The sequence below is a fragment of the Pseudomonas paraeruginosa genome (genome assembly GCF_003025345.2).
GTDB lineage: Bacteria > Pseudomonadota > Gammaproteobacteria > Pseudomonadales > Pseudomonadaceae > Pseudomonas > Pseudomonas paraeruginosa.
The window spans coordinates 4,883,735-4,940,708 of sequence record NZ_CP020560.1 but is presented as its reverse complement, the minus strand read 5'-3'; the positions used below and the strand labels follow the sequence as shown (position 1 = coordinate 4,940,708).

The 56,974-nt window shown below is 65.9% G+C and carries 45 protein-coding genes, 4 tRNA genes and 4 pseudogenes (2 of these 53 cut by a window edge); 27 read left to right on the top strand and 26 right to left on the bottom strand.

The annotated features are described in order from the left end of the window. Positions 1-957, bottom strand: the 5' portion of a protein-coding gene (locus B7D75_RS23405) for an outer membrane protein assembly factor BamD (RefSeq protein ID WP_012077305.1). The gene continues 69 nt to the left of window position 1, outside the view; the window shows 957 of its 1,026 coding nt (coding positions 1-957); it begins with the start codon at positions 955-957; its stop codon lies off the left edge, out of view. A gap of 145 nt (positions 958-1,102) precedes the next feature. On the opposite strand from B7D75_RS23405, the gene rluD reads away from it, so the two are divergent. From rluD to B7D75_RS23375, 6 genes are all read left to right on the top strand, one after another. Continuing rightward, complete coding sequence (rluD, locus tag B7D75_RS23400; RefSeq protein WP_003150035.1) at positions 1,103-2,065, top strand: 23S rRNA pseudouridine(1911/1915/1917) synthase RluD; 963 nt, start codon at positions 1,103-1,105, stop codon at positions 2,063-2,065. Continuing rightward, positions 2,062-2,790, top strand: a complete 729-nt coding sequence (pgeF, locus tag B7D75_RS23395) for a peptidoglycan editing factor PgeF (protein WP_043101190.1) — start codon at positions 2,062-2,064, stop codon at positions 2,788-2,790. The genes rluD and pgeF overlap by 4 nt, the downstream gene beginning before the upstream one ends. Positions 2,791-2,945: 155 nt before the next feature. Further along, positions 2,946-5,510, top strand: a complete 2,565-nt coding sequence (gene clpB, locus B7D75_RS23390; protein ID WP_058129589.1) for an ATP-dependent chaperone ClpB — start codon at positions 2,946-2,948, stop codon at positions 5,508-5,510. A gap of 210 nt (positions 5,511-5,720) precedes the next feature. Beyond that, a tRNA-Asn gene (locus B7D75_RS23385) sits at positions 5,721-5,796 on the top strand. 9 nt (positions 5,797-5,805) lie between these two features. After that, positions 5,806-5,882: transfer RNA gene (locus B7D75_RS23380), tRNA-Pro, on the top strand. 10 nt (positions 5,883-5,892) lie between these two features. Then, positions 5,893-5,968, top strand: a tRNA-Lys gene (locus B7D75_RS23375). A gap of 142 nt (positions 5,969-6,110) precedes the next feature. Here the strand turns inward: B7D75_RS23375 and B7D75_RS23370 are convergent. After that, positions 6,111-9,541 (bottom strand): annotated as a pseudogene (locus B7D75_RS23370) (GLUG motif-containing protein). A gap of 58 nt (positions 9,542-9,599) precedes the next feature. After that, positions 9,600-11,234 (bottom strand): ShlB/FhaC/HecB family hemolysin secretion/activation protein, encoded by a 1,635-nt coding sequence (locus B7D75_RS23365; protein ID WP_185269358.1) that lies wholly within the window; start codon positions 11,232-11,234, stop codon positions 9,600-9,602. A gap of 571 nt (positions 11,235-11,805) precedes the next feature. Between B7D75_RS23365 and zapE the strand changes: the two genes are divergently transcribed. Continuing rightward, positions 11,806-12,864 (top strand): cell division protein ZapE, encoded by a 1,059-nt coding sequence (gene zapE / locus B7D75_RS23360; protein ID WP_033998225.1) that lies wholly within the window; start codon positions 11,806-11,808, stop codon positions 12,862-12,864. A gap of 34 nt (positions 12,865-12,898) precedes the next feature. Here the strand turns inward: zapE and B7D75_RS23355 are convergent, their stop codons facing one another. The 4 genes from B7D75_RS23355 to B7D75_RS23340 form a co-directional block, all read right to left on the bottom strand. Beyond that, on the bottom strand, positions 12,899-14,206 hold the full coding sequence (locus B7D75_RS23355) for an NAD(P)/FAD-dependent oxidoreductase (RefSeq protein ID WP_107114471.1): 1,308 nt from the start codon (positions 14,204-14,206) through the stop codon (positions 12,899-12,901). A gap of 63 nt (positions 14,207-14,269) precedes the next feature. Next, positions 14,270-14,440 (bottom strand): DUF3094 family protein, encoded by a 171-nt coding sequence (locus B7D75_RS23350; protein ID WP_003152781.1) that lies wholly within the window; start codon positions 14,438-14,440, stop codon positions 14,270-14,272. 34 nt (positions 14,441-14,474) lie between these two features. Continuing rightward, positions 14,475-14,915, bottom strand: coding sequence for an MOSC domain-containing protein (locus B7D75_RS23345; protein WP_107114470.1), 441 nt, complete (start codon positions 14,913-14,915; stop codon positions 14,475-14,477). Beyond that, entirely contained in the window at positions 14,912-15,541 is a 630-nt protein-coding gene (locus B7D75_RS23340; RefSeq protein ID WP_033998217.1) for a DUF1780 domain-containing protein, read from the bottom strand. Before B7D75_RS23340 ends, B7D75_RS23345 begins: the two co-directional genes overlap by 4 nt. A 131-nt stretch (positions 15,542-15,672) precedes the next feature. On the opposite strand from B7D75_RS23340, the gene B7D75_RS23335 reads away from it, so the two are divergent. The 4 genes from B7D75_RS23335 to B7D75_RS23320 all read left to right on the top strand — a co-directional run bounded on the left by B7D75_RS23335 (position 15,673) and on the right by B7D75_RS23320 (position 17,566). Then, entirely contained in the window at positions 15,673-16,098 is a 426-nt protein-coding gene (locus B7D75_RS23335) for a GNAT family N-acetyltransferase (RefSeq protein WP_003152776.1), read from the top strand. Further along, on the top strand, positions 16,095-16,565 hold the full coding sequence (locus B7D75_RS23330; RefSeq protein ID WP_107114469.1) for an FAD/FMN-containing dehydrogenase: 471 nt from the start codon (positions 16,095-16,097) through the stop codon (positions 16,563-16,565). Before B7D75_RS23335 ends, B7D75_RS23330 begins: the two co-directional genes overlap by 4 nt. Next, positions 16,562-17,251 (top strand): energy-coupling factor ABC transporter permease, encoded by a 690-nt coding sequence (locus B7D75_RS23325; protein WP_012077298.1) that lies wholly within the window; start codon positions 16,562-16,564, stop codon positions 17,249-17,251. The genes B7D75_RS23330 and B7D75_RS23325 overlap by 4 nt, the downstream gene beginning before the upstream one ends. A gap of 105 nt (positions 17,252-17,356) precedes the next feature. Then, on the top strand, positions 17,357-17,566 hold the full coding sequence (locus B7D75_RS23320) for a hypothetical protein (protein WP_033998211.1): 210 nt from the start codon (positions 17,357-17,359) through the stop codon (positions 17,564-17,566). 37 nt (positions 17,567-17,603) lie between these two features. Here the strand turns inward: B7D75_RS23320 and yacG are convergent, their stop codons facing one another. From yacG to pilB, 5 genes and pseudogenes are all read right to left on the bottom strand, one after another. Then, positions 17,604-17,804, bottom strand: a complete 201-nt coding sequence (yacG, locus tag B7D75_RS23315; protein WP_003094656.1) for a DNA gyrase inhibitor YacG — start codon at positions 17,802-17,804, stop codon at positions 17,604-17,606. Then, positions 17,801-18,412 (bottom strand): dephospho-CoA kinase, encoded by a 612-nt coding sequence (gene coaE, locus B7D75_RS23310; protein WP_107114468.1) that lies wholly within the window; start codon positions 18,410-18,412, stop codon positions 17,801-17,803. The genes yacG and coaE overlap by 4 nt, the downstream gene beginning before the upstream one ends. Next, positions 18,409-19,281 (bottom strand): type IV prepilin peptidase/methyltransferase PilD, encoded by an 873-nt coding sequence (pilD, locus tag B7D75_RS23305; protein ID WP_107114467.1) that lies wholly within the window; start codon positions 19,279-19,281, stop codon positions 18,409-18,411. Before pilD ends, coaE begins: the two co-directional genes overlap by 4 nt. Beyond that, positions 19,282-20,499 (bottom strand): type II secretion system F family protein, encoded by a 1,218-nt coding sequence (locus B7D75_RS23300; RefSeq protein WP_107114466.1) that lies wholly within the window; start codon positions 20,497-20,499, stop codon positions 19,282-19,284. Positions 20,500-20,577: 78 nt separating this feature from the next. After that, positions 20,578-22,202, bottom strand: a pseudogene (gene pilB, locus B7D75_RS23295) (type IV-A pilus assembly ATPase PilB); the annotation flags it as partial. Positions 22,203-22,432: 230 nt separating this feature from the next. Between pilB and B7D75_RS23290 the strand changes: the two are divergent. The 3 genes from B7D75_RS23290 to B7D75_RS23280 all read left to right on the top strand — a co-directional run bounded on the left by B7D75_RS23290 (position 22,433) and on the right by B7D75_RS23280 (position 24,496). After that, positions 22,433-22,897, top strand: coding sequence for a pilin (locus B7D75_RS23290; RefSeq protein WP_058175466.1), 465 nt, complete (start codon positions 22,433-22,435; stop codon positions 22,895-22,897). A 73-nt stretch (positions 22,898-22,970) separates the two neighbouring features. After that, the gene (locus B7D75_RS23285; RefSeq protein WP_234600078.1) at positions 22,971-24,368 is read left to right on the top strand and encodes an O-antigen ligase family protein; all 1,398 of its coding nucleotides are present in this window, start codon (positions 22,971-22,973) and stop codon (positions 24,366-24,368) included. A 52-nt stretch (positions 24,369-24,420) separates the two neighbouring features. Further along, positions 24,421-24,496, top strand: a tRNA-Thr gene (locus B7D75_RS23280). A 52-nt stretch (positions 24,497-24,548) separates the two neighbouring features. Here the strand turns inward: B7D75_RS23280 and nadC are convergent. Continuing rightward, on the bottom strand, positions 24,549-25,397 hold the full coding sequence (gene nadC / locus B7D75_RS23275) for a carboxylating nicotinate-nucleotide diphosphorylase (RefSeq protein ID WP_003152758.1): 849 nt from the start codon (positions 25,395-25,397) through the stop codon (positions 24,549-24,551). Positions 25,398-25,681: 284 nt separating this feature from the next. Here nadC and B7D75_RS23270 point away from each other — a divergent pair, with 284 nt between their 5' ends. From B7D75_RS23270 to B7D75_RS23240, 7 genes and pseudogenes are all read left to right on the top strand, one after another. After that, positions 25,682-27,931, top strand: coding sequence for a DUF1631 domain-containing protein (locus B7D75_RS23270; protein ID WP_107114465.1), 2,250 nt, complete (start codon positions 25,682-25,684; stop codon positions 27,929-27,931). 149 nt (positions 27,932-28,080) lie between these two features. Next, complete coding sequence (gene ampD, locus B7D75_RS23265) at positions 28,081-28,647, top strand: 1,6-anhydro-N-acetylmuramyl-L-alanine amidase AmpD (RefSeq protein WP_003152756.1); 567 nt, start codon at positions 28,081-28,083, stop codon at positions 28,645-28,647. Then, positions 28,644-29,480: a regulatory signaling modulator protein AmpE gene (gene ampE / locus B7D75_RS23260; protein ID WP_012077273.1), complete on the top strand. Its 837-nt coding sequence runs from the start codon at positions 28,644-28,646 to the stop codon at positions 29,478-29,480. The genes ampD and ampE overlap by 4 nt, the downstream gene beginning before the upstream one ends. A 221-nt stretch (positions 29,481-29,701) precedes the next feature. Continuing rightward, positions 29,702-30,832, top strand: a pseudogene (locus B7D75_RS30115) (HAMP domain-containing protein); the annotation flags it as partial. 144 nt (positions 30,833-30,976) lie between these two features. Then, entirely contained in the window at positions 30,977-31,690 is a 714-nt protein-coding gene (locus B7D75_RS30110) for a methyl-accepting chemotaxis protein (RefSeq protein WP_371106871.1), read from the top strand. 470 nt (positions 31,691-32,160) lie between these two features. Continuing rightward, positions 32,161-33,324, top strand: a complete 1,164-nt coding sequence (locus B7D75_RS23245) for a type III PLP-dependent enzyme (protein ID WP_012077270.1) — start codon at positions 32,161-32,163, stop codon at positions 33,322-33,324. A 115-nt stretch (positions 33,325-33,439) separates the two neighbouring features. Further along, positions 33,440-33,832: pseudogene (locus tag B7D75_RS23240) on the top strand (VOC family protein). A 92-nt stretch (positions 33,833-33,924) separates the two neighbouring features. On the opposite strand, the gene B7D75_RS23235 reads toward B7D75_RS23240, so the two are convergent. The 3 genes from B7D75_RS23235 to B7D75_RS23225 form a co-directional block, all read right to left on the bottom strand. Continuing rightward, positions 33,925-35,727 carry a phosphoethanolamine transferase CptA gene (locus tag B7D75_RS23235; protein WP_107114463.1) on the bottom strand — a complete coding sequence of 601 codons (1,803 nt, stop codon included), beginning with the start codon at positions 35,725-35,727 and terminating at the stop codon, positions 33,925-33,927. 120 nt (positions 35,728-35,847) lie between these two features. Further along, positions 35,848-36,663 carry a tetratricopeptide repeat protein gene (locus tag B7D75_RS23230; RefSeq protein WP_012077266.1) on the bottom strand — a complete coding sequence of 272 codons (816 nt, stop codon included), beginning with the start codon at positions 36,661-36,663 and terminating at the stop codon, positions 35,848-35,850. A gap of 2 nt (positions 36,664-36,665) precedes the next feature. Next, positions 36,666-37,346, bottom strand: a complete 681-nt coding sequence (locus tag B7D75_RS23225; RefSeq protein WP_034081372.1) for a Fe2+-dependent dioxygenase — start codon at positions 37,344-37,346, stop codon at positions 36,666-36,668. A 218-nt stretch (positions 37,347-37,564) separates the two neighbouring features. On the opposite strand from B7D75_RS23225, the gene piuD reads away from it, so the two are divergent. Then, entirely contained in the window at positions 37,565-39,865 is a 2,301-nt protein-coding gene (gene piuD / locus B7D75_RS23220; RefSeq protein WP_107114462.1) for a TonB-dependent siderophore receptor PiuD, read from the top strand. A 218-nt stretch (positions 39,866-40,083) separates the two neighbouring features. Beyond that, positions 40,084-42,636 carry a PepSY domain-containing protein gene (locus B7D75_RS23215; protein WP_107114461.1) on the top strand — a complete coding sequence of 851 codons (2,553 nt, stop codon included), beginning with the start codon at positions 40,084-40,086 and terminating at the stop codon, positions 42,634-42,636. A gap of 256 nt (positions 42,637-42,892) precedes the next feature. On the opposite strand, the gene lpxO is transcribed toward B7D75_RS23215, so the two are convergent. Next, entirely contained in the window at positions 42,893-43,792 is a 900-nt protein-coding gene (gene lpxO, locus B7D75_RS23210; protein WP_012077262.1) for a lipid A hydroxylase LpxO, read from the bottom strand. Positions 43,793-43,921: 129 nt separating this feature from the next. Between lpxO and B7D75_RS23205 the strand changes: the two genes are divergently transcribed. Genes B7D75_RS23205 through B7D75_RS23195 form a run of 3 tightly spaced genes read left to right on the top strand, consistent with a single transcriptional unit; the run spans position 43,922 to position 46,277 of the window. Then, positions 43,922-44,677 (top strand): 5-oxoprolinase subunit PxpA, encoded by a 756-nt coding sequence (locus B7D75_RS23205; protein WP_012077261.1) that lies wholly within the window; start codon positions 43,922-43,924, stop codon positions 44,675-44,677. After that, complete coding sequence (gene pxpB / locus B7D75_RS23200) at positions 44,674-45,351, top strand: 5-oxoprolinase subunit PxpB (protein ID WP_107114460.1); 678 nt, start codon at positions 44,674-44,676, stop codon at positions 45,349-45,351. The genes B7D75_RS23205 and pxpB overlap by 4 nt, the downstream gene beginning before the upstream one ends. Beyond that, positions 45,348-46,277: a 5-oxoprolinase subunit C family protein gene (locus B7D75_RS23195; RefSeq protein ID WP_079741175.1), complete on the top strand. Its 930-nt coding sequence runs from the start codon at positions 45,348-45,350 to the stop codon at positions 46,275-46,277. Before pxpB ends, B7D75_RS23195 begins: the two co-directional genes overlap by 4 nt. A gap of 4 nt (positions 46,278-46,281) precedes the next feature. Here the strand turns inward: B7D75_RS23195 and B7D75_RS23190 are convergent, their stop codons facing one another. Next, positions 46,282-46,755 carry an Lrp/AsnC family transcriptional regulator gene (locus B7D75_RS23190; protein WP_003094456.1) on the bottom strand — a complete coding sequence of 158 codons (474 nt, stop codon included), beginning with the start codon at positions 46,753-46,755 and terminating at the stop codon, positions 46,282-46,284. Between the two features lie 141 nt (positions 46,756-46,896). Here B7D75_RS23190 and B7D75_RS23185 point away from each other — a divergent pair, with 141 nt between their 5' ends. Further along, positions 46,897-47,529 carry a LysE family translocator gene (locus tag B7D75_RS23185; RefSeq protein WP_107114459.1) on the top strand — a complete coding sequence of 211 codons (633 nt, stop codon included), beginning with the start codon at positions 46,897-46,899 and terminating at the stop codon, positions 47,527-47,529. Between the two features lie 33 nt (positions 47,530-47,562). On the opposite strand, the gene B7D75_RS23180 is transcribed toward B7D75_RS23185, so the two are convergent. The 8 genes from B7D75_RS23180 to psdR all read right to left on the bottom strand — a co-directional run. Continuing rightward, complete coding sequence (locus B7D75_RS23180; protein WP_003153098.1) at positions 47,563-48,534, bottom strand: peptide ABC transporter ATP-binding protein; 972 nt, start codon at positions 48,532-48,534, stop codon at positions 47,563-47,565. Beyond that, on the bottom strand, positions 48,534-49,508 hold the full coding sequence (locus B7D75_RS23175; RefSeq protein ID WP_003094451.1) for an ABC transporter ATP-binding protein: 975 nt from the start codon (positions 49,506-49,508) through the stop codon (positions 48,534-48,536). Before B7D75_RS23175 ends, B7D75_RS23180 begins: the two co-directional genes overlap by 1 nt. Positions 49,509-49,560: 52 nt before the next feature. Beyond that, entirely contained in the window at positions 49,561-50,472 is a 912-nt protein-coding gene (locus B7D75_RS23170; protein ID WP_003105451.1) for an ABC transporter permease subunit, read from the bottom strand. Between the two features lie 11 nt (positions 50,473-50,483). After that, positions 50,484-51,494 (bottom strand): ABC transporter permease subunit, encoded by a 1,011-nt coding sequence (locus B7D75_RS23165; protein WP_033998191.1) that lies wholly within the window; start codon positions 51,492-51,494, stop codon positions 50,484-50,486. 67 nt (positions 51,495-51,561) lie between these two features. Further along, a complete protein-coding gene (locus B7D75_RS23160) occupies positions 51,562-53,157 on the bottom strand; it encodes an ABC transporter substrate-binding protein (RefSeq protein ID WP_034081359.1) in 1,596 nt (531 codons plus the stop codon). Between the two features lie 49 nt (positions 53,158-53,206). Further along, positions 53,207-54,661, bottom strand: coding sequence for an OprD family outer membrane porin (locus B7D75_RS23155; protein WP_010895675.1), 1,455 nt, complete (start codon positions 54,659-54,661; stop codon positions 53,207-53,209). A gap of 225 nt (positions 54,662-54,886) precedes the next feature. Then, the gene (locus B7D75_RS23145; protein ID WP_012077256.1) at positions 54,887-56,488 is read right to left on the bottom strand and encodes an ABC transporter substrate-binding protein; all 1,602 of its coding nucleotides are present in this window, start codon (positions 56,486-56,488) and stop codon (positions 54,887-54,889) included. A gap of 264 nt (positions 56,489-56,752) precedes the next feature. Further along, positions 56,753-56,974, bottom strand: the 3' portion of a protein-coding gene (gene psdR, locus B7D75_RS23140) for a transcriptional regulator PsdR (protein WP_012077255.1). Its footprint extends 342 nt past the window's final position; only the last 222 of its 564 coding nucleotides appear in the window; its start codon lies off the right edge, out of view; it ends in the stop codon at positions 56,753-56,755.

The window sequence follows — 56,974 nt, the reverse complement described above, 5'->3', positions numbered from 1 at the left end:
CGGTTTCTCTTCGTCGGCGCCGTGGTCCTGGTTCTCCGGCTTCAGTTCGGCGGGAATCTCGCGCTCGGCGTCTTCGTACTGCTTGATCACGTCCTTCGCGGCCTGGGTCTCCATGTGCGGCGGCGGCTCGCCGCCCTCGATCAGGCCCAGGGTGGCCTTGGCCAGCCAGGAACGGGTATCGGCCTCGCTTTCGCGGGCGACGAACTCGCCGTCCTTGAGGCTGGCGTTGTCCGGGTAGTTCAGCTTGAGGGTTTCCAGGCTAGTGCTGGCCAGGTCGTCCAGGCCCAGGCGGCGATAGGCTTCGACCATGATCGCCAGGCCATCGCCGACGGCCGGGGTTTCCTGGAAGTTCTCCACCACGTAGCGACCACGGTTGGCCGCGGCGACGTAGGCCTGGCGCTTGAGGTAGTAGTGGCCGACATGCACCTCGTAGGCCGCCAGCAGGTTGCGCAGGTAGACCATGCGCGCCTTGGCGTCAGGGGCGTAGCGGCTGTTGGGGAAGCGGCTGGTGAGCTGGGCGAACTCGTTGAAGGAGTCGCGGGCGGCGCCCGGGTCGCGCTTGGTCATGTCCAGCGGCAGGAAGCGCGCGACCAGTCCGCGGTCCTGGTCGAAGGAGGACAGGCCCTTGAGGTAATAGGCGTAGTCGACGTTGGGATGCTGCGGATGCAGGCGGATGAAGCGCTCGGCGGCGGCGCGCGCGGCCTCGGGCTCCATGTTCTTGTAGTTGGCGTAGATCAGCTCGAGTTGGGCCTGCTCGGCGTAGCGGCCGAAGGGATAGCGCGACTCGAGGGCTTTCAGCTTGGTGACGGCGCTGTTGTAGCTCTTGTTGTTGAGGTCGTCCTGCGCCTGCTGGTACAGCTGGCTCTCGCTCAGGTTCTCGTCGACAGTCTCCTTGTTCGAGGAGCAGGCTGCGGTGAGGGCGAGGATGGCGATCAGCAGCAGGTGTTTCACTTGCATGGCGGCTTGCGTCCCTGGGACGGTCGGCTTGGCCTCAACCGTCTGTTATGATTGGCGCCCCAGGCACCCCCTGGGACAAAGACCCCGTATTTAACCACAGCGCGTAGCCGATTCCAAAAGCCGCGCTGAGCATCGTTCCCTACTCATGTCCGATATGATTCAACGCGCGGCCGAGGTGCCGTTCGAGCTGGGTGGCCAGCGTCTCGACCAGATCGCCGCCCAGCTTTTTCCCGAACACTCGCGCTCCCGCCTGGCCGGCTGGATCAAGGACGGTCGGCTGACCGTCGACGGCGCCGCGGCGCGCCCGCGCGACATCGTCCACAGCGGGGCGCAGCTGGTCCTGGAAGCCGAGCAGGAGGCCCAGGGCGAGTGGGTCGCACAGGATATCGAGCTGGATATCGTCCATGAAGACGAGCATATCCTGGTGATCGACAAGCCCGCCGGTCTTGTGGTCCACCCGGCTGCCGGCCACCAGGACGGCACCCTGCTCAACGCCTTGCTGTACCACGTGCCGGGTATCGCCAACGTGCCGCGTGCGGGCATCGTCCACCGCCTGGACAAGGACACCACCGGCCTGATGGTGGTGGCCAAGACCCTGGAGGCCCATACCAAGCTGGTCGCGCAGTTGCAGGCGCGCTCGGTCAGCCGCATCTACGAGGCGATCGTGATCGGCGTGATCACTTCCGGCGGCACCATCGATGCGCCGATCGGCCGGCACGGCGTGCAGCGGCAGAAGATGGCGGTGGTCGATGCCGGCAAGGTGGCTGTGAGCCATTACCGGGTGCTGGAACGCTTCCGCGCGCACACCCACACCCGGGTCAAGCTGGAGACCGGGCGCACCCACCAGATCCGCGTGCACATGAGCCACATCGGCTATCCGCTGGTCGGCGATCCGGTCTATGGCGGCCGCTTCAAGATCCCGCCGGTGGCCAGCCAGACGCTGGTCCAGACCCTCCGCGAGTTCCCGCGCCAGGCGCTGCACGCGCGCTTCCTCGAACTGGATCACCCGGCGACGGGCGTACGCATGAAGTGGGAGTCGCCGCTGCCGGAAGACTTCCTCTGGTTGCTCAGCCTGCTGCGCCAGGACCGCGAGGCGTTCGTCGGATGAGCGGCTGGCTGAGCCCCGACTGGCCGGCGCCGGCCAATGTCCGCGCCTGCGTGACCACGCGCGGCGGCGGGATCAGCCAGGCGCCGTTCGACAGCCTGAACCTGGGTGCCCATGTCGACGACGATCCTCGGGCCGTGGCGGAGAATCGCCGGCGCCTCAGCGAACGCCTGGCCTGCCGGCCGAGCTGGCTCGAGCAGGTGCACGGGACCACGGTGGTGGAGGCCGACCCGGGCCGGCTGCCGACCGCGGATGCCAGCTGGAGCGCGACGCCTGGCACCGCCTGTACGATCATGACCGCCGATTGCCTGCCGACGCTGTTCTGCGACCGCGCCGGCACCCGCGTGGCCGCCGCCCATGCCGGCTGGCGCGGGCTGGCGGCGGGCGTGCTGGAGGCGACGGTGGACAGCCTGGGCGTGCCCGGCGACGAGCTACTGGTCTGGCTCGGCCCGGCGATCGGCCCGCGGGCCTTCGAGGTCGGCGGCGAGGTGCGCGACGCCTTCATCGGCGCGCACGCCGAGGCGCAGGCGGCATTCCTGCCGAGTGCCAACCCCGGGCGCTTCATGGCCGACATCTACCACCTGGCTCGCATCCGCCTGGCCGCCCATGGCGTCACCGCCGTGCATGGCGGCGGTTTCTGCACCTTCAGCGATAGCGAGCGCTTCTATTCCTATCGCCGCTCGTCGCGTACCGGCCGTTTCGCCAGCCTGGTCTGGCTCCAGGGCTAGGCCCGCGCAGGTTATCCGGCGCGAACTGACCGATGTCACGGCCCGGTCGCTTGAACCGCGGAAAATCGCCCTTATCTATTGAGCCATCTCGGCGGGCTTTTCTTCATCAGGGACACCCATCGTTCCGGCCCGCTCTATAGAAGGAAGGACGACCCATGCGAATAGACCGTTTGACCAGCAAGCTGCAACTCGCGCTCTCCGACGCCCAGTCCCTGGCCGTCGGCCACGACCACCCGGCCATCGAGCCGGTGCATCTGCTTTCCGCCCTGCTCGAACAGCAAGGCGGCTCGATCAAGCCCCTGCTGATGCAGGTCGGCTTCGATATCGCCGCCCTGCGCAGCGGCCTCAACAAGGAACTCGACGCGCTGCCGAAGATCCAGAGCCCGACCGGCGACGTGAACCTGTCCCAGGACCTCGCGCGCCTGCTCAATCAGGCTGACCGCCTGGCCCAGCAGAAGGGCGACCAGTTCATCTCCAGCGAGCTGGTATTGCTGGCCGCGATGGACGAGAACACCAGGCTCGGCAAGCTGTTGCTCGGCCAGGGCGTGTCGCGCAAGGCGCTGGAGAATGCCGTGGCCAACCTGCGCGGCGGCGAAGCGGTGAACGACCCGAACGTCGAGGAGTCGCGCCAGGCGCTGGACAAGTACACCGTCGACATGACCAGGCGCGCCGAGGAAGGCAAGCTCGACCCGGTGATCGGTCGCGACGACGAGATCCGCCGGACCATCCAGGTCCTGCAGCGGCGGACGAAGAACAACCCGGTGCTGATCGGCGAACCCGGCGTCGGCAAGACCGCCATCGTCGAAGGCCTGGCCCAGCGCATCATCAATGGCGAAGTGCCGGATGGCCTCAAGGACAAGCGCCTGCTGGCCCTGGACATGGGCGCGCTGATCGCCGGCGCAAAATTCCGCGGCGAGTTCGAGGAACGACTGAAGGCGGTCCTCAACGAACTGGGCAAGCAGGAAGGGCGGGTCATCCTGTTCATCGACGAACTGCACACCATGGTCGGCGCCGGCAAGGCGGAAGGCGCCATGGACGCCGGCAACATGCTCAAGCCGGCTCTGGCGCGCGGCGAACTGCACTGCGTCGGCGCCACCACTCTCGACGAGTATCGCCAGTACATCGAGAAGGACGCCGCCCTGGAACGCCGCTTCCAGAAGGTGCTGGTGGACGAGCCGAGCGAGGAAGACACCATCGCCATCCTCCGTGGCCTCAAGGAGCGCTACGAGGTGCACCATGGGGTGAGCATCACCGACGGCGCGATCATCGCCGCCGCCAAGCTGTCGCACCGCTACATCACCGACCGGCAGTTGCCGGACAAGGCCATCGACCTGATCGACGAGGCCGCCAGCCGCATCCGCATGGAGATCGACTCCAAGCCGGAGGAACTGGATCGTCTCGACCGTCGCCTGATCCAGCTCAAGATCGAGCGCGAGGCGCTGAAGAAGGAAGACGACGAAGCCACCAGGAAGCGCCTGGCCAAGCTGGAAGAGGACATCGTCAAGCTGGAACGCGAGTACGCCGACCTGGAAGAGATCTGGAAGTCGGAGAAGGCCGAGGTACAGGGTTCGGCGCAGATCCAGCAGAAGATCGAGCAGGCCAAGCAGGAAATGGAGGCGGCGCGGCGCAAGGGCGACCTGGAAAGCATGGCGCGCATCCAGTACCAGACCATCCCGGACCTGGAACGCAGCCTGCAGATGGTCGACCAGCACGGCAAGACCGAGAACCAGTTGCTGCGCAACAAGGTGACCGACGAGGAAATCGCCGAGGTGGTCTCCAAGTGGACCGGTATCCCGGTGTCGAAGATGCTCGAGGGCGAGCGCGAGAAGCTGCTGCGCATGGAGCAGGAACTGCATCGCCGGGTCATCGGCCAGGACGAGGCGGTGGTCGCCGTGTCCAATGCGGTGCGCCGTTCGCGCGCCGGCCTGGCCGATCCGAACCGGCCCAGCGGCTCGTTCCTCTTCCTCGGCCCGACCGGGGTGGGCAAGACCGAGCTGTGCAAGGCGCTGGCCGAGTTCCTCTTCGATACCGAGGAGGCGCTGGTGCGGATCGACATGTCCGAGTTCATGGAGAAACACTCCGTGGCTCGCCTGATCGGCGCGCCTCCGGGCTACGTCGGTTTCGAGGAGGGCGGCTACCTGACCGAGGCGATCCGCCGCAAGCCGTATTCGGTGGTGCTGCTGGACGAAGTGGAGAAGGCCCACCCGGACGTCTTCAACATTCTCCTGCAGGTACTCGAGGATGGCCGCCTGACCGACAGCCACGGGCGCACCGTGGATTTCCGCAACACCGTGGTGGTGATGACCTCCAACCTCGGCTCGGCGCAGATCCAGGAGCTGGCCGGTGACCGCGAGGCGCAGCGTGCCGCGGTGATGGATGCGGTCAACGCGCATTTCCGTCCGGAATTCATCAACCGGATCGATGAAGTGGTGGTGTTCGAACCGCTGGCCCGCGAGCAGATCGCCGGCATCGCCGAGATCCAGCTCGGCCGCCTGCGCAAGCGGCTGGCCGAGCGCGAGCTGAGCCTGGACTTGAGCCAGGAGGCACTGGACAAGCTGATCGCCGTCGGCTTCGACCCGGTCTACGGTGCGCGTCCGCTGAAGCGGGCAATCCAGCGCTGGATCGAGAACCCGCTGGCGCAACTGATCCTGGCCGGCAAGTTCGCGCCGGGGGCGAAGGTCTCGGCGAAGGTGGACGGCGACGAGATCGTGTTCGCCTGATCGCTTCGCAGGCACATGAAAAAGCCCCGCTTCGGCGGGGCTTTTTCATGAACGGCTGGTGGCTGGCAAGGTGGTGTGGCCTGGTCGGGAAAAAGAAGAAAAACTTTTTGGATCAGAGGGTTGACATGTCGTCGCGCATCCGTAAAATGGCGCGCCTCTGAGACGCGAATCCAGCAGCACCGGAAGCGTCCAGGGTTGGAAGACAGACGTTCCGCGATAGCTCAGTCGGTAGAGCAAATGACTGTTAATCATTGGGTCCCTGGTTCGAGTCCAGGTCGCGGAGCCAACTTCCAATCGGGGTATAGCGCAGTCCGGTAGCGCGCCTGCTTTGGGAGCAGGATGTCGGGAGTTCGAATCTCTCTACCCCGACCACCTCATACATGGGTCGTTAGCTCAGTCGGTAGAGCAGTTGGCTTTTAACCAATTGGTCGTAGGTTCGAATCCTACACGACCCACCATATCCAGGCCTCCTTGGGAGGTCCGAAGAAGCGGCAAGGCGCAAGCCTTGCCGCTTTTTTGTTTTCCGATCTTGTACGCTCGGCTCGTTCGAAGGTTGAAAAACCCTTCCGCGCGTTCAGCGCGGAAGGGTGGGTTGGCCGGTTAGCGGCCAAGCCCGATCCAGGGCGCCTTGGCGGCCTCCCCGTAGAGGGCGTTCTGCGACTGGGTGCCGAAGTTCATGCCGATGAGCCCGCCATAGGCCTGTCCTTCGAAGGCGGGGACGATCCTGCCGCTGGCCGACGAACCGTAGATCCATCCCTGGTTGAAGCCGACCAGGCCGCCCAGGGCTCTGCTGAGACCGTGCACCTTGCCGGATGCCGCGCTGTTGCGGATGGTGCCCGAGTTCAGGCCGACCAGGCCGCCCGCATAGCCGGCGTAGCCGCCTTCCACCTCGCCGCTGGCCGAGCTGTTTTCCAGGGTCGTTTTCCTGCCGAGCATGCCGACCAGGCCACCGGTATAGGTGTAGGCGTCGCCCTTGACCTTGCCGGAGGCCTTGGCATCGGCGATGAGGACGTCCTCGCTGTTGCCGATCAAGCCGCCGAGCAGGCCATAGGTGGTACCTCCCGAGACATTGCCGCTTGCGCTCACGTTGCGCAGCCTGGCGGCTTTGCTGCTGCCGATCAGGCCGCCGAGGTTCTGCGCGCCCTTGCCGGTTACATTGCCGCTGGCCTTGAGGTCATGCAGCTCGCCGCCTTCGTTCAGGCCGATCAGGCCGCCGATCGCTTGGGCGCCGTTGCCGCTGACGTCACCCTCGGCGTGGGCGTCGCTCAGGTTGGCGTTGTGGTTGCTGCCGATCAGGCCGCCGATCCGGCTGTTGAGGCCGCCATCGACATTGCCGCTGGCCGAAAGGCCGGTGTGGTTGCCTCCTTTGTTGTAGCCGAGCAGGCCGCCCAGGTATTGGCCTTGCTTGTCGCTCACATGGCCGGTGGCGCGAGCGCCGGTGATGGAACTGTCCTGGTTCCAGCCGATCAGTCCTCCGATCGCCTGGGAGGCGCTGGCAACCACGCTGCCGCTTGCCTGGACGCTGTTCAGCGAAGCGTCGCGGTTGTAGCCGAGCAATCCACCGACGTAGGAGCCGGCGCCAGCGGTCACCTTGCCATAGGCTGCGACTCTGGTCAGGCTGCCTCCCCGGTTGTAGCCAACCAGGCCTCCCAGGTAGCGGCCTCGCAGATCGGATACATCGCCCGTCGCGCTGCTGTCGACGATGGCGCTGTCCAGGCTCTTGCCGACCAGACCGCCGATCGCTTCGCTACCGTTGCCGCTGACCTTGCCGGTGGCCTTGGCGCGGCTGATATCGCCGTGCTGGTCGAGGCCGACCAGGCCGCCGTACAGACCGCCGTTGCCCTGTCCCGTCACATTCACGGAGGATTCGACGTTGACCAGGCTGCCACCCTCGTTGCGCCCCACCAGGCCACCGAGGTTCAGGTTGTCGCCAGCCAGGCGGAGCGAGCCCGCGCTCTGGCTGTCGGCGATGCGGCCGGTGTTCCTGCCGACCAGGCCGCCGGCTCCGTGGTAGCCGTAATTGTCGAGCAGCCGTCCGCTCATGGCGACATCGGCTCGGCTGTTGGTGATGGTGGCGACACGCCGTTCGCTGATGTTTTCGCCGACCAGGCCGCCCATGGCGTAGGTGTTGCCGTCACCGATGACCTGGCCGCTGGCCGAGGAGCCGTCGATGCTACCCAGGTTGAGAGCGACCAGACCGCCCAGGCTGTTGAGGTGCGAGGCTCCGGTGACCCGGATGTTGCTGGCCTTGACGTTGGAGATGATGCCGTTGTTCAGGCCCGCCAGGGTGCCGACCTGGGTATTGTAGTGGCTGGATTGCGCCCCGCTGGCCCAGACATGGTCCAGATTGAGGTTGCGGATGATGCCGTTGTTGACGCTGAACAGACCGACATAGGCGCTTGTGTCGTAGACGGAGAGGTCGCTGATGCTGTTGCCCAGGCCGTCGAAGGTGCCGTTGAAGGATTGACCGTTGCCCAGGGAGCGGAAGCGGGTGTTGCCCCCTTGATCTGGTTGCCGAGCACGTAGCGACCGTCCATGTCGGCTTCGATCTCGCGCAGCTGCGCGAGGTTCTGGATCACCCGGTAGTCCTCGCCGTTGGCACGGTAGCCGGCACCGGCGCCGGAAAGGGTCACGCGCACGCCGTCGGCGAGCTTGTGGCCTTTGCCGCTGTTCAGCTCCAGCCTGGCGTTGCGCCCGGTGAGGGACAGGTCGGCGTTCAGGCGTACCTGGTCGCGCGCGTTCAGCGCCAGTTCGGCCTTGTCGCCGCTGGCGCGCAGGTTGCCGTTCACCTCGACGTTGCCGCGCTCGGCGCTCAGGCCCAGCTTGTTGCCGCTGTTCCAGGACAGCGGTGCGTCGACCTTGATATCTCCCTGGGTGCTGGCCAGTTCGATGCTGGTGGTTTCCAGGTTGTCCGCCAGGGTGCTGGCCTTCAGCGTTGCGGCGTCGCGCAGCACGCTGCTGGCGACTTCCAGGTTGTTCGCGGCGATCTTCCAGGTACCGGTCTGGCCTTGCTTGGAACGGGTATCGACCTTGGCGTACTGGTGCACTTCGACCTTGGCGCCGCGGTTTTCCACCACTCCGCCATTGCCCTGGCCGCTGGCGCTGGCGTCCTGGCGGCCGGCGACCTGGAGGGTGGCGTTGCCGGCGTCGAGGACGATGCGGCCGTCTCGATTCTGCAGGGTCTTCGCCTCGATCACGCCCTGGTTGCTGACCACGGTCTTGAGCAGGCTGTCGGCGCTGCGCGCGGTCATCAGCACCTGGCCGCCGTCGGCCTTGAGCAGGCCGCCGTTGTGCGCCAGGGCGTCGACCGCGCCGGCGTTCACCTGCAGGTTGAGCAGGCCGTTGCCGTCGAAGTTGAGGCTGACGTCCTCGCCGGCGCCGAGGGCGACGCTGCCCAGGCGGGCCTGGATCACACCGCTGTTGTCGACCCGCGCGCCGAGCAGGGCGACGCTGCCGCCTTCGCTGGCGTTGAGGCTGCCGGCGTTGCTCACCTGGGAGGTGGACTTGCCGCTGAAGCGGTAGTTGCCGTCGAGGAAGTCCTTGTCGGAGATGTCCAGGGTGCTGGCGACCAGGCCGCCGACGTTGACCTGGGCGGTCTTGCCGAACACCACCCCGTTGGGGTTGACCAGGAACACCTTGCCGTTGGCGTCGAGCTTGCCGAGGATCTGGCTGCCGTTGGTGCCGACCACACGGTTGAGGGCGACGGCGGTGCTGTTGGGCTGGTTGAAGCGGACGCTTTCATCGCCGGCGATATCGAAGCCGTTCCATTGGGCGATCAGCTTCTGGCTCTGCTGGTCGATGGTCAGGTGCTTGCCGTCGGTGGAGGTGTGAAGGCCGGCCTCGCCATGGATGACCTTGCCGTCGCTGGGCAGGGCGAAGGCCTCGGGCAGGCCGAGCAGGCCCAGCAGCGAGGCGCCGGCGACCGCCAGCAGGGTGCCGCGACCGCTCTTGCCGCGCCGGCGGGTGCCTTCGCTGGTGACGTTCCAGCATCCCGTGGCCTGGTTCCAGACCAGGGCGTAGGTCTTGTTCATGGGTAGGTCCTCTCTTGGTGGGAAAAATTCTGCTGATCCCCAGCAGAACGGGTGACGCTCAGAAATAGCGGGTCGCCTGCAGCCACAGGCGCGGGGTGCGTTTGGGGACGATGTCGCGCTCCTGGCCGAGCGGCCAGGCGGCGGTCAGGCTGACCTGGTGGTCCGCCCCGTACCAGGTGGCGCCGGTGCCGGCGCCACCCATGCGGTTGTGGTTGCTTTCCGGGGTCCAGGGGCTCTTCTGGAACTTCACCGCGCCCTGGTCGACGAAGGTGCTCAGTTGCCAGCCGGGCGCCAGGCTGTAGCGCAGCTCCGCGCTGGCCTGCCAGCCTTCGTCGCCGACGCCTCGGCCGGTGCCCGCGGGGAAGGCGCGTACGCCGTAGGGGCCGCCGATGTCGAATTTCTCCGCGCTGTCGAGGTTGCCGCTGGCCCACTGGGCGTTGATCTGGGTGAACAATTGCAGGCGGTCGGTCACGCGTTGCAGGCGTACGGCGTTGACGCTGAGCTTGTCGAAACGGCCCACGGCACCGGCTGTTCGCCTGTCGGCGCGGCGCTCCATGCTGTTCATGTCCAGCCGGCCATGGCCGTAGGCCACGGAGAAGCCGTTCTGGCCGCCGCCGAGCAACCGGTCCTGGCTGTTGCCGCTGAGGCCCGCCGTCCAGAGGCGGATTTTCTTGTGCTTGCTGTAATCGAAGAGATCGATGTCGTCGCGCAGCCGCTTGTTCTCGAATTGCAGCTGCGTAGAGAGGTTGAAGGTCCGGCCGCGTACCAGCGGCTGGGCGAGGAACAGGCTGTCGATGGTGGCGCGCCCGTGAGCCTCCAGCTCAGTGAAGTCGCGGGCCAGCCGATAGGAGGTTTCCGAACGTGCCAGGCCGACCCGCGAGCCCCACGGCCCCACCGGCAACTGGTAGGCGGCCCGGTAGTAGCGCTGGTGGCGGTCGCTGCCGAGCAGGCGCAGGTTCAACTGGTCGCCCAGGCGCAGCGGACTGTTGATGTCGAGGACGCCGCCCAGGCGATACTCGCCCATGTAGAAGTCGCCGTAGTTATCCGCCTCCAGGCGGCCGCTGAGCAGTGGCGCCGGCTGGGCGTCGATGCGCAGGTCGGTGGTGCCGGGCGCCTGGCCCGGCAGCAGGGTGCCCTTGGCCTCCACGCCCGGAATGTCGCTGAGCAGCAGCAGGCTGCGCTCGAGTTCGTCACCCTTCACCGCGTTGCCGCTTTCCAGGGCGGAGAGGGGTTGTCGCAATACCCGGTCGAGGGTGCGCGAGGTATTCCGCAAGTCGACCTGGCCGTAGCGTCCCTCGACGACCTCGATGCGAACCGCGCCGTTGTCGATCTCCTGGGCGGGCAGGTAGGCACGGGCCAGCACATAGCCCTGCTGCTGGTAGAACTCGCCGATCCGCTCGGCGGCGGCATGCAACTGCGCCAGGCTCAGCTCCCTTCCCTGGAGGTCAGCGAGCAGGGCCAGCAGTCGCGTGGAGTCGAATACCCGATTGCCACCCACCCGGAACTCCTTGACCAGCACGCGTGGGCCCTCCGGCACCGCGTCGGCCGCGACCTTGTCTTGCGGCTTGGGTTTTTCCGGATCCAGCTTCACCGGGTCGGGCAGGCTGAGGCGATTGCTTTGCGCATCGCGCAAGGCTTGGCCGGCATCCGGTACCGAGGGAGGCGCGGCCGTGGCGCCGAAACTGGAGAGCAGCAGCGCCAGGCCGGCAAGGCCGGCGCGGTGGCCGGGCAGAGCCTGGTTGCGGGGTGGCCGGTGGGCGGCGGGCGGTAGGGGAGCGTGGTTCAGCGGAAAATCATCGGGGCGAGGCGGCATCGTCATTCGGTTCGCTTGTTGCGCGGAAGAAAGCCCTGTAGCCGCATCGACCGTTACCGATGCAGAGCGGGATCAGGACTGGAAAAGAGATGCCAATAGGCTGGAGAGGAGGGGAATCGGAAACAATCGTAGCTTTCTGATTCTGGATAGCCCCTTTTCTCCGGCTTTTGTAGGGGTTGCGGGGGAACGCTGTCGGAGGGGTGGGAAGAGGATGTCGGAGAAGGGCTTCCCCGGACCTGCGCGGATTTTCTGCCGGTGTTGGAGCGGTCTGTCAGACGCGTGCTGCTATCGCTGTCGACCAGGGCGCCTGCGCTGCCCGTCCGGCAATCGCCCACTGTTGGCGGGGCATGGCTGGAGCGCTCCGATCTGTCGGCGCTAGAATCGTTCCCTTGTCGCGGGGGTTCGCCTGCCCGGCCCCGCGCAGAGACTCTTTCCGCCCTGACGATCGCGCATGTCCGAGCCGACTCCAGCATCCCCCGTGGCGTACCACTTCCAGCGCGAAGCGCAGCGGTGCGGCTATGCCCTGGATGAAGCCCAGCGCATAGCCATCGCTCACCTGGATGACCTGTTGCGGCGCCTGCGCCGAGGGCCCACGCTGTTCCGCCGGGCTTCGCGCGGCCTCTACCTGTGGGGCCCGGTGGGGCGCGGCAAGAGCTGGCTGATGGATGGCTTCTTCCGCAGCGCCGACCTGGCGCGCAAGCGCCGGATCCATTTCCACGCGTTCTTCCGCCAGCTGCACGACGGCATGTTCCGTCGCCAGGGGCAGGCCGACGCGCTGGGCGGGGCGCTCGATGAGCTGCTCGGCGATTGCCGGCTGCTCTGCTTCGACGAATTCCACGTGCACGACATCGGCGATGCGATGCTCATCACCCGCCTGTTCCGTGAGTTGTTCCGGCGCGGCATCACCCTGGTCTGCACGTCCAACTACGCGCCCCGGGAGCTGCTGCCCAACCCGCTGTACCACGAGCGGTTCCTGCCGGCTATCCGCCTGATCGAAGCGCGCATGGATGTGCTGGAAGTGGCTGGCGCGCAGGATTACCGGACGTGCTCGCCGGTCGCCGAAGCGGTCTCCGGCTACCCGAGCGGCGCGTATTGCCAGGCCGCCGCGGCCGCCGTCATGGAAGGGCTGGGCCTGGCCGTGCCGGCGCCGGCGGAGCGGGTGATGCTGCGCAGCGGGGCGAGGTCCCTGCTGGCGCGTGCGGTGCGCGGCGACCTGGTGTGGTTCGCCTTCGCCGATCTCTGCGAGGCGCCGACCGCGGTGATGGATTACCTGGCACTTGGCGAGCGCTTTTCCACCTGGGTGCTGGATGGCGTACCGCCGATGGCGCGCTGTTCGGTCGCCGCCCAACAGCGCTTCATCAATCTGGTCGATGTCCTCCACGACAACGACCGGCGCCTGTTCCTGCGCGCCGAGGCGCCGCTGGCGGAGCTGGTCGAAGGCAGCGAGCTGCCGGCGGACATGCAGCGCACCGCCAGCCGCCTGGCGCAACTGCGGCAGTTGCGTCGCTGAGGTGGCGCCCCGCGCGGCTGGCGGGGCGCGGCCGTCAATGCAGCTTGAGGCGAGGCTCGGTGCTGCGCAGGCGCCCGCTGAGCATCAGCATCGCGGTGCGCAGCGGGCCGTACAGGGCCATCTGGTGCATGCGATACAGCGAGACGTAGAACATCCGCGCCAGCCAGCCTTCGAGCATGACGCTACCCATCAGATTGCCCATCAGATTGCCGACCGCGCTGAAGCGCGACAGCGAGATCAGCGAACCGTAGTCGCGGTAGAGGTAGTCGCCCAGCGGCTTGCCGTCGAGGCGGGCGCGCAGCGACTTGACCAGCAGCGAGGCCTGCTGGTGCGCGGCCTGGGCGCGTGGCGGCACGTTGCGCGGTTCCGCGCCCGGTTGCGCCGGTTGCGGGCAGGCGGCGCAGTCGCCGAAGGCGAAGATGTCGTCGTCGCGGGTGGTCTGCAGCGTCGGGCGGACCACCAGTTGGTTGATGCGGTTGCTTTCCAGGCCGTCCAGGTCCTTGAGGAAGGCCGGCGCGCGGATGCCCGCGGCCCAGACCTTGAGGGTCGCCGGGACGAACTCGCCGTCGCCGGTCCAGAGGCCGTCGGCATCCACCTTGCTCACCGCGGAACCGGTCATCACCCGCACGCCAAGCCTGGTCAGGGTCTGGTGGACCGGCTGGCCGATACGCTCGGGCAATGCCGGCAGCACACGCGGGCCGGCTTCGATCAGGCTGATGTGCAGGTCTTCCGGGCGGATCCGGTCGAGCCCGTAGGCGGCCAGCATCTGCGCCGCATGGTGCAGTTCGGCGGCCAGTTCGACGCCGGTGGCGCCGGCGCCGATGATGGCGATGCTCACCGCGTTGTTGTCGGCGTCATGCCCGGTATGCGCACGCAGGTACTGGCCGAGCAACTGGCGGTGGAAGCGTTCGGCCTGGGCGCGGGTATCGAGGAAGATGCAGTGCTGCGCGGCGCCCTCGGTGCCGAAGTCGTTGGTGGTGCTGCCGACGGCGATCACCAGGGTGTCATAGTCGATGTCGCGTTCGGGAACCAGTTCCACGCCATTCTCGTCCACCAGCGCCGCCAGGCGGACGCGCTTGCCGGCGCGATCCAGGCCCTGCATGCGGCCGAGCTGGAATTCGAAGTGGTTCCATTTCGCCTGGGCGACATAGTTCAGCTCGTCCTCCGAGGAGTTGAGCGAGCCGGCGGCGACTTCGTGCAGCAGCGGTTTCCAGATGTGCGTGAGGTTGGCGTCGACCAGGGTGACCTGGGCCCTGCCGCGTTTACCCAGGGTGCGGCCGAGACGGGTGGCGAGCTCCAGCCCGCCGGCGCCGCCGCCGACGATCACGATGCGATGGGACATGTCGATATCTCATAGTGGGAATTCCGTGAGGCGGTCGTCGGGAGCGGGGCTCGACCGGACGACTCAGGCCAGGTAGCTGAGGAGGCGGCTGAGCAGGCCCAGGCCGATGACCACGGCGAGCAGGACGAACATCAGGAACCATGGGCGGAACGGCGCACGCTCGACCTGGTGCAGCGGCGAGGCGAGGTACTGCTCGACCTTGCGCTGGTCTTCGGGGCTCAGTCGGCTGGGCATGGCGGGCCTCCGTTTTCGATATCGGTCATTCTAGTCAGACAGGGGGGTCGATCACCAGCGGATCGTCGAGGCGGATCACCCCGCTGCCGATCACCCGCGCGGTGATGCCGCCCTGCTCGCGCACGCTCTTCAGCGTGCGGTGGTCGATGTGCTTTTCCAGGCGGCCGCAGGGCTGGTACCAGCCGGTGGCTTCCAGCAGTGCGCCACCGAGGCGGAAACGCCGGTCCTTGAGACTGAGCAGGTCGATTCCGGCGACGGCGATGTTGCGGCGCATTTCGGTGGGCAGCAACGGCCTGCCCAGCAGGGTGCCGAGGGCCTCGATGTGCTCCCACTGCACCAGGGTGACCTGGCGCGGCGGCTGCGCATGGTCGCCGGTCAGTCCCTGGCCGCGGCGCGCCTCGACCGCCTCCAGTTCCTGGATCGGCGCGCGGCTGCCGGAGCGTACGCCGATCCACTTCACCCGTCCCTCGCTCACAGCCCCACTCCGGCGTCGAACAGGATGCTGCGGCCGAGGTTGGCGCGGAGGAACTCGGGAGCGCCGGAGTGGGCGAAAAGCACCCGGGCGAAGGTCGGGCCGACCATCGATAGCGAGCGCCAGCCCTGGCGCAGGTATTCGGTCGGCGGTGGGAACGGGGTGTTGAAGTCGGGCACCGCGCGTTTCAGGTTGACGAAGGCCAGCAGGTCCAGCTCGGCATGATCGATGCCGCGCTCGCTGTAGTTGTGTGCCTTCTTGCGCAGGGTCGGCGCCAGCCGGGCCTGCAGTTCGGCGGCGGCGATCCGTTGTGGACGCTCCTCGCGGCGGATCAGCTGGCGCAGGCTGACGGCCTGGCGACGGCGGCTCAGCTCCTCGCGCCATTCCTCGTTGAGCCGACGACCCTCGTCGAGGACGAAGAACACCTCGAAACCGGCGCCCTTGAACAGCACGTCCGGCGGCTGGTCGCCCGGCGCGGCGAAGTCCTCCTGGCGATAGGGCACGTTGAGCGCTTCGAGGAAGCGCTGGCAGACCCAGCGCTCGCGGTCCCATTTGCGCGCGTTGGAGAGGAAGTCGTTGGCTTGTTCGGCCTGACGGGTGAGCAGGCGCAGGTAATCCGCTTCGTTCATGGGCTCAGCTTAGTCCGCCCGCAGGTCCGCTTTCCAGCCCGTGGGCGTTCTGCCTGCGACAATCCGCCCGGCGCGCATCGCCGCCGGACCTCGGTGTACACTGCCGTTCCCCATGGCCTGGAGCCGTTCCGATGCAGCTTCGCAGCGTCATCGCCGCCGATCATCCGGCTCTGTTCGCCCTCTGGTCGCGAACGCCGGGTATTCGCATCCGCGCCGAGGACGAGTATCCGTTCTTCGTCGCCTATCTCGAACGCAACCCCGGGCTGAGCCTGCTGGTCGAATCCGCGGGCGTGGTGATCGCCTGCCTGATGGCCGGCCACGATGGCCGCCGTGGCTACCTGCAGCACCTGGCGGTCGATCCTGCCTATCGTCGCCAGGGGCTGGCGCGGCGCCTGCTCGACGAGGCGCTGGCGCGCCTGGCCAGGGAAGGGATCGGCAAATCCCATGTCTTCGTCCTCGACGCCGCCGAACAGGCCCTGGCGTTCTGGCAGGCCCAGGCGGGTTGGCAGCGGCGCGAGGACATCCAGGTATTTTCCACTCGGGAGGAACGCGCGTGAAACGATTGCACTGGATTCTGCTGGCCATGCTGCTGCCGGGCCTGGCCCTGGCGCTGGAGAAGGGCGAGACCCTGGAGCCCTGGACGCTCCAGGACCAGTTCGGGCAGGCCCGCTCGCTCGATGACTCCACGCGGGTCCTGCTGGTCGCCCGCGACATGGACGGCGCGAAGCTGGTCAAGGCGGCTCTGGCCGAACGTCCCAAAGGCTACCTGGAGGCGCGCCAGGTGCTGTTCCTGGCGGACATCAGCCGGATGCCGGGCCTGATCTCGCGGCTCTTCGCGGTACCGGCGATGCGCGACTACAGCTATCCGGTCGTGCTGGACCGCGAGGCCGCGGTGGCGCCGCGCTATGGCGCGGGCGCGAGCAAGGTCCTGTGGATCCGCCTGGAGCAGCGGCGAGTGGAGGAGGTCCGCGAGCTGGACTCGCCGGTGGCCCTGCGCATCGCCCTGGAACAGGCGCAGCCGTGATCGCTGCCGAGCTGTTGTCGGCGGAAAGCCTCGAGCTGGGTTGGGCGATCTATGCGCCGGTGCTGCTGCTCGCCGCCTGGCGCGCGCCCTGGGTCGAGCTGGTCAGCGATACCCGTCGCCAGCATCTGGTGTTCGGCACCATGCTCGGGCTGTTTTTGCTCTGGCTGGTACGCCGTGACTTCGATTCGGGGCTGTCGTTCCATTTCATCGGCATGACCGCCGTGACCCTGCTGCTCGACTGGCCGCTGGCGATCGTGGTGGGGCTGGTGGCGCAGCTCGGCCTGTGCCTGCTCGGACGCCAGGACTGGCTGGCGATCGGCGTCAACGGCGTGCTGCTGGTGGCGATCCCGGCGCTGATCGCCGAGCTGGCGGCGCTGTTCGTGGAAAGGCGCCAGCCGCGCAACCTGTTCGTCTATATCTTCTGCTGCGGCTTCTTCCCGGCGGCGCTGACCGCCGTGGTGGTTCTGCTGCTCGGCCTGGGCGTGGTCTGGATCGACGGCCTGTTCCCGATGCCGCCCTGGCTCGAGGATTTCGCCGGCTACCTGTGGCTGATCATGTTCCCCGAGGCCTTCATCAACGGCACGGTGATCACCGGCCTGGTGGTCTACTACCCGGAATGGCTGGAAACCTTCAACCGCACCCGCTACCTGCAGGCGCCCTGGAAGGACGACGACCGCAAGCCCTGATGGCCAGTCATTCGCCATGTCCATGGCGGGGCGCGGCTGACCTGGATCAGTGTTTCGGCGCGGGCGCACCGCGATCCTGCCGCTTTCTCACGGGAGGATCGGAACATGGGAGTCCACGAATGGGCCCGGCAGGGCCTGCTGCGTTTGCTGGCGGAAAATGGCGAGGCGGACCGGACGATGCGCCTGCGCGCGCTGTTGAGCGTGATCGTCGAACTGAACAAGGCGCAGCGCGCCCCTGAAGACCTGGCCGGCGAACTGCAGTTCCTGGCGGAGAACCTCGACGATCAGCGCGACTATGCCTTCATGCGCCCTTGATGGAGACGGGCCAGCCGGGTTGGCTGGCCCGTCGCGATCAATGCTCGCGAGGCGGCAGGTCGGCAGAGAAGATGTCGTCTTCCAGGGTGTCGCCGGGGATCGCGTGTTCCTCGGCGGCCCAGGCGCCGAGATCGATCAGCTTGCAGCGGTCGGAGCAGAAGGGGCGGTACTTGTTGTCGCTTTTCCATTCGACGGGCGCGCCGCAGGTCGGGCACTCCACGGTCAGCGGCTGGCTCATGCTCGGCCTCCTCGCAAGGTCAGGTAGAAGGCGTGCAGTCGTTCGACTTCACGCTGCAGGTGGGACAGGTCGCCGTCGTTGACCAGCACGTCGTCGGCGTGCTTCAGGCGCTCGTCGCGCCGGGCCTGGGCCTGGAGGATCGAGCGCACCTGCTCCTCGGAGACCTTGTCGCGGAGCATGGTGCGTTGCAGTTGCAGGTGTTCCGGGGTGTCCACCACCAGCACGCGCTGGGTCATGTGGCGCTGCCCGGACTCCACCAGCAGCGGCGAAACCAGGATGGCGTAGGACGATTCGGCCCTGGCCAGGTACTGGACGATCTCCGCGCCGATCAGCGGGTGCAGCAGTTGTTCCAGCCAGCGCCGCTCCTCAGGCGCCTGGAAGATCCGTTCGCGCAGGGCGGCGCGGTCGAGCTGGCCGTCGGGCAGGAGGATGCCGTCGCCGAAGCGTTCGACGATCTTCGCCAGGGCCGGGCGCCCCGGTTCCACCACCCAGCGGGCGGCATGGTCGGCGTCCACCAGGTGGACGCCGAGGGCGGCGAAATGCTCGGCGGCCGCGCTCTTGCCGCTGCCGATGCCGCCTGTGAGGCCAAGTATCCAGGGTTGGGTCATTTGAATCCGGCGAATTGCAAATAGGTCCGGGTTATTTGATCACCCCAGAGCAATGCAATCCACCCGGCAATCGCCAGATAGGGACCGAAGGGGATCGGCGTGCCGCTTGCGGCGTTGCGCAGGCGCAGCATGACCACCCCGAGGATGGCCCCGACCAGCGACGACAGCAGGATGGTCAGCGGCAGGACCTGCCAGCCGCCCCAGGCGCCGAGCATGGCCAGCAGCTTGAAGTCGCCGTAGCCCATGCCTTCCTTGCCGGTCACCAGCTTGAACAGCCAGAACACCGACCACAGGCTGAGGTAGCCGAACACCGCGCCGAACAGCGCGTCGTCGAGGCTGGCGAAGAGGCCGAAATGGTTGGCGATCAGGCCCAGCCAGAGCAGCGGCAGCACCAGCACGTCCGGCAGCAGCTGGTGATCGGCATCGATCAGGCTCATCGCCAGCAGGCCCCAGGTCAGCAGGAGCATCGCGCCGGCCTGCCAATTGAAACCGAAGTGCCAGGCGACGTAGCCGGAAAGCAGCGCGGTGGCCAGTTCCACCAGGGGGTAGCGCTTGCCGATGGCGGCCTTGCAGGACGAGCACTTGCCGCCCAGCGCCAGGTAGCTGAGCACCGGGATGTTTTCCCAGGGGCGGATCTCGTGGCCGCAATGCGGGCACGAGGAGTTCGGCAGGACCAGGTTGTAGATCGCCGGTTCAGGCTCCGGCTGCAGCCCGAGCGCCTCGCGGGCCTCGGCCTTCCAGTTGCGCTCCATCATCTTCGGCAGGCGGTGCACGACGACGTTGAGGAAGCTGCCGACCAGCAGGCCGAGGACGATGGCGCACAAGACAAAGGCCAGCGTATGGCTGGCCAGGTAGTCGAGGAGGGTCATTTAGACGACGTTGCCCAGCTGGAAGATCGGCAGGTACATGGCGATGATCAGGCCACCGACCAGAACCCCGAGGACCGCCATGATCATCGGTTCCATCAGGGCGGTCAGGTTGTCCACGGCATTATCCACTTCCTGCTCGTAGAAGCCAGCTACCTTGGCCAGCATGTCGTCCAGCGCGCCCGATTCCTCGCCGATGGCGGTCATCTGGATGGCCATGCTGGGGAAGATGTTGGTGGTGCGCATGGAGAAGTTCAACTGCATGCCGGTGGACACGTCCTGCTTGATCTTGCCCACCGCGTCCCTGAACACCACGTTACCGGTGGCGCCGGAAACCGAGTCGAGGGCTTCCACCAATGGCACGCCGGCGGCGAAGGTGGTCGACAGCGTCCGCGCGTAGCGTGCCACGGCGGATTTGTAGAGGATGGCGCCGACGATCGGCAGCTTCAGTACCGTGCGGTCGGTGGCGTCGCGGAACTTCTCCGAACGCTTGTAGGCGTGGTTCAGCAGGAAGCCGGCGCCGCCCATCATCAGCAGTACCAGGAGCCACCATTCTTGGAGCACGTTGGAGATATTGATGACCATTTGGGTGAAAGCCGGCAGTTCGGCGCCGAAGCCCTCGAACACCGACTGGAACTGCGGTACCACCTTGATCAGTAGGATCGCCGAGACGATGATGGCGACGACGATCACCGCGATCGGGTAGGTCATGGCCTTCTTGATCTTGGCCTTCAGCGCCTCGGTCTTTTCCTTATAGGCGGCGACCCGGTCGAGCAGGGTTTCCAGGGCGCCGGATTGTTCGCCGGCGTCCACCAGGTTGCAGTAGAGCGAGTCGAAGTACTGCGGCTTCTTGCGCAGCGAGTTGGCCAGGCTGTTACCGCCGGCGACTTCCTGCTTGATCTCCTCCACCAGCTTGCGCATGTTCGGATTGTCGAAGCCTTCGCTGATGATGTCGAAAGACTGTAGCAGTGGCACGCCGGCGGCCATCATGGTGGACATCTGACGGGTGAACAGGGCGATGTCCATGGGCTTGATCTTCTTCCCCGCCCCCAGCAGGGAAATGCCTTTCTTGCGGACCTTGACTGGCGTGATGCCTTGCTTGCGCAGTTGCGCCTTGACCAGGGTCGGGTTCTGGCTGGACAGCTCGCCCTTGACCTTGGTGCCTTTCTTGTCAGTGCCTTCCCATACGAAGACACTGGTCTTTAACGCTTTGTCCGCCATGGATTAATCCTTGGTCACGCGGTTGACTTCCTCCAGGCTGGTGATTCCCTGCATGGCTTTCAGCAGGCCTGAGGTGCGCAGATCGTTGAAGCCTTCTTTGCGGGCTTGCTCGGCGATCTCGATGGAGTTGCCTTCTTCCATGATAATCCGCTGCAGGGCGGGGGTGTTTTTAACCACTTCATAAATACCGACGCGACCTTTGTAACCGCCTTTGCAGTTTTCGCAGCCACAGGCGAATACAGCTTGAAGGTGCCGATCCTGTCTTCCGGGAAGCCTTCGTGAAGCAGGGTTTCCCTCGGCACCTCGTGTTCTTTCTTGCAGTGCGAACAGAGTTTTCGCGCAAGGCGCTGGGCGATGATCAGGTTCACCGAAGTCGCCAGGTTGAACGCCGGCACGCCCATGTTCAGCAGGCGGGTCAGGGTCTCGGCGGCGCTGTTGGTGTGCAGGGTGGACATCACCATATGCCCGGTTTGCGCCGCCTTGATGGCGATCTCGGCAGTCTCCAGGTCGCGGATCTCGCCGACCATGATCACGTCCGGATCCTGGCGCAGGAAGGCGCGCAGCGCCTGGGAGAAGTCCATGCCCTGGCGCGGGTTGACGTTGACCTGGTTGATGCCTTCCAGGTTGATCTCCACCGGATCTTCGGCGGTGGAGATGTTGATATCGGTTGTATTGAGGATGTTCAGGCCGGTGTACAGCGAGACCGTCTTGCCCGAACCGGTGGGGCCGGTGACCAGGATCATGCCCTGCGGCTGCTTGAGCGCGGCCAGGTAGAGTTCCTTCTGATCCTCTTCGTAGCCCAGGGCGTCGATGCCCATCTGCGCGCTGGAGGAGTCGAGAATCCGCATCACGATCTTCTCGCCCCACAGGGTCGGCAGGGTGTTGACGCGGAAGTCGATGGACTTGGTCTTCGACACGCGCATCTTGATCCGGCCGTCCTGCGGCTTGCGTCGTTCGGAGATATCCAGGCCGGCCATCACCTTGAGTCGCGCGGAAATGCGGCTGGCCAACTGGATCGGCGGCTTGGCCACTTCGTGGAGCATGCCGTCGGTACGGAAGCGCACCCGGTAGGTCTTTTCGTAGGGCTCGAAGTGCAGGTCGGAAGAGCCGCCGCGGATGGCGTCGAGCAGCATCTTGTTGACGAAGCGCACCACGGGGGCGTCTTCGGCATCGTCGCCGTCGTCGTCCTGGCTGGCGCTTTCCGCCTTGCCGACATCGACCCCGTCGAGATCGATGTCGCCGAGGTCGCCGAGGGCGTCCATGGCGCCCTCGTAGAGCTTCTCGATGGCTACGCCGAGCTTGTCGTCCTCCACCAGCAGGGCCTCGGTGGTGAGGCCGGTGCTGAACTGGATATCGGTGACCGCTTGGTGATTGGTCGGGTCGGAGAGACCGATGAACAGTTTGTTGCCGCGTTTCCACAGCGGCAACACGCGGTGCTGGCGGACCAGGCGCTCGCTGATGACATCCTTGGGAATGCTTTCCCGATCCAGGCTGTTCAGGTCGCAATAGGCGATGCCGAACTGCTCGGCGGCCACCTCGACCAGCGCCCGGCTCTGCACCAGCTTGGCCTGGACCAGGTGGCTGACCAGCGACTGCTTGTTGCGCGCGGCCTGCACCTGGGCCTGGCGGGCGGTCTTTTCGTCGAGGAGTTCGTTCAGGACCAGTTGCTTGGCAAGGCCGCTGAGAGGCGTGGAATCGTTCATTGGGGAACATCTGAAGAAGGCTTGGAGCGAGACTTATAACGCAGATGCCAAAGGCTGCCAAACCGACGATTCCGAGATGCCCAAAAGTGTCACATATTGCCGGCAGGGGAGAGCGGAACACTTTCGAAGTCCCCGCAAGAGTTGCGAAAGGAGGGCGCTTGAAAGGTTGGCATGCAACCTGCTTTGGAGAGGGAAGGCGTTTGGCCTATACATACCACATGGAGATATTCATGAAAGCTCAGAAGGGTTTTACTCTGATCGAACTGATGATCGTGGTCGCGATCATCGGCATCCTGGCCGCCATTGCCATCCCGCAATACCAGGACTACACCGCCCGTACCCAGGTGACCCGTGCCGTGAGCGAAGTCAGCGCGCTGAAGACCGCTGCGGAGTCGGCGATTCTGGAAGGGAAGGAGATTGTTTCCAACAAAGCTCCTTCCGCTACCCAGTATGACCTTGGGTTTACCAGTTCCACCCTGCTGGCAGGGGAAGACAAAGCTCAAATCGATGTTCAAAAGGGCGCCACCGCTACTCCGGAGATTTCGGCTACTTTGGGTGGCTCTTCAGGCAAAGCTATCGCTGGTGCCAAAATCACCGTGGCACGTACTGCCGAGGGAATCTGGACCTGCAAGATCACAGGCTCGCCGGCCAACTGGAAAACCAACTACGCTCCGGCCAACTGCCCGAAATCCTAATAGGCTTTTCGGTCTGGTCTAGTAGTAAAAGAGAAAACCCCGCATTGCGGGGTTTTTTCATTACGGACTCGCGATGAATCGAACAAGAGTGATCTGGCAAGGCGGGATTGCTTTGCCTTCTTTCGTAGGGTTTGCACTACTATCCCTGATAGCAGCTGTGCTGCTTTCTACTGTAATTCATTATGGGGTTTCTCCGAACTGGCACGACCAGCAGCGCATATTCCAGTTGCTGTTGCTGAGTAGCTCATCACTGTTTTTTTTCTTGTATTTTCCTTCTTCGCTTATTAGGCGAAAGGTTCTTGCCGCTCTATTGTTGACTCTCGGGTTGGGTGTTTTTTCCTCCCTTCTTTCTGATGGTTCCTCCTGGGCATTCAAGGAATGGTCGGTATTCGCCGGCCTGATGCTGTTTTCCTTCAATATATCCGCCAGCCCAGAGTGGGTTCGCCGTGCTGCCCTCTGGGGGCTGCTGGTGTTGGGAGGGTTCTTCTGCTACCAGTTCCTGCTTTCCTATCTCGCGGCCTTCGTCAGCGGACTCCGTGAGTTGAACCCTGAGGTTCTGCTCAGCGGCTTTTCCAACGTCCGGACCATGGGGCAGTTCCAGGCCATGCTGCTGCCGCTGATGGCTGCGCTGGGGTTATACCTGCGAGAGACCGGGCGGTTCAGGCTGTCCTGGCTTGTCATGCTGCTGCTGGCCATTCAGTGGTGCATCTCCTTCGCCTTGGCTGGGCGCGGGCTCTGGTTGAGTTTCGCCGTCGCGCATCTCGCGCTTTGCTGGATCGGCCCCGTGGGGCGCCGCTTTTTGATCGTCCAGTTGTCCGCAGCATTCGTCGGACTGGCGCTCTATTTCCTGCTAATGGTTGCCTTGCCGGCCTGGCTCGGTATCGACATGACCCTCATGTCCGGTATGCGCAGTGGTCTGTCTCTGCGCGACGTGTTGTGGAGAGATGCCTGGGGCATGTTCGTAGCCCATCCTTTGCTTGGGGTCGGGCCCATGCATTTCTCGGCGGTGCCGAACAGCGTCGGTGCCCACCCGCACCAGATGCTGCTGCAGTGGTTCGCCGAATGGGGCGGGGTCGCTGGCCTTCTGGTGGTTGGACTGATGATCCTAGGTCTGCTTCGCGGCGCGCGTTACCTGCGTGAACAGGGCGATCCGATGGATGCCGGACTGTGGCTGGCCCTCGTTTCGGTCCTGGTCCTGGCCCAGGTGGACGGCGTGTTCGTCATGCCCTTCACCCAGACCGTATTGGCCTTGTTGGTAGGCATCGCCATGGCGCGCTGGTCGAGGCCGGTCGCGCCGTCTCCCGCACAGCGCTGGCTCTGTCGGGGCCTGGCTGTCGTTGTCATTGTCGTGCTAGGGCGCGTGCTGCTGCTCGAGGTTCCGGGGCTGACCGCGGCCGAGGAGCGCTACCTGGAAATCCACGGCGGCGGCGAGGCGCCACGTTTCTGGATTCAGGGCTGGATTCCCATGTGAGGGGGAATATCGGTTGAAATCCGGCTGTGCCGAGTGATACCTTCCCCGCGCCGCCGGATTAGCTCAGTCGGTAGAGCAGCTCATTCGTAATGAGAAGGTCGGGGGTTCGATTCCTCTATCCGGCACCAGTCGCAATAAAAAGCCCCGCTTCGGCGGGGCTTTTTATTGCCTGCGATTCGTTCAGAGGGCGAGGCGCATGGACAGGTCGACGGCCCTGACGTCCTTGGTCAGGGTGCCGATGGAGATGTAGTCGACGCCGGTCTCGGCGATGTTGCGCAGGGTGCTCTCGTTGATCCCGCCGGACGCTTCCAGCTTGGCGCGCCCGGCGGTGAGCGCGACGGCGGTGCGCATGTCGTCCAGGCTGAGTTCGTCGAGCATGACGATATCGGCACCGGCTTCCAGGGCCTGGCGCAGTTCGTCGAGGTTCTCCACTTCCACTTCTACCGGCTTGTCGGGGGCGATGCGCCGGGCTTCGGCGATCGCCGGGGCGATGCCGCCGCAGGCGGCGATGTGGTTTTCCTTGATCAGGAAGGCATCGTAGAGGCCGATGCGATGGTTGTGGCAACCGCCGCAGGTGACCGCGTACTTCTGCGCCAGGCGCAGGCCGGGCAGGGTCTTGCGGGTGTCGAGCAGCTTCACCGCGGTGCCGGCGACCAGGTCGGCGTAGTGCTGGCTGCGGGTGGCGGTGCCGGAAAGCAGTTGCAGGAAGTTCAGTGCGCTGCGCTCGCCGGTGAGCAGGGCGCGGGCCGGACCTTTTAGCTGGAACAGCGTCTGGTTCGGCTCGACTCGCTGGCCGTCCTCCACCTGCCAGGTCACCAGCACTCGGGGATCGACCTGGCGGAAGACCTCGTCGACCCAGGCGCGGCCCGCGATCGTCGCGTGCTCGCGGGTAATCACCCGGGCCTCGGCTTCGCGCTGTGGATCGATCAATTGAGCGGTAAGGTCGCCACCACCGACGTCTTCCGCCAGGGCGGTGCGGACGTTGGCCTGGATTTCGCCTTGGAGGTCGGCAAGGGTGAGGTTGGGCATGGCGGGCTCCTGTACGAGATCGGGCGATTATACGGAGCGCGGCGGACGGCGTCTGTGCCTGCCTGGGCGTCGTCGGGAGGGCTTCCATTCATCGGTCTTCGCTTGTGTGAAAAGAGTCATGTCTATAGGAAAACCCTCTATCTAGATTCGAAAGTATCTCTATAATGAATGTAGATACTTGTTTTTGACGCCTGGAAATTGACGTTACGGACGACGCCAATCGATCCTCTGTGCCCGAATTTTGCCATTCCATGCGCGGCCGCGAGGGTGGCAGGAGAGTCCCGATGCAGAACGATGCCAATGTGGTGCACCTGACCAGGATCGCCTCCGAGCCGTCGCCGAACGCCGGCGCAGGACGGCTGCCGGTCATCCTCGTGCAGGTGCGCGACAAGGCGGCGCTGCAACTGAAGCAGGCACTGCAGGCGTTGTTCGACAATGCCGACGACACTCTTTTCGAGATGGCCGACCGGGCCACCAGCAATCTCGAGCAGAATGCCTTCTTCGAAGCCATGCGCGACCTGCGCCTCAAGCGCAAGAGCATCGAGCGGGTCTACCTGCAGAAGGTCTTCGAGGAGTTTTCCGCACTCAACCAGGTACAGCCCGGTAGGTCCGTACCGACGCTGGACAGCGTGTCCTTCGACAGTCTCAGCCTGGTGCAGAACGAGGAACTGGAGGAGTCCGTCGCCGTGGATGCCATGGTGGCGCGGGTGATGAGCCGCGACGCGACCGCGCTGGCGCACCTCGGCACGCGCCTGAACACCCTGGTCGGGCGCAAGGTCGACGAGAAGAACAATCCCCTCGGTCCGCGCCCGCTGACCGCGGCCTTCCTCGATGCCTGCCAGGGGTTGGGCGTCGAGATCAAGGTCAAGCTGATCATCCTCAAGCTGTTCGAGAAGTATGTCCTGGCGCACTGCGACCAGCTCTACGCCGAGGCCAACCAGGTATTGGTCGCGGCGGGCGTGCTGCCGGAGCTGAAGTCGGCCCTGCCGCGGCGCAATCCCGCGGCGCGCAGCGAGGCGGTGCGCGATAGCGACGCGCTGCAGGCGCAGGCGGCATTGCTCGACGGCGGCCAGCAGGAAGTCTTCGGCGCGCTGCAGGAGCTGTTGTCGCAGGTCCGCGCCAATCCGTCCTTCTATCGCCGGGAAATCCCGGAAAATGCCGCACCGATTTCCAGCAACGACCTGATGCGCCTGCTTTCCCACCTGCAGCAGCACCTGCCGAGCGCCAGTGGCGCGGAGTTCGACGTGCGCGACGGGGTCGACCAGCTGCTCCAGCGCGTCAGCCACAAGAGCGGGCGCTCGCGGGTGGTCGGCCAGATGGATGACGACGTCATCAACCTGGTATCGATGCTCTTCGAGTTCATCCTCGACGACCGCACCCTGCCGGACTCGCTGAAGGCCCTGATCGGGCGGATGCAGATCCCGATGCTCAAGGTGGCGTTGCTCGACAAGACCTTCTTCAGCCGCGGCAGCCACCCGGCGCGGCGCCTGCTCAACGAGATCGCTTCGGCTTCGCTGGGTTGGGCCGAGCACAACGACGCCCGGCGCGACAGCCTCTACCAGAAGATCGAGCAGGTGGTGATGCGCCTGCTGAACGACTTCGTCGACGACCCGGCGATCTTCGCCGAGCTGCTGGAGGATTTCATCGCCTTCACCGGCGACGAGCGTCGCCGCAGCGAACTGCTCGAGCAGCGCACCCGCGACGCCGAGGAAGGCCGGGCCCGGGCCGAGCTGGCGCGCCAGGACGTGGAGCAGGTACTCAACCAGCGCCTGCTCGGCAAGGTCCTGCCGGAGGTGGTGGTACGCCTGCTGCGCGACGCCTGGAGCAAGGTGATGCTGCTGATCTGCCTCAAGCATGGCAAGGCATCGGCCGAATGGCGAGAGGCCCTGGCGACCATGGACGAACTGATCTGGAGCGTCGAGCCGCACGACGATCCGCTGTCCCGTCAGCAATTGCTGGAACGCGTGCCGGGCCTGCTCAAGGCGCTGCGCGAGGGCCTGGCCAGCGCGGCATTCGATCCGTTCTCCACCGGCGAGTTCTTCAGCCAGCTGGAGACCCTGCATGTCCAGGGCCTGCAGCGCGACAAGCGCGGCGAGGCGGCGGACATCCCGCTGCTCGATGAGCCGTCGTCGGACACGCTCTCCGAGAAGCCGCGCGCGCCGGTCATGCTGCGAGTGGTAGAAGAGATCGTCCTCAGCTCGCCGGAGGTTGCCACCCCGCCGAGCGAGAGCGAGGTGCGCCTGGCGGACGACGACGAGGCGCTGCTGCGGGTCGATGCGCTGCGTGTCGGCAGTTGGGTGGAGATCCAGGAGGACGCCGAGCACAAGCTGCGTTGCAAGCTGGCGGCGGTGATCCGCCCGACCGGCCGTTATATCTTCGTCAACCGCACCGGGATGAAGGTCCTGGAAAAGACCCGCATGGGCCTGGCCGTGGAGTTCCGCCGGGAGGCGGTACGCCTGCTGGATGACGCACTGCTGTTCGACCGTGCCCTCGAGTCGGTGATCGGCAACCTGCGACGGCTCAAGGGCGCCTGAGTCCAGGTGAAGGCCCGGCATTGCGCCGGGCTTTTCGTTTCTCCAGGTACGAACCTTCTTCGACCGCAGTCGAACCGGCCGATCCTGCGCCAGGCCGATCGTCATTCCGCTACGCCTGGATTAGAGTGGGGGCTCGTTCAGGAGCCCGTATGCATTTCGATTCCGTCACCGGCTGGGTCCAGGGGATCCGCCACTGTCCTTCACCGAACTTCAACCTGCGTTCGCAGGGGGAAGTGGTGTCGTTGCTGGTCATCCACAACATCAGCCTGCCACCGGGGCAGTTCGGCACCGGCAAGGTCCAGGCCTTCTTTCAGAACCGCCTGGACGCGGACGAGCACCCCTATTTCGCGGAAATCCGCCACCTGACGGTCTCCGCGCATTTCCTCATCGAACGCGACGGCGGCATCACCCAGTTCGTCTCCTGCCACGATCGCGCCTGGCACGCCGGGGTGTCCTGCTTCGAAGGGCGCGAGGCGTGCAACGACTTTTCCCTGGGGGTCGAACTGGAAGGGACCGACACGGAACCGTACACGGATGCGCAGTACACTGCCCTGGTCGGGTTGACGCGGCTGTTGCGCGCGGCGTTTCCGGCGATCACCCGCGGGCGGATCCAGGGGCACTGCGATATCGCTCCGCAGCGCAAGACCGACCCCGGCGAGGCCTTCGACTGGCCGCGCTACCGTGCCGGATTGACCGATTCCAAGGAGGAAACATGACGTTCCTGGTGTTGCTGCTGGCCCTGGCGCTGGAGAAGTTCTCCGGCTGGCGCCGGCGTATCCAGCGCGATGGCGCCTGGCTCGCCTGGCTGGGGCTGGTCGAGGACCTGCCCCTGGTGTCCCGCCGCTCCTGGCTCGGCGTGCTGCTGGCGGTGGTCCTGCCGCTGCTGCCGCTGGCCCTGCTGCTGACGCTGCTGCAGCCGCTGGCCTATGGTTGGCTGAGCCTGCCGCTGCATCTCCTGGTGGTGGTCTACAGCCTCGGGCGTGGCGACGTACTGGCCGACCTCGGGCCATTCCGCGATGCCTGGCGGCGCGAGGACGCCCAGGCGGCATCCCTGGTCGCCGAGCGTGACCTGGGTGTCCAGGGTTGCAGCGAGGGCGAACTGATCGGCCGGGTGCATGCCCATCTGCTCTGGCAGGGCTACCAGAGCTTCTTCGCGGTGATCTTCTGGTATGCGCTGCTCGGGCCGGCGGCGGCCCTGGCCTACCGCCTGCTGGCGCTGACGGTGGAGCATGCCCGTCAGCCGGAACTGCGCGAACGGGCGGCGCGGGTACGTCATGCCCTCGATTGGCTGCCGGCGCGCGCGCTGGTGCTGAGCTTCGCCCTGGTCGGCAACTTCCTCGCGGTGATCCGCGTACTGCTGCACTGGTTGCTGGCCTGGGACCTCTCCGCGGCGGCCCTGCTGGCCAAGGCCGGGCGGGTCGCCAGCGACGTCGAGGCGGTCGAGCTGGGCGCCGCCGGGGTCGCCAGCCTGGATGCGCTCTGGCAATTGCTGGTGCGCGCGGCGGTGCTCTGGTACGCCGTGTTCGCCTTCTGCGCGCTGTTCCTCTGAGCGCAAAGGCGGGGAGCCCGCTCGCGGCTCCCCGTTAACCTTAAGTTACAGAACGGCGGGCCGATATCGGGTACACAGGTGATCGCGCTTGCGTGATTTCGAAAAGCCATCACGAGCGAGTGCCGAGCGTCGGTGTCGCCACGGCGCGACATCTCTCAGAACGATAAGAATAATCAGGAGACGTCTGGGTGAAGACCGTACTCTATCCCGCCATCGCGCTGATGAACCGGCTCAGCTTCGGCATGAAGTTCGGCCTGATCAGCGTGCTGTTCTTCCTGCCTCTGCTGATCACCAGCTTCTACCTGGTACGCGACGCCTACCGCCAGTTCAGCGATACCCGCATCGAGCTGCAGAGCCTGGCGCTGCTGGGCAGCAGCCTGCAGCTCCGGCGCGACCTGGAGTCCCTCAACGACCTGGTGCAGATCAACGCCGTCATCGGCCAGTCCGGCAAGGGCGGCGACCTGGAAGCGCGCATCGCTAACCTGCAGAAAGCCCTGCGCGGGCGCCTCGAGGCGCTGGTCCCGCTCAGCGAGGACGGCGCGGCGATCGCCGAGTTCCAGGCCCAGCGCAACCAGTTGCTGGAGGGTTTGCAGGCGGTCGAGGCCGAAGGCTCGCTGCAGGGCAAGGGCGCACGGGCGGAGAAACTGCTCGGCGGCGCGCAGGTCTTCATCAAGCTGCTGATCGGCCAGGCGGGGCTCAGCCAGGACAGCCAGCGCCAGGTGCGCCAGCTCAGCGAGCTGGTCGGTTCGATAACCCCGGAGGTGACGGCGGCGATCAGCAAGGGACGGGCCATCGGCGCCTATTCCCTGGGCCAGGGGTTTCTCAATTCGTCTTCCAGCGCGCGCCTCGACGAACTCCTGCTGGAGTTCGAGAAACTGCATGGCGAATACGGCCTGAAGCTGCAGGAGTCGCTGGCCGACAGTCCCCAGGCGCTGATCGATGCCGCCCAGGCCAGTCGCGAGACCCTGAAGAGCCTGGGGCAACTGCTCGAAGACCAGGTGATCGTGGCCGACACCCTGGATGCGCCCTGGACCCAGTTCTACGACCAGGTCAGCGCGGCGATGGGCAAGACCTACCAGCTCGACGACAGTGTCCTTGCCTACCTCGACAGCCAGTTGCAGAAGCGCCTGCAGCAGGTGCGTGCGCAGATGCTGCTGCTGGTGACGGCGCTGGTGGTGGTGTTCATCGCGATCTTCTACCTCTACGGCGGTTTCTACGTGTCCACCCGCGCCACCCTGAAGGACCTCGGGCGAATGATGGAGCGGGTCGCCGGCGGCGACATGACGGTCAGCTTCCAGTCGCGCAGCCGCGACGAGCTGGGCGAACTGGGGCAGTCGTTCAACGAGTCGGTGGCGAAGATCCACGACCTGATCGAGCGGGTCAGCCAGACCGTCGGCGAGGTCGAGCGGCAGACCCTGCGGGTCGAGTCGGTGTCGGCCGAAAGCAACCAGGCGGTGGCTGGCCAGCGCAGCCAGATCGAACAGGTCGCGACGGCGATGAACCAGATGGCGGCCACCGCCCAGGAAGTGGCGCGCAGCGCGGCGATGGCGGTGAGCAGCGCGAACAGCGTGAACCAGGAAACCCTCAGCGGGCGCAGCCTGGTCGAGTCGCAGGTGGGCAGCATCCAGCGCCTGGCCGGCGAGATCGATCAGTCGGTGGCGGCGATCAATCGCCTGGCCAGCGACAGCGCGTCGATCAGCCAGGTGCTGGACGTGATCAAGGGGATCGCCGAGCAGACCAACCTGCTGGCGCTCAACGCGGCGATCGAGGCGGCCCGCGCCGGCGAGCAGGGCCGTGGCTTCGCGGTGGTCGCCGACGAGGTGCGGACCCTGGCCAAGCGCACCCAGCAGTCCACCGCCGAGATCGAGCAGATGATCCTGCGCCTGCAGGGCGGGGTGGACGCGGCGGTGAAGGCGATGGGCAGCAGCCATCACACCGCCGACGGCACCGTCAACGAGTCGGCGCGCGTACAGCAGGCGCTGGAGAACATCCTCGGCGCGGTGGGCATGATCGTCGACCAGAACCAGCAGATCGCCGCCGCCGCCGAGCAGCAGACCACGGTGGCCCACGACATCGACCAGAATATCGTCGAGATCAACCAGGCCGGCGAGCGCACCGCCGAAGGGGCCAGCCAGACCGAGCGGGCCAGCCGCGAGCTGGGCGCGCAGGTGAACCAGCTCAAGCGTCTGATCGGGGCGTTCAGGGTATAGGCGCAAGGCCCGCGCGCGGGTGCGTTTCGTCCGTCCGAGCGAACCCCGGGCGGGCGACGACATCCCACTGTCATGCGCATGGGGTAAAGCCTGGGCAGGTCAAGCCAGCGCCGCGACAGGCGGAGGCGAAATCGCGGCATTTTTTTATTGATCTCGTGCCCCCTTGGTCCTAAAGTTCGCGCCCGAACGTCCATGCTGGAAACGATCCATCCGGCTCAAGTACTGACGACGAGAGATCGCCTTGAGGCAAGGCGACGCCCGCCGCTCATCGCGGCCAGTTCGTTCCGTTCGCCAGGCGCCGCGGCGCTTGCGGAGGGCGACCTGGCAGGATGAACAGGCGGTGGCTGCCGGCAGGCAGGTGATACTCGGCGACATGCCTTGGGAAGTAGGCGAACCAAAGTGGGGAAACGGATTAGACGTTCAGCTTCACCCCTACGAATCCATGTGTTTTGCCATTGGGAGTCCCAACCATGTCCATCAAGGTCGAGGATTATTTCGCCCCTGAAACCTTCCAGCGCATGAAGGCCTTCGCCGACAAGCAGGAAACCCCCTTCGTGGTCATCGACAGGCAGACCATCGCCGATGCCTACGACCAACTGACCGATTGCTTCCCCTTCGCCAGGATCTACTACGCGGTGAAGGCCAACCCCGCCACCGAGATCACCGAACTGCTGCGCGACAAGGGCTCGAACTTCGACATCGCCTCGATCTACGAGCTGGACAAGGTGCTGAAGACCGGCGTCGGTCCGGAGCGCATCAGCTACGGCAATACCATCAAGAAATCCAAGGACATCCGCTACTTCTACGAGAAGGGCGTGCGCCTGTTCGCCACCGACTCCGAGGCCGACCTGCGCAACATCGCCAAGGCCGCGCCCGGGGCCAAGGTCTACGTGCGTATCCTCACCGAGGGTTCGACCACCGCCGACTGGCCGCTGTCGCGCAAGTTCGGCTGCCAGACCGACATGGCCATGGACCTGCTGATCCTGGCCCGCCAGTTGGGCCTGGAGCCCTACGGCATCTCCTTCCACGTGGGGTCGCAGCAGCGCGACATCTCGGTATGGGACGCGGCGATCGCCAAGGTCAAGGTGATCTTCGAGCGCCTGAAGGAGGAGGACGGCATCGTCCTGAAGATGATCAACATGGGCGGCGGCTTCCCGGCCAACTACATCACCAAGACCAATGACCTGGAGACCTACGCGGAGGAGATCATCCGCTTCCTCAAGGAAGACTTCGGCGACGACCTGCCGGAAATCATCCTCGAGCCGGGCCGTTCGCTGATCGCCAATGCCGGCATCCTGGTCAGCGAAGTGGTGCTGGTCGCGCGCAAGTCGCGGACCGCCGTGGAGCGCTGGGTCTATGCCGACGTTGGCAAGTTCTCCGGACTGATCGAAACCATGGATGAGTCGATCAAGTTCCCTATCTGGACCGAGAAGCAGGGCGAAATGGAAGAGGTGGTGATCGCCGGACCGACCTGCGACAGCGCCGACATCATGTACGAGCACTACAAGTACGGCCTGCCGCTGAACCTGTCGAGCGGCGACCGGCTCTACTGGCTGTCCACCGGTGCCTATACCACCAGCTACAGCGCCGTGGAGTTCAACGGCTTCCCGCCGCTGAAGGCGTTCTACCTGTAACTCCCGTTGGTTCCGGAAAAGCCCCGCCCTGGCGGGGCTTTTTCATTCCCGGCGCTGGCCGACGGAGTTCCCGCGTGCGAGGTTGGGCGCTCGACGAGCACGAGGGGGAAGCAAGATGACAGGCCACGGTATTTCCCTGGTGACTCTCGGCGCCGCCGATCTCGCACGCTCCAGCCGCTGCTACCAGGCGCTGGGCTGGCAAGCGTCGGCGGACGGCAACGAACAGGTGGTGTTCCTCAAGGGGCGCAACCTGGCCCTCGGCCTCCACGGCCGCCAGGCGCTCGCCGAGGACGCCCGGGTGGAGGACCGCCCGACCGGCTTCGCGCCATCACCCTGGCCTGCGACTGCGCCCCGCGGGAAGAAGTCCGACCGGCTGTTGTTCGCCGCCGCCCTGGCGGGTGGCGAGCAAGCGACCAAGGTGCCGCAGGAGGTGTTCTGGGGCGGTTATTCGGAATATGTCGCCGATCCGGACGGGCATCTCTGGGAAGTCGCCCACAAGCCGTTCTGACCGCTCGACGAGCAGGGCAACCTGGTATTGCCCTGAGTTCGCTACGCACAGGAAAACGCCCCGCTGGCGGGGCGCCTTTTCTTTTCGCGGCGTCAGCCTTCGTTCGGCTGGCGGGCCGGCGCGCGCGGCGTCGCCGGTGCCGGGCGCCCGGCCTGGGCCACTTGCTGTTCGGTGGCGGCCTTGTCCAGCGGCAGCTTGTCGAAGTCGCGCAGGCCATTGTGCGCGTAGGGGTTGCCGATCCAGCGGACTTCCTGCCGGAAGTCGTTGCTGACCAGGCTCTTGCTCGGGTCGAAGAGGTCGTAGCCGAGGCCGGCCAGGTCGGACCAGGTGTGGATCAGGTCTTCGCTGCTGTAGCGTCGGTCGACCAGCGCCTGCAGGTCGCGGGGGTGGCTCTGCTGCCAGCTGGGGGAAGTCCAGACCAGGAAGGGCACGGTGTACATGCCGCGGGTCGGGTCGCCCTCGTTGCGTCCCAGGCGATCGTGCGGGGCTTCGTCGAAGACTTCCTCGCCGTGGTCGGAGAGATAGACCAGGAAGCCGTTCGGGTCGCTGTTGGCGAAGCCCTTGATCAGGCTGGAGACCACGTAGTCGTTGTACAGCACGGCGTTGTCGTAGCTGTTGTAGACCGCCACCTGGTCGTCGCTGAGCGCCGCCGGCGCGCCCTGGCGGTCGACGAAGCGGGCGTATTCCTCGGGGTAGCGGTACTTGTAGTTCATGTGGGTGCCGAGCAGATGGACCACGATGAACTTCTTCGGCGCCGGGTCTTCCAGCACCTTGGCGAAGGGCGCCAGCACCGCGCCGTCGAGCTGGCTGGCGTTCTGGCTGCGCTGGTTGTTCAGGTAGAACTGCGCATCGGTCTGCTGGGCGAAGGTGGTCAGCATGGTGTTGCGCTTGGTCATGGTCTGCTGGTTGGTGATCCAGAAGGTCTTGTAGCCGGCCTGCTTCATCAGGTTCATCAGCGACGGATCGGTGAGGAAGCGATCCGGATGTTCCTGGTCGGCGAAGGTCAGCACCTGCTGCAGCACCTCGATGGTGTACGGCCGCGAGGCCACCACGTTGTTGAACACCGTGAGGTTCTGGTTGGCGGCCTTCAGCGCATCCAGCTGCGGGGTGGTTTCACGCGGGTAGCCGTAGAGGCTCATGTGTTTGCGCGAGGTCGACTCGCCGATCACCAGGACCAGGGTGCGCGGGGTGTCGCCGTTGGCGTCGACCAGGTTCTTCAGCGGCGGCAGGGCGGCATTCTTCTGCAGCAGCGCCTGCATGCTGGCCAGTTGCTGGCGGTATTGCTGGTAGCCGATCAGCAATTGCCAGGGCACCGCCGGCTCCATGCGCGCCTGGACCTTGTCCAGGGCCTGGTCGAACGGACGGCCCTGGCTTATCAGTTGCTTGTAGAAGGGATAGCCGATGGTCGCGACGATCAGCAGCACGGCCACCGGCGCGGCGCTGAAGCGCGGCAGGTACACCGGCCGCAGGCGCCGCCAGAGCAGGATCGCAACCAGGCTGTAGAGCACCAGGCCGAGGGTCATCCAGGGATTGAAATACTGGCTGAAGTACTCGCTGGCTTCCGCGGTGTTCGACTCGAACATCACGAAGATCACGCTTTGCGAAAATTCCTGGTGATAGATGCCGAAATAGCTCAGGCCGACCAGCGAGGCGGCCCACAGCACCAGCCCGATGATCGCGGCCAGCGGCTTGGTCCAGCGCGGGAACAACAGCACCGGCGCGAGCCAGATGCTGCTCAGCACCATGGCGTTGCGGAAGCCGGAGAAGCCGCTGTTGCCGGAGGCCAGCAGGAGCAGTTGGGTGATGCCGGAGAAGAACCAGAAGAACAGGAACAGCCAGCCCAGGCCGGCCCAGTCGATGCGGTTGCGCGTGACGCTTGGTGGGGTGGGGGACACGATAGCCTCGTTCAGTGAGCGGAGGCGTGGTCGGGTGCGCCTCGATGAGGAGGCGAGGGTAGGCAAGGGCTTGTCAAAAAAGTGTTATGCCAGCGTGAACAAAGGGTTGTCGGCTGTTCGTCAGGCCGGTAGTGGCGCTGTCTCGGCATGCCCGATGGCGCGCTCCAGGGCCTCCCTGTCGCTGGCGTCGCCCAGTTCCGCCGCGCGTCGGCAATAGGCCAGCGCCAGGCCGCGGAACGCGGGATGGGACGATTGCTCCAGGCTGTGGCGAGCGCTGCGCAGGAAGTTCAGGTTGCCGCCCTCCAGGGCGCGCCGTAGCCAGGTCTCGGCCTCGGCATGGCGGCCGTTGGCGGCCAGCATCGCGGCGTGGCTGAACTGGCCGCGGAAGTCGCCGCCCTCGGCGGAGCGCCGGTACCAGTGTGCCGCCTGTGCCTGGTCGCGGGCGACCACCAGGCCTTCTTCGTGATAGCGGCCGACCAGGTTCATCGACTTCGCGTGTCCCTGCTCGGCGGCCTGCCGGTACAGCGCATAGGCGCACGCCTGGTCCTGTTCCACGCCACGGCCGGTGGCGTAGAGGTTGGCCAGGTTGTAGCGGGCCCAGTCGAGGCCTTGCCCGGCGGCGATCCGGTAGTGTCGCGCCGCCGCCGCGAGATCCGCCGCGCCGCCCCAGCCGTGCTCCAGGCAGCGAGCGAGCATGTTGCGCGCCATCGCGTGGCCACCCTCGGCGGCGATGCCGAACCAGGTCCGCGCCAGCGCCGCATCGCGTTCGATGCCCTGGCCATCGAGGAGGATCTGCCCGAGCAGCGCCTGGGCTTCCGGCAGGCCTTCGCGCGCCGCGCCGAGGATGGCCTGGGCGGCCTCTCGCGGGCTGCCGGCCAGTTGCGCGGCGAAGCCTTCGGCGTCCAGCGCCTCATGTCGATGCAGCAGGTGGCGCATGCTCAGAGTTCCGACCAGCGCCGCAGGAGGTTGTGGTAGGTGCCGGTGAGGCGGATCAGCGAGGGATGCTCGGGTACGTCGCGGGTCAGTTGCTGGATCGACTGGTCCATCTCGAACAGCAGGGTACGCTGGCTGTCCTCGCGGACCAGGCTTTGGGTCCAGAAGAACGAGGCGTAGCGCGCGCCACGGGTGACCGGGTTGACCTTGTGCAGGCTGGTGCCGGGGTAGAGCACCAGGTCGCCGGCGGGCAGCTTCACCTGGTGCAGGCCGTAGGTGTCCTGGATCACCAGTTCGCCGCCGTCGTAGTCCTGCGGGTCGCTGAAGAACAGCGTCGAGGACAGGTCGGTGCGGACCCGTTCGCGACCGCCCTGGATGTCGCGCACGGCGTTGTCGATATGGAAGTCGAACGAGCCGCCGCCGGTATAGCAGTTGAACAGCGGTGGGAAGACCTTCAACGGCAGCGCGGCGGACATGAACAGCGGGTGATTCCACAGTCGCTGCAGCATGGCCTCACCGATTTCCCGCGCCAGCGGGTGGTCCTGCGGCAACTGCAGGTTGTGCTTGGCCTTGGCCGACTGGTAGCCGGCGGTCGCCTTGCCGTCGGCCCACTCCGCCTGTTCCAGGGCGGCGCGGATCCGGGAGACTTCATCGGCGGTGAAGAGGGCGGGGATGTGCAGCAGCATGGCGCTGTCCATGGAGGCGAAATGATTGCCAATGATATTGATTTGCATTGGTGCTGTAAAACCGCCATCCCAGGATGGACGAGCGAAGCGCAGAAAAATGTAATGAGAAAAGTGTAAAAAATGTAAATTCCTGTCGGATGCGAATCTGTAATAATTGATAACAATTCTGATCTGCAATAGATTTCGCGACCTTCACAGCTCCCGGGGAGGGGTTTCGAATGTCGCGTCAGTCCACGGATATCGCCGTTTCGTCGCAGCGCCTGCTGGCTTCGGCCATCGGTGTCGCCATCACTGCCATCGCCACGCCGCAGGCGGCCCATGCCGAACAGGCCGGGCAGAAAAAGACCGACAAGGGCGGCGTCCTGTCGCTGGACGCGGCCACCATCGTCGGTGAGCAGCAGGACGAAACCACCTACAACGTCGATCGCTCCGCGTCGAAAAAGTACACCGCGCCGCTGCTGGATACGCCACGTTCTGTCACCGTGGTGCCCAAGCAGGTGATCAAGGATACCGCCGCTGTTTCCCTCCAGGACGCGTTGCGTACCGTTCCGGGCATTACCTTTGGCGCGGGCGAAGGCGGTAACCCCACCGGTGACCGACCGTTCATCCGCGGATTCGATGCGCAGAGCGACACCTACGTCGATGGTGTACGCGACACCGGCGCGCAGACGCGCGAGATCTTCAACCTCGAGCAGATCGAGGTCAGCAAGGGGCCCAACTCGGCGTTCGGCGGGCGTGGCTCGGCCGGCGGCAGCCTCAATCTCGTGAGCAAGCAGGCCAAGGCGGGGAACTTCATCGATGGTGGCTTCACCTATGGTTCCGACCAGACCCGCCGCTATACCCTGGACCTCAATCAGGAGTTCCTCGATGGCAATGCGGCATTTCGCCTGAATCTTCTCAAGCACGACGCCAATGTCGCCGGCCGCGACGAAGTGGACGTCAGCCGCTGGGGCGTAGCGCCATCGCTTACCTTCGGCCTCGGTTCGCCGACGCGAGTTACCGTCAGCCACTATCACCTGGAAAGTGACGATACGCCCGACTCGGGGATTCCATACGCCAAGAGCGGCAACCGCAGCAAGCACAATCCAGATAAGCCGGTGAATGTCGATCGAGGCAATTTCTATGGATTGACGGGGCGCGATTTCCAGAAGAGCCGGATCGATACCAGTACCATCACCATCGAGCACGACCTGACCGACAACCTCACCATTCGCAACACCTCGCGTTACGGCAACAGCCATCAGGACTATCTGTGGACGCAGCCGGACGACAGCCAGGGCAACATCAACAATGGCACGGTCTGGCGCCGGCAGAACAACCGCGTGAGTACCACCACCACGGCAGTCAACCAGACGGACCTGTTCGGAGAGTTCTACCTGGGCGGCTTCAAGAACAGCTTTAGCACCGGCCTCGAGTTCAGCCGCGAAGACAGCAAGCGCGATGGCTATACCGTCGATACCAATACCGGTCTGGGCAACAACAAGTGCAATCCATCGCTGATCGGGGCTCCCAGTGGCTATAACTGCACCAGCCTGGAAAACCCCAATCCGCATGATCCGTGGAATGGCAGCATCACTCGGAAATATGCGCCGCTGAATACGGTCGGCACCACCAAGGCCATATATGCGTTCGATACCATCGACCTGAACGAACAATGGCAGGTCAATATCGGTGCCCGCTTCGACAGTTTCGAAACCACGGCGAAGAACCATGGTGTCAGCCCCACTACCAAGCTCAGCGACAAGTCGAGCTTCTGGAACTGGCAGGCAGGCCTGGTGTGGAAGCCTGCACCGAACGGCAGCATCTATGCGTCCTACGCCACCTCGGCGACCCCGCCGGGGAGCATGCTCGACAATGGCGACACCTCGAACGCCGTCGACGGGTTCGCCATCAGCAATAATCTCGAGCCGGAAGAAACCACCAACTACGAGCTTGGTACCAAATGGGCCTTCTTCAACGAGCGGCTGGAGTTGAGTGCAGCGATTTTCCGCACGGACAAGGACAACACCCGTATCCTGGTGGCCAACCAGACCTACGACAATGCCGGACAATCCCGCGTCGATGGCGTGGAGCTGAGCGCCAGCGGCAAACTGACCGAGAAGTGGAAGGTGTTCGCAGGCTACAGCTACCTCGACAGCGAGCTGGTTGATGCCGGCAAGGCCGGGCGCAACGGCAACGTCAACGCATCGGCAGTTTCCAGCAACGGCAATGAGATGCCGAACACGCCGAAGAACAGCTTCAGTCTGTGGACCACTTACGACCTCTTCCCGAAAGCAACCATCGGGGGCGGCGCCTTCTATGTCGACAAGGTCTATGGCGATGTCGGCAATACCGTCTATGTCCCCGATTACTGGCGCTACGATGCGATGGCCAGCTACAAGCTGAGCAAGAACGTCGATTTCCAGGTCAATGTGCAGAACGTGTTCGACAAGAAGTATTTCGACAAGGCCTACGCGGCGCACTATGCGTCCCAGGCTGCCGGAAGGACGGTGTTGTTCTCCACCAACTTCCACTTCTGACAGCCGCTTGCGCTTTCCGCGAAAGCCCCACCCCTTCCCGGGGCGGGGCTTTTCCGCATCCGGGGCGGGTAAATAGAGCGTAAAGAACGTTAATTCGGCTTTATCGCAACTGATTATCAAATAGAATTGGCTGCCTGCGATTTCCGTATCGTCCAGCCAGTGCGAAGCACCTGGCCCTGTTCCGTTGTTGCCGCCTGGCGGCCCGTGAAGGTGATCCTGTGAAGAAAGTCTGGTTCCAGTTGCATTGGTTCTTCGGCATCAGCGCCGGCCTGGTGCTGGCGCTGATGGGCGTCACCGGGGCGACCCTGTCGTTCCAGGACGAACTGATGCGCGTCCTCAACCCCGACGTACTGGTGGTGCAGAAGCGCCCCGGGGGCGTGCTGCCGCTGGACGAACTGGTGCATCGCATCGAGAGCGCCGAGCCGGGCCGGAAGGTGGCCTTCGTCTGGGTCGAGATGGACAGCGACAAGGCCGGGCGGATCTTCTACACCCCGCCGCCGGGGCAGCGCCGCGGCGAATCGCGCTGGGTCGATCCCTATACCGGCGCCTTCGTCGGCGAACCGAAGGGCGAGGCTTTCTTCAACCTGATGATGCAACTGCACCGTTTCCTCGCCATGGGCGAGTACGGCAAGCAGGTCACCGCCGCCTGCACCCTGATCCTGATTTTCTTCTGCCTGTCCGGCCTCTACCTGCGCTGGCCGCGCAAGGCCCTGGACTGGCGCGCCTGGCTGACCCTCGATTGGTCGCGCAAGGGCCGCAGCTTCAACTGGGACCTGCACGCCGTGGCCGGCACCTGGTGCCTGGCGCTGTACCTGCTGGCGGCGCTGACCGGCCTGTACTGGTCCTACGAGTGGTACCGCAACGGCCTGTTCAAGCTGCTCGACGACGCACCGGCCGGGCAACAGGCGCAGCGTGGCAAGCCCGGCGGGCGCGGCGAGCGACCGGCCGAGACGGCGCCGCTGGTGGTCGACTACGCCGCGGTGTGGAACAGCATCCGCCAGGCCGGCGGCGATCGCCTGCAGGCCTACAACCTGCGCCTGCCACCGGCGGGCGGCCAGCCGGCGACGGTGTTCTACCGCCTGACCGATGCGCCGCACGAGCGCGCCTTCAACACCCTGACACTGGATCCGGCCAGTGGCCAGGTGAAAAGCGACCAGCGCTACAGCGAGCGCTCCTTCGGCGGCCAGTTGCTCGCCAGCGTCTACGCTTTGCACGTGGGCAGCTATTTCGGCCTGCCCGGGCGCATCCTGATGATGCTCGCCAGCCTGGCGATGCCCTTGTTCTTCATTACCGGCTGGCTGCTCTATCTCGACCGTCGGCGCAAGAAGCGCGCGGTGCGGGCGAGCCGTGCCGGGCTGGACGAAAGCGCCGGCGCCAGCGGCGAATCGTGGCTGATCGGCTACGCCAGCCAGAGCGGTTTCGCCGAGCAGCTGGCCTGGCAGAGCGCCGGCCAGTTGCAGGCCGCAGGCCTGCCGGTGCGGGTCGAGTCACTGGCGCGGCTGGACGTCGGCCAGCTCGCCGAGGCACGCAACGCGCTGTTCGTGGTCAGCACCTTCGGTGACGGCGAGGCGCCGGACAGCGCCCGCGGCTTCGAGCGCAAGGTCCTCGGCCAGGCCGCCAGCCTCGGTGGCCTGAGCTACGCCCTGCTGGCCCTGGGCGATCGCCAGTACGAGCAGTTCTGCGGTTTCGCCCGGCGCATGCAGGGCTGGCTGCAGGGACAGGGCGCGCAGAGCCTGTTCTCCCCCGTGGAGGTGGACGACGGCGATGCCGCCGCGCTGCGCCAGTGGCAGGAGCGACTCGCCGAAGTCACCGGCGGCGGCGCGCCGGCGGCCTGGGCGGCGCCGTCCTTCGAGGTCTGGTCGCTGGCCCGGCGCGAGCAGCTGAATCCCGGTAGCCAGGGCGAGTCGACCTGGCTGCTGGATCTGCGCGCGCCGACCGACAGCGCCATCGAATGGCGCGCCGGCGACCTGGTGGAGATCGTTCCGCGGCAGGCGCCCGTGCGTATCCGCGAATGGCTGGAGCGACATCACCTGGACGGCCAGGCGCGGGTGTCGCTGGAAGGCGTCGAGCAATGCCTGGAGCAGGCCCTGGCCGGACGCCTGCTGCCGGACTCCTTCGAACACCTGGTCGGCCTGCATCCGCAGGCGTTGCTGGATGCGCTGATCCCGCTGTCCGTGCGGCAGTACTCGATCGCCTCGCTGCAGAGCGACGGCGACCTGCAACTGATCGTGCGCCAGGAGCAGCACGCCGACGGCAGCCTGGGTATCTGTTCCGGCTGGCTCACCGAATATCTGCCGCTCGGCGCCGCGCTGAGCCTGCGCCTGCGACGCAACGCCGGCTTCCACCTGCCGGAGGACGACCTGCCGTTGGTCCTGATCGGCAACGGCACCGGCCTCGCCGGCCTGCGCAGCCTGCTGCGCGCCAGCATCGCCGCCGGGCGCAGGCGCAACTGGTTGCTCTTCGGCGAGCGCAATTTCGCCCATGACTATTATTGCCGTGCCGAACTGGAGCAGGCCCTGGCCAGCGGCGAACTGCAGCGCCTGGACCTGGCGTTCTCCCGCGACCAGGCGGAGAAGATCTATGTCCAGGATCGCCTGCGTGAAGCGGCAGACGAACTGCGGCGCTGGGTCGACCAGGGCGCGGCGCTGTATGTCTGCGGCAGTCTGCAGGGCATGGCCGGCGGCGTCGACCGGGTGCTGCGCGAAGTGCTCGGTGAGGAGGCCTTGCAACGCCTGGCCGACGAAGGACGCTACCGGCGCGACGTGTACTGAACGAATGAATGAAAAAGGCTCCCCAGGGAGCCTTTTTTTTTGCCTGCCGCCAGAACTGCCGGGCTGTTCATGGCGTAGGGCGGATACCCGCAGAGCGGTTATCCGCCATTCCAGCGAGGCATCGGCGGATGACGCCGTAGGCGTCATGCGCCCTACGGAGCTATCGGGACTTCGCACCGCCCGTGGCGTAGGGCGAATAACCGCAGAGCGGTTATCCGCCATTTGGATGGCTATCGGGACGTTGCGCCGCCGGGCCTCAGATCCACAGGATGAAGCCCAGTACCAGGGCAAAGAAGCCCCATTTCTGCAGGTAGTAGAGCGTGCGGTTGCGCTTCTTCAAACGTTTGCCTTGCAGGCGGATCTTGTACAGGCTGTCGAAGACCCGATTGAGCCCGCCGGTCCGGTCGCCAGCGTTGTTCGGGGCGGCGGCGGCGGCCATCACGTTGCGGCTGAACCAGCGGTTGAAGGCAGCGGCCCAGCCCTGGGACAGCGGCCGCTCGATGTCGCAGAAGAGGATGATGCGGTTGTGCCCGGTGGCGTTTTCCGCGTAGTGGATGAAGGTCTCGTCGAACACCACCGCCTCGCCGTCGCGCCAGTGATAGCGCTCGCCATCCACCTCGATGAAGCAGGCTGGGTCGTTGGGGGTGTACAGACCCAGGTGGAAGCGTAGCGAGCCGGCGTAGGGATCGCGGTGGCGAACCAGCTTCGAGCCGGGCGGCAGCTCGGCGAACATCGCCGCCTTGACCGAGGGAATCTGCCGCAGGAGGGCGGTAGTCTGCGGGCAGAGTTCGCCGGCGGAGGGATGGGCCTCGTCGTACCATTTCAGGTAGAAGCGCTTCCAGCCGCTCTTGAAGAACGAGTTGAAACCGATATCGTCGTACTGCTCGGAGCGCTTGATATTGCCGGCGTCGTGCAGGTGCAGCGCTTCGCTGCGGATGGTCTGCCAGTTGTCGACCAGCGTCTTCAGTTCGGGGAAGGTCTCCGGCGCCAGGTACGGCCGGTTCGGTACCTTGGAGAACAGGTACATCAGGCAGTTGACCGGCGCGAGGAAGCTGGAGTGGTCGCTCAACTGGCGTGACAGTTTATGGCGTACCCGGCCGCGGAAATGGACATAGAGGATGCTCAGCGCATAGGCCGCCAGGATGAGAACTTTCATGAATGCAAGGTCGTCGGTGCAAAAGAGGAGAATTTACTCCTCTTATGGGCGCCTGAGTATGCTACCTGACGCTAATTCGCCAGCACCGGGCCTGTTTCTCGGTCCTGGCGGCCCTGAAAGGAGCGTGCAATGAACGACAGTGGCCGGCATATCCTGCTCAATTGCGACATGGGCGAAAGCTTTGGCGCCTGGCGCATGGGCGACGACACCCACAGCATGCCGCTGGTTGACCAGGCCAACCTGGCCTGCGGTTTCCATGCCGGCGACCCGCTGACCATGCAGCGCTCGGTGGCGCTGGCGGTGCGTCACGGGGTGAGCATCGGCGCGCACCCGGCCTATCCCGACTTGAGTGGCTTCGGCCGGCGTTCGCTGGCCTGCTCCGCCGAAGAGGTACATGCCATGGTGCTGTACCAGATCGGCGCGCTGGACGCCTTCTGCCGCTCCCTCGGTACCCAGGTCGCCTATGTGAAGCCGCATGGCGCGCTGTACAACGACCTGGTCGCCGACGACGAACTGCTGCGCGCGGTGCTCGACGCCTGTGCCGCCTATCGCAAGGGCTTGCCGCTGATGGTGCTGGCGCTGGCCGACAACGCCCGCGAACTGCAACTGGCCGACGAAGCCGACGTGCCCCTGCTGTTCGAGGCTTTTGCCGATCGTGCCTACCTGCCGGACGGAAGGCTGGCGCCGCGGCGGCTTGGCGGCGCGGTGCATCGCGATCCGCAGCGGATCATCGGACAGGCGCTGGCCATCGCCCGCGGCGAAGCCTTCGCCGACTACGATGGCAACCCGTTGCGCCTGACCGCCGACAGTCTTTGCGTGCATGGCGACAACCCGGAGTCGCTGGCGGTGCTCCGGCGCCTGCGCGCGGCCCTGGGCAGCCTGTGATCCGTATCGAGCCCGCTGGCGCGGAAGCCTTGCTGCTGGTCCTTGCCGAGGAGCCCGGGGCGGACCTGCCGTTACGCCTGGTCGAGCTGGCGAGGCGCCTGCGCGAGGAGTTCGGCGCGGGCGTCCGCGACCTGGTGCCGGGCTGGACCGGGCTGCTGCTGCATTACGATGCCTACCGGGTCGACCCGCAGGTCCTGGAGGCGCGCCTGCGTCCGCTGCTGGCGGAGTGGCGTGCCTGGCGACCCGCCGAAGAGGCCGGTCGCCTGCACGAGATTCCCGTCTGGTATGCGGGCGAGGATCTGCCGCTGGTGGCTTCTGCCTGCGGCATGGACCGCGAGGAAGTGATCGCGCTGCACAGCGCGGTCGAATACCGGGTCGGCGCGATCGGTTTCGCGCCGGGGTTCGCCTATCTCGGCGGCCTCGATCCGCGTCTGCTCCTGCCGCGCAGGGCCACGCCACGGGCACGCGTGCCGGCTGGCAGCCTGGCCATCGCCGAGGCGCAGACGGCGATCTATCCGCAGGCCTCGCCGGGTGGCTGGCACCTGCTGGGGCGCAGTCCGTGGCGCCCGTTCGATGCGGCCGCCGCCCCGCCTTGCCCGTTGTCGCCGGGCGACCGGGTGCGTTTCGTCGCCATCGATCACGAGGCCTTCCTGTCCCTGGGGGGGCATGAATGAACGGGTTGCGGGTGATCCGGGCGGGTCCGCAAAGCCTGCTGCAGGACGACGGCCGGCGCGGCTGGCAGCATCTGGGCGTATCCCCGGGCGGGCCGCTGGACCGCCAGGCGGCGGCCTGGGCCAATCGCCTGCTCGGCAATCCCTGGGGCACGCCGCTGCTGGAGATCGCCCTCGGCGGCCTGGTGCTGGAATGCACGGTCGAAGCGACCTGGCTGGCGCTGACCGGAGCGCGCCTGGCGCTGGCGGTGGACGGACACGTGCAGCTGCCCTGGAGCCGTTTCCGGGTCCGCCGCGGGCAGCGTATCGAACTGGGCTTCGCCGAGGCCGGACAGCGTGCCTACCTGGCCTGCGCCGGCGGCTTCCAGGCCCGCCCGGTGCTGGGCAGCGTCGCCAGCCAGGTCCGCGATGGCCTGGGCGGCTTGCGCGGTGACGGCCAGGCGCTGGAGGAGGGCGATTGCCTGCCATGCGCCGAGGCCGGCGCCGCCCATCCGAGGGCGGCCAGCGTGCCCTGGCGTTTCCAGCCGGACTATCGGCGCCCACCGCCTCTGCGGGTGCTGCTCGGCGGCGACGCGGCGGCCTTCGACGAAGCCAGCCGGCAGGCTTTTTTCGCCTGTTCCTGGCGCATCAGCCCGCAGTCCGACCGCATGGGCGTGCGCCTGTCCGGCGAGCCGCTGCGCGGGGCGCGGCGCAGCTGGTCGCAGGGGGTGGTGGAAGGGGCTATCCAGGTCCCGCCGGATGGCCATCCCATCGTACTGATGGCCGACCGCCAGAGCATGGGCGGCTATCCGCTGCTCGGTTTCGTCCATCCGCTGGACCTCCCGCGCCTGGCGCAAAGCCCCGCGCATAGCGAGGTAACCTTCGTCGAGAGCGACCTGGCGACGCAGCAGGCCGATCTGCTGCGCTTCTACCGCTTTTTCCGCGGCTGAGCGCTCAGCCGGCCAGGTGGCCGAGCGGCAGCGGCGAGGGCGCCTTCACCGTCTTGATCGCGAAGTTGCTGCGAATGTCGCTGACCCCGGGCAGGCGCAGCAGGGTTTCGCTGAGCAGGCGTTCGTAGGCGCGCAGGTCGGGGACCACCACTTGCAGGAGGAAGTCCGACTCGCCGGAGACCAGGTGCACCGAGATCACTTCCGGCAGGTCGACCACTGCCCGGTGGAAGGCTTCGGCCTGTTCCTGGCGATGGCGTTCCACCTTGATCCCGACGAACACCGTGAGGCCGAGGCCGACCTCGTCGCGGTCGATGCTGGCCTGGTAGCCGCGGATCACCCCGGCCTCTTCCAGCAGGCGCACGCGGCGCAGGCAGGGCGAAGGCGAAAGGCCGATCTCCTCGGCCAGTTGGACGTTGCTCAGGCGGCCGTCGCGCTGGAGGGCGGCGAGGATGCGATGGTCATAGGCGTCGAGTTTCATCTTGGCATATCCGGATGGATAGTCTTCATAGAGTGGAATTTCCTGCCAAACAGAATGCTTCGACTGGTGGAAAACGCAAGCACCTGCCTTGCCTTGCGGGCATAGAATCGCTATCCGGGTCACCTTCCTGGAGCCGATGCGATGGACACGAGCGCTTTCCTGATTGCCCTGGCGGTGGTTTACCTGGTCCCCGGACCGGACATGCTCCTGCTGTTCCAGACCGGCGCCCGCCAGGGGCGGCGCGCGGCGCTGGTCACCGCCCTCGGCCTGGCCCTGGCGCGGGCCTGCCATGTACTGATGGCGGCGACCGGGCTGGCGCTGCTGTTCCGTACCGCGCTCTGGACCTTCGACCTGGTGCGCCTGCTCGGCGCCGCCTACCTCGCCTGGCTCGGCCTGCAGATGCTGCGCGGTGGCGGACTGGCCTTGCCGACCAGCGACGCGGGTTCCGCGTCACTGGTGCCGCACGCCGACCGCCGGGCGTTGCTGCGCGGACTGCTGACCAACCTCCTGAATCCCAAGGCCTTGCTGTTCTGTTCGGTGCTGTTGCCGCAGTTCGTCAGTCCCCAGGCCGGTTCGCTGGCCCTCCAGTTCGCCGCGCTCGGCTCGATACTGGTACTGGTCGGGCTGGCCTTCGACTGCGCCTACGCCCTGGCCGGTGGCCGCCTCGGGCGCTGGCTGGCCTCCCGGCCCCTGGCGCAGCGCCTGCAGCAGTGGGGTTTCGGTGGGCTGCTGATCGGTTTCGGAGTGAGGCTGGCGCTGCTGCGCCAGCTCTGAAGGCAGACGGGGCGGCGAGCGCCCCGTCGTGGCTCAGCCGAGGAACTGCTCGGCGTGGTGGCAGGCCACCTGGCGCTGGTCGAGCGGGCGCAACTCGGGCACCTCGCTGCGGCAGCGCTCGGTGGCGTAGGGGCAGCGCTTGTGGAAGGCGCAGCCCTGCGGCGGGTCCAGCGGGTTCGGCAGTTCGCCCTGGATGCGGATCTTCGGCTTCGTCGGGTCCGGATGGATCGCCGGGGTCGCCGAGAGCAGCGCGCGCGTGTAGGGATGCAGCGGGTTCTCGTAGAGCTTGTCCGCCGGCCCCATCTCCGCCGGTCGGCCGAGGTACATCACCAGGACGTCGTCGGCGACATGGCGGACTACCGCCAGGTTGTGCGAGATGAACACGTAGGCGGTGCGGAACTGCTGCTGCAGGTCCATGAACAGGTTCAGTACCTGGGCCTGGATCGACACGTCGAGGGCCGAGGTCGGCTCGTCCGCCACCAGCACCTTGGGTTGCAGCATCATCGCCCGGGCCAGGGCGATGCGCTGGCGCTGGCCGCCGGAGAACATGTGCGGATAGCGCTGGTAGTGTTCCGGGCGCAGGCCGACCTGGCGCATCATCTGCTGGACTTTCTCGCGGCGCTCCTCGCGCGACAGCGCGGTGTTGATCAGCAGCGGCTCGGCCAGCTGGTCGCCGATCTTCTGCCGCGGATTGAGCGAGGCGTAGGGGTTCTGGAAGACCATCTGCACGTCGCGACGCAACTGCCGGCGCTGGTCCTTGCTGGCGCCCTTGACCTCCTGCCCGGCGATTTTCAGCGAGCCGGAGGTGGGTTCCTCGATCAGGGTCAGGGCGCGCGCCAGGGTCGACTTGCCGCAGCCGGACTCGCCGACCACGGCGAGGGTCTTGCCGGCTTCCAGTTCGAACGACACGCCGTTCAGCGCGCGTACCTGGGCGTGGCCCTTGAACAGGCCGCGGGAGACTTCGTAGTGACGGGTCAGATCTCGGGCGGTCAGAACGGTTTCCATCAGGCCACCTCGTTCAGCAGGTTCAACGGATAGAAGCAGCGCACCGCGCCGCGCTCGTGCGCCTCCAGGGCCGGCCGTTCCTGGCGGCAATGCTCCTGGGCATAGGGACAGCGTGGCGACAGCAGGCAACCGCGCGGACGGTCGTAGCGCCCGGGCACGATGCCGGGCAGGGTGGCCAGGCGGGCTTCGCCGGCACAGTGCTCGGGAATCGCCTTGATCAGCGCCTCGGTGTAGGGGTGGGTCGGGCGGTCGAACAGCGCCGGCACGCCGCCGATCTCCACCGCCTCGCCGGCGTACATCACGCAGACGCGCTGGGCGGTCTCGGCGACCACGGCGAGATCGTGGGTGATCAGGATCAGCGCCATGTCCTGGTCGCGCTGCAGGTTCAGCAGCAGCTCCATGATCTGCGCCTGGATGGTCACGTCGAGGGCGGTGGTCGGCTCGTCGGCGATCAGCAGCTTGGGCTCGGCGGCGATGGCCATGGCAATGGCCACGCGCTGGCTCATGCCGCCGGAGAGCTGGTGCGGGTAGGCGTCGAGGCGGCTGGCGGCGGCCGGGATCTCGACCCGCTCGAGCAGCTCCAGGGCGCGCTGGCGCAGGGCCTTGCCGCGCAGGCCGAGATGCAGGCGGAGGACTTCCTCGATCTGGTAGCCGACGGTGTAGCTGGGGTTGAGGGCGGTCATCGGGTCCTGGAAGACCATCGCCATGTCCTTGCCGACGATGCGCCGGCGCTGGCGGCCCTTGAGGGTGAGCATGTCGTGGCCGTCGAAGCGCAGGTGATCGGCGGACACCCAGCCGGGGGCGTCGATCAGGCCCATCAGGGCCATCATGGTCACCGACTTGCCGGAGCCGGACTCGCCGACGATGGCCAGCACCTCGCCCTTGTCGACGCTCAGGTCGAGGCCGTCGACCACGGGCACGGCGGTGGTGTCGCCGAAGCGCACGCTGAGGTTCTTGATGTCGAGGAGGCTCATGCGGCGGTCTCCTGTGGCGCGGGTACGGATGCGGGGTTCATGGTCGTGCTCCTCATGCCGCGTTCTTCAGTTTCGGGTCGAGGGCGTCGCGCAGGCCGTCGCCCATCAGGTTGATCGCCAGCACGCTGAGCAGGATGGTTAGGCCGGGCAGGCTGACCACCCACCAGGCGCGCTCGATGTAGTCGCGGGCGGAGGCGAGCATGGTGCCCCACTCGGGGGTCGGCGGTTGCACGCCGAGGCCGAGGAAGCCCAGGGCGGCGGCGTCGAGGATTGCCGAGGAGAAGCTCAGGGTGGCCTGGACGATCAGCGGCGCCATGCAGTTCGGCAGCACGCAGACGAACATCAGGCGCAGGGTGCCGGCGCCGGCCAGGCGCGAGGCGGTGACGTAGTCGCGGTTGAGCTCGGTCATCACCGCGGCGCGGGTCAGGCGCACGTAGGCTGGCAGCGAGACGATGGCGATGGCGATCACGGTGTTGATCAGGCCCGGGCCGAGAATCGCCACGATGGCCACCGCCAGCAGCAGCGACGGCAGCGCCAGCATGATGTCCATCAGGCGCATGATCAGCGGCCCGGCGCGGTTCGGCGAGAAGCCGGCGAGCAGGCCGAGGAGGATGCCGGGGATCAGCGAGATCACCACCGAGGACAGGCCGATCAGCAGCGACAGGCGGGCGCCGTGGATCAGCCGCGAGAGCAGGTCGCGGCCCAGTTCGTCGGTGCCGAGCAGGAAACGCGCCTGGCCGCCCTCCAGCCAGGACGGCGGGGTCAGCAGGAAGTCGCGGAACTGTTCGCTCGGATCGTAGGGCGCGACCCAGGGGGCGAACAGCGCGCAGAACACGATCAGCAGCATGAACAGCAGGCCGCCGAGGGCGCCCTTGTTGTGCGCGAAGGCTTGCCAGAATTCCTTCAGCGGGGACGGGTAGACCAGGCTCGGGTCGCTGGCGGGAGCGTTGTGCATGGCGTTCATCGGCTCGCTCCTCAGCGTTGGTGGCGAATGCGTGGGTTGGCCAGGCCGTAGAGGATGTCCACGACGAAATTGACCAGGATGACCAGGGTGGCGACCAGCAGGATGCCGTTCTGCACCACCGGGTAGTCGCGGCGGCTGATGGCATCGATCAGCCACTTGCCGATGCCCGGCCAGGAGAAGATGGTCTCGGTCAGCACCGCGCCGGCGAGCAGGGTGCCGACCTGCAGGCCGAACACCGTCAGCACCGGGATCAGCGCGTTGCGCAGGGCGTGCACGAAGACCACCCGGGCCGGCGACAGGCCCTTGGCGCGGGCGGTGCGCACGTAGTCCTCGCGCAGGACCTCGAGCATCGCCGAGCGGGTCATGCGGGCGATCACCGCCAGCGGGATGGTGCCCAGCACGATGGCCGGCAGGATCAGGTGGCGCACGGCGTCGAGGAAGGCGCCTTCCTCGTCGGAGAGCAGGGTGTCGACAAGCATGAAGCCGGTCTTCGGCTCGATGTCGTAGAGCAGGTCGAGGCGCCCGGACACCGGGGTCCAGCCCAGCGACACGGAGAACAGCATGATCAGGATCAGGCCCCACCAGAAGATCGGCATCGAATAGCCGGCGAGGGAGATGGTCATCACCCCGTGGTCGAACAGCGAGCCGCGCTTGAGCGCGGCGATCACCCCGGCGAGCAGGCCGAAGGTGCCGGCGAAGAGCATCGCGGCCAGGGACAGTTCCAGGGTCGCCGGGAACAGGGTGAGGAATTCGTGCCAGACGCCGTCGCGGGTGGTCAGCGATTCGCCGAGGTTGCCCTGGGCGAGGTTGCCGACATAGTCCAGGTACTGCTGGTACAGCGGCTTGTCCAGGCCCAGGCGGTGCAGGGCCTCGGCGTGCATCTGCGGGTCGACGCGGCGCTCGCCCATCATCACTTCCACCGGGTCGCCGGGAATCAGGCGGATCAGCGCGAAGGTGAGCAGGGTCACGCCGAAGAAGGTGGGGATCAGCAGCCCCAGTCGTCGAGCAATGAAACTAAGCATGGTGGCGGGTAACTCCTCATCGCGAGCCATGCGCCCCGCCATCGACGGGGCTGTGGCCCTTGTTCTTCTACGGCTTCACCGAGGTGGTGGCGAAGTTGTTGTTGCTCAGCGGATTGATCACATAGCCCTGGACGGTGTTCCGCCGGACGTTGAACAGTTTCGGGTAGGCCAGCGGAATCCACGGTGCCTGTTCGTGGAATACCACCTGGGCCTGCTCGTACAGTTTCGCCCGCTCGGCCGGATCGCTCACCTCGCGGGCCTTGCGCATCAGCGCCTCGAAGTCCTTGTCGCACCAGCGCGCCTGGTTTTCCCCCGACTCGGCGGCGGCGCAGCTCAGGTTCGGGCTGAGGAAATTGTCCGGGTCGCCGTTGTCGCCGGCCCAGCCGAGCAGCGACAGGTCGTGCTCGCCAGCCTTCGAACGCTTGAGCAGCTCGCCCCACTCCAGCGAACGGATGGTCATCTGGATGCCGGCCTTGGCCAGGTCCGCTTGCAGCATCTGTGCCGCCAGAGCCGGATTGGGGATGGTAGGCGAGGTGCCGTTGCGAATGAACAGGGTGATCTTCAGGTTTTCCGCGCCGGCCTCCTTGAGCAGCGCCTTTGCACGTTCGGGGTCGTGCGGCCAGTCCTGGATCGAGTGGTTGTAGCCGAGCAGGGTCGGCGGGTAGGGGCCGACCGCAGGGGTGGCCGCGCCAGGGCCGAACACCGCGTCGAGCATGGCCTTCTTGTCCACCGCGAGGTTGATCGCCTGGCGCACGCGCGGATCGTCGAGCGGCTTGTGCCGGGTATTGATGGCGATGTAGGTGGTGAGCAGGGCATCGATCTCGTCTACCGCCAGGTTGGGATCCCGCTTCAGGCGCGGAACGTCTTCCGGCTTCGGGTACAGCGAGACCTGGCATTCGCCGGCGCGGACCTTCTGCATGCGCACGTTGGGGTCGAGGGTTATGGCGAACACCAGGTTGTCGATCGGCGGTTTGCCGGCGTAGTAGTCCGGGTTCGCCGTGTAGCGGACCTGGGCATCCTTGGCGTAGCGCTTGAAGACGAAGGGCCCGGTGCCGATCGGCTGGTTGTTCAGCTGGCCCTGCTTGCCGGCGGCGAGCAACTGGTCGCCGTACTCGGCGGAATAGATCGACGCGAAGGGCATCGCCATGTCGCGCAGGAATGGCGCCTCGGGACGGTTGAGGACGAAGCGCACGGTGAGGTCGTCGACCTTTTCCACCGACCTGATCAGCTCGCCCATGCCCATCGCCTCGAAGTAGGCGTAGCCGCGCGGCGCCGAGGCATGCCAGGGATGCTTCGGATCGAGGGCGCGCTGGAAGCTCCACAGCACATCATCGGCGTTCAGGCTCCGGGTCGGCTTGAAGTAGTCGGTGGTATGGAATTTCACGCCGGGGCGCAGGTGGAAGGTATAGCTCAGTCCGTCGGCGCTGACGTCCCAGCGCTCGGCCAGCCCGGGGATCACTTCGGTGGTCCCGGGGCGGAAGGCGAGCAGGCGGCTGAACACGGTTTCCGCGGAAGCGTCGGCGGTGACCGCGCCGGTGTACTGGACGATGTCGAAGCCTTCCGGGCTGGCCTCGGTGCAGACCACCAGGTTCTTCGCCTGGGCCGTCCCGGCGGCGCACAGCGCCAGGGCCAGGGGCAGGTGTCGGAGCAACGGATGGAGCATGGAGTCCTCCTCGTGGGCCCCGTCGCCGGGGCCGCCGGTTGTCGCAGGTTTACAGCAGGTTGAAGGGGAAGGTGCTGACCAGGCGCAGTTCGTTGACGCTGCCGTCGATCTGGTTCTGGCTGGCCTTGTGCATCATGTAGGTGAGCTTGAAGGTGCTGTCCTTGATCGGGCCGTTCTGCACCTTGTAGGCCGCCATCAGGCCCAGCTCGTGGTGTTTCTCGCCGTCCTGGGCGCGCACCTCGGCATAGTTGCCGTAGGCGCCGTTGCGGTCGCCGTCGTAGTGGGTGCCGTCGATGTCCCAGCCCTTCACGTACCACACCCCGGTGCTCAGGCCGGGTACGCCGTAGTAGCTCCAGTCGGTCTCGTAGCGGATCTGCGCGGATTTCTCGTTGGGGCTGTTGTAGTCGGCGAGCATCGAGTTGGCGAGGAAGATCGCCGAGGTCTCGTGCACGTAGTCGAAGTATTCGTTGCCGTCGACCTGCTGGTAGGCCAGGGTCAGGGCGTGGGCGCGATGGCCGAGGGTGAAGGCCAGGCTCCAGGTGTCGTTGTCGATGTAGCCGGCTTCGCGCGCGCCGGTGTCGCCGGTGTGGTAGCCGTTGAAGGCGGTGCGCAGGGCGATGCCGTTCTCCAGGTCGCCGATGTCGTGGGTGACCCCGAGGTAGTACTGGTTCCAGACGTCCTGGAAGTGCGAGCCGTAGAGCGATATCTCCAGTCCGTCGAGCGGCTTGTAGTTGCCGCCGAGGTAGTTCAGGCGGTCGCCCTTGACCTGGCGGGTGCCGTACTCGGTGGTCATGTCCTCGTCGCCGGAGCCGGTCCGCGGGCTGACCTTGCGGAAGCTGCCGGCCTGCAGGCTGAGGTTGTCCAGCTCCTCGCTGGTCACGGCGAAGCCGGTGAAGCTGGAGGGCAGGGCGCGGTTGTCGATGTAGCTGAACACCGGAGTGTTGACCAGGAAGCGACCGGCCTTGAATTCGGTGTTGGAGGCGCGCAGGCGGATGTTGGCGACGCCCAGCTTGGACCACTCGCCGAGCGCCTCGCCGTCGCTGTTCGCCAGGGTCCGGTTGCCGCCGCCGCCGATGCGGCCCTTGCCGCGCTCCAGGGCGATCTCGTTGAATGCCGCGACGTCGAAACCGAAACCGACGGTGCCCTGGGTGTAGCCCGAGCTGTACTTGAGAACGGTGCCCTGGACCCAGGCGTTGCGCTGGTGGATGCGCTGGGAGCCGCCGCCGGCTTTGGGAATGCGGAAGGTGAAGCTGTCCTTCATGTTTTCCCGCGAGTAGAAGTTGCGGGTGGTCAGGGTCAGGCTCTGGCCTTCGACCAGCCCGGTGGCGCCGGCCTGGCCCTTGATCGGCTTCGCCACGCTGGGAATGCTCTGCACTTCGGCGGCGTAGCTCGGGTTGTCCGGGGCCGGCGGGTTTTCCTGCTCGTCGGCCGCCCAGCCCGGCGCGCTCGCAGCCAGCAAGGCCAGTCCCAGCGTAGCGCTGGTCACACGTTGGTTTCTCATCACCTGATTGCTCCCTTTATTGTTGTCGTTGGCACCTGTTTCACCACCAGGTTTGCGCCGGTTTCGCCTGCGCCGGGGCGCGGCGGTCGAAGACGGCGCGGCGAGCGTTCCTGGCGGAACGCGCGTAGCGCCGTTCTGGAACACGGGCAGGAAAAGCAAAAAAATGAAGTACGAAGTCGTGCCGTTCTTCTGCGCCCCGGTCGTTTCACGACCGGGGCGGCGTCGGCATCAGGGCTGGTTGGCTACGCCATAGAAGGCGTTCCGCGAGAAGGGACTGATCTTGAAGCCGTGGACCGACTTGCTCATCGGCTGGTAGACGGTGGAGTGGGCGATCGGGGTGATCGGCACCTGCTCCTTGAGGATGTGCTGGGCCTGCTTGTACAGCTCGCTGCGCTTGTCCTGGTCGGTGACCCGCTTGGCTTCCTTGACCAGCTTGTCGTAGCCGGCGTCGCACCATTTGGAGACGTTGTTGCCGTTGATCGAGTCGCAGCCGTAGAGGGTCGCCAGCCAGTTGTCCGGGTCGCCGTTGTCGCCGGTCCAGCCGAACAGCATGGCGTCGTGCTCGCCGGCGTGGGCGCGCTTGATGTACTCGCCCCATTCGTAGCTGACGATCCTGGCCTTGATGCCGATCTTCGCCCAGTCGGCCTGGATCATCTCGGCCATCAGCTTGGCGTTGGGGTTGTAGGGACGCTGTACCGGCATGGCCCAGAGGGTGATCTCGGTGCCTTCGGCGACGCCGGCTTTCTTCAGCAGTTCGCGGGCCTTGGCTGGATCGAACGGGGCGTCCTTGATGGTCTCGTCGTAGGACCACTGGGTCGGCGGCATGCCGTTCACGGCCAGTTGCCCGGCGCCCTGGTAGACGGCATCGATGATCGCCTGTTTATTCACCGCCATGTCCAGCGCCTGACGCACTTCCAGCTGGTCGAACGGCTTGTGGGTGACGTTGTAGGCGATGTAGCCGAGGTTGAAGCCCGGCTGCGACGGCACCTTCAGGTTCGCCGCTTCCTGCAGGGCCTTGAGGTCGGCGGGGCGCGGGTTGAGGGTGATCTGGCACTCGCCGGCCTTGAGTTTCTGCGCGCGCACGGCGGCGTCGGTATTGATGGCGAAGATCAGGTTATCGATCTTCACGTCTTCCGGCTTCCAGTAGTCCTTGTTGCCCTTGAAGCGGATCTGCGCGTCCTTCTGGTAGCGACTGAGAATGAAGGGCCCGGTACCGATCGGCTTCTGGTTGATCTGCTGCGGCTTGCCGGCCTCTAGCAACTGCCCGGCGTATTCGGCGGACTGGATCGAAGCGACGTCCATCGCCAGGTTCTGGATGAAGGCGGCGTCGACCTCGTTGAGGGTGAACTTCACCGTGTGCTCGTCGAGCTTCTCGACCCTGGCGATGTTCTTGTCCAGGCCCATGTCGGTGAAGTAGGGGAACTCGGTGGGGTAGGCCTTCCTGAACGGATGGTTCTTGTCGAGCATGCGCTGGAAGGTGAACAGCACGTCGTCGGCGTCGAACTCGCGGGTCGGCTTGAAGTAGTCGGTGCTGTGGAACTTCACGCCCTTGCGCAGGTGGAAGGTGTAGGTCTTGCCGTCGTCGCCGATGTCCCAGCTCTCCGCCAGGCCGGGGATCGCCCGGGTGCCGCCGCGCTCGAACTGGACGAGGCGGTTGAACAGGGTGACCGAGGTCGCGTCGTAATCGGTACCGGTGGTGTACTGGGCGGGATCGAAGCCGGCCGGGCTGCCCTCCGAGCAGAACACCAGGTTGCTGGCGGCGTGGGAGAACGGGGTGCCGAGGATCAGACCGGCTGCCAGCCAGGCCCGAACGGGAAGGATCTTACGCATGCAAACCTCATTTTTTCTTTTTCTAAGGGCATCGTCTGAGGATCGGCCTTGTGGGCCATGGCAACTCTCGCCTTTCCATGGATGGCGGATGACAGCCATGGACCCTGTGCGGCGACAGCGATCGTCCGCTTGTTGTTGGTCGACGATTCGCTGATGCCGAAATTAAGTCATGCTGAAATTGGGGTCAACGAAAATTAAGCATGACTAACATTTCTCTTACGAAAACGTTTGCCTGACAGGGAGGGTTGGCGCGTTGCGGCTGCGTCAGGGCGCCGGATGGTCGTCGAACAGGCCCATGGTGGTGATGGTCAGGACTTCCGCCACGTCGTTGCCGACATTGGCCAGGCAGTGGGTCTTGGTGGCGTCGAAATGCACCGAGTCGCCGGCACCGAGAGGATACTGGCGGCCTTCGATGGTGTAGACGATCTGTCCGGAAAGAACGTAGGAGAACTCCGCGCCCTCATGGGAAATCAGCTCGGACTGATA

Bases quoted from the DNA above. Each gene is read 5' to 3' on its own strand.
- B7D75_RS23205 (WP_012077261.1), top strand. From the start codon at position 43,922: ATGAACGACAGTGGCCGGCATATCCTGCTCAATTGCGACATGGGCGAA.
- piuD (WP_107114462.1), top strand. From the start codon at position 37,565: ATGTCGCGTCAGTCCACGGATATCGCCGTTTCGTCGCAGCGCCTGCTG.
- pgeF (WP_043101190.1), top strand. From the start codon at position 2,062: ATGAGCGGCTGGCTGAGCCCCGACTGGCCGGCGCCGGCCAATGTCCGC.
- B7D75_RS23335 (WP_003152776.1), top strand. From the start codon at position 15,673: ATGCAGCTTCGCAGCGTCATCGCCGCCGATCATCCGGCTCTGTTCGCC.
- B7D75_RS23230 (WP_012077266.1), bottom strand. From the start codon at position 36,663: ATGCGCCACCTGCTGCATCGACATGAGGCGCTGGACGCCGAAGGCTTC.
- lpxO (WP_012077262.1), bottom strand. From the start codon at position 43,792: ATGAAAGTTCTCATCCTGGCGGCCTATGCGCTGAGCATCCTCTATGTC.
- pilD (WP_107114467.1), bottom strand. From the start codon at position 19,281: ATGACCCTCCTCGACTACCTGGCCAGCCATACGCTGGCCTTTGTCTTG.
- B7D75_RS23175 (WP_003094451.1), bottom strand. From the start codon at position 49,508: ATGAGCCTCCTCGACATCAAGAACCTCAGCGTGCGCTTCGGCGACACC.
- B7D75_RS23185 (WP_107114459.1), top strand. From the start codon at position 46,897: ATGGACACGAGCGCTTTCCTGATTGCCCTGGCGGTGGTTTACCTGGTC.
- B7D75_RS23245 (WP_012077270.1), top strand. From the start codon at position 32,161: ATGTCCATCAAGGTCGAGGATTATTTCGCCCCTGAAACCTTCCAGCGC.
- zapE (WP_033998225.1), top strand. From the start codon at position 11,806: ATGTCCGAGCCGACTCCAGCATCCCCCGTGGCGTACCACTTCCAGCGC.
- B7D75_RS23350 (WP_003152781.1), bottom strand. From the start codon at position 14,440: ATGCCCAGCCGACTGAGCCCCGAAGACCAGCGCAAGGTCGAGCAGTAC.
- B7D75_RS23190 (WP_003094456.1), bottom strand. From the start codon at position 46,755: ATGAAACTCGACGCCTATGACCATCGCATCCTCGCCGCCCTCCAGCGC.
- B7D75_RS23195 (WP_079741175.1), top strand. From the start codon at position 45,348: ATGAACGGGTTGCGGGTGATCCGGGCGGGTCCGCAAAGCCTGCTGCAG.
- ampD (WP_003152756.1), top strand. From the start codon at position 28,081: ATGCATTTCGATTCCGTCACCGGCTGGGTCCAGGGGATCCGCCACTGT.
- clpB (WP_058129589.1), top strand. From the start codon at position 2,946: ATGCGAATAGACCGTTTGACCAGCAAGCTGCAACTCGCGCTCTCCGAC.
- B7D75_RS23340 (WP_033998217.1), bottom strand. From the start codon at position 15,541: ATGAACGAAGCGGATTACCTGCGCCTGCTCACCCGTCAGGCCGAACAA.
- B7D75_RS23160 (WP_034081359.1), bottom strand. From the start codon at position 53,157: ATGCTCCATCCGTTGCTCCGACACCTGCCCCTGGCCCTGGCGCTGTGC.
- B7D75_RS30110 (WP_371106871.1), top strand. From the start codon at position 30,977: ATGAACCAGATGGCGGCCACCGCCCAGGAAGTGGCGCGCAGCGCGGCG.
- B7D75_RS23355 (WP_107114471.1), bottom strand. From the start codon at position 14,206: ATGTCCCATCGCATCGTGATCGTCGGCGGCGGCGCCGGCGGGCTGGAG.
- B7D75_RS23300 (WP_107114466.1), bottom strand. From the start codon at position 20,499: ATGGCGGACAAAGCGTTAAAGACCAGTGTCTTCGTATGGGAAGGCACT.
- B7D75_RS23270 (WP_107114465.1), top strand. From the start codon at position 25,682: ATGCAGAACGATGCCAATGTGGTGCACCTGACCAGGATCGCCTCCGAG.
- B7D75_RS23165 (WP_033998191.1), bottom strand. From the start codon at position 51,494: ATGCTTAGTTTCATTGCTCGACGACTGGGGCTGCTGATCCCCACCTTC.
- B7D75_RS23180 (WP_003153098.1), bottom strand. From the start codon at position 48,534: ATGGAAACCGTTCTGACCGCCCGAGATCTGACCCGTCACTACGAAGTC.
- B7D75_RS23285 (WP_234600078.1), top strand. From the start codon at position 22,971: ATGAATCGAACAAGAGTGATCTGGCAAGGCGGGATTGCTTTGCCTTCT.
- rluD (WP_003150035.1), top strand. From the start codon at position 1,103: ATGTCCGATATGATTCAACGCGCGGCCGAGGTGCCGTTCGAGCTGGGT.
- ampE (WP_012077273.1), top strand. From the start codon at position 28,644: ATGACGTTCCTGGTGTTGCTGCTGGCCCTGGCGCTGGAGAAGTTCTCC.
- nadC (WP_003152758.1), bottom strand. From the start codon at position 25,397: ATGCCCAACCTCACCCTTGCCGACCTCCAAGGCGAAATCCAGGCCAAC.
- B7D75_RS23320 (WP_033998211.1), top strand. From the start codon at position 17,357: ATGGGAGTCCACGAATGGGCCCGGCAGGGCCTGCTGCGTTTGCTGGCG.
- B7D75_RS23145 (WP_012077256.1), bottom strand. From the start codon at position 56,488: ATGCGTAAGATCCTTCCCGTTCGGGCCTGGCTGGCAGCCGGTCTGATC.
- B7D75_RS23290 (WP_058175466.1), top strand. From the start codon at position 22,433: ATGAAAGCTCAGAAGGGTTTTACTCTGATCGAACTGATGATCGTGGTC.
- B7D75_RS23170 (WP_003105451.1), bottom strand. From the start codon at position 50,472: ATGAACGCCATGCACAACGCTCCCGCCAGCGACCCGAGCCTGGTCTAC.
- yacG (WP_003094656.1), bottom strand. From the start codon at position 17,804: ATGAGCCAGCCGCTGACCGTGGAGTGCCCGACCTGCGGCGCGCCCGTC.
- coaE (WP_107114468.1), bottom strand. From the start codon at position 18,412: ATGACCCAACCCTGGATACTTGGCCTCACAGGCGGCATCGGCAGCGGC.
- B7D75_RS23225 (WP_034081372.1), bottom strand. From the start codon at position 37,346: ATGCTGCTGCACATCCCCGCCCTCTTCACCGCCGATGAAGTCTCCCGG.